Origin of the sequence: Micromonospora terminaliae, from assembly GCF_009671205.1 — a bacterium.
GTDB classification, from domain to species: domain Bacteria; phylum Actinomycetota; class Actinomycetes; order Mycobacteriales; family Micromonosporaceae; genus Micromonospora; species Micromonospora terminaliae.
Genome location: NZ_CP045309.1, coordinates 908,679 through 964,027 on the forward strand (window position 1 = coordinate 908,679; position 55,349 = coordinate 964,027).

General features: G+C 73.6%; 54 protein-coding genes (1 of these 54 only partly in view). 26 read left to right on the forward strand and 28 right to left on the reverse strand.

What is annotated here, in order from left to right; genetic code table 11:
- Window positions 1-86: 86 nt before the first annotated feature.
- Window positions 87-1,094 (forward strand): DUF389 domain-containing protein, encoded by a 1,008-nt coding sequence (locus tag GCE86_RS04075; RefSeq protein WP_154225672.1) that lies wholly within the window; start codon window positions 87-89, stop codon window positions 1,092-1,094.
- Here GCE86_RS04075 and GCE86_RS04080 read toward each other — a convergent pair.
- Window positions 1,057-1,491, reverse strand: coding sequence for a hypothetical protein (locus GCE86_RS04080; RefSeq protein ID WP_154225673.1), 435 nt, complete (start codon window positions 1,489-1,491; stop codon window positions 1,057-1,059). The two genes, GCE86_RS04075 and GCE86_RS04080, sit on opposite strands and share 38 nt — an antisense overlap.
- A 503-nt stretch (window positions 1,492-1,994) precedes the next feature.
- Entirely contained in the window at window positions 1,995-4,508 is a 2,514-nt protein-coding gene (locus GCE86_RS04085) for a Tex family protein (protein ID WP_154225674.1), read from the reverse strand.
- Window positions 4,509-4,661: 153 nt separating this feature from the next.
- Here GCE86_RS04085 and GCE86_RS04090 point away from each other — a divergent pair, with 153 nt between their 5' ends.
- The gene (locus GCE86_RS04090; RefSeq protein WP_154225675.1) at window positions 4,662-6,173 is read left to right on the forward strand and encodes a deoxyguanosinetriphosphate triphosphohydrolase family protein; all 1,512 of its coding nucleotides are present in this window, start codon (window positions 4,662-4,664) and stop codon (window positions 6,171-6,173) included.
- A 1-nt stretch (window position 6,174) separates the two neighbouring features.
- Here the strand turns inward: GCE86_RS04090 and GCE86_RS04095 are convergent, their stop codons facing one another.
- The 7 genes from GCE86_RS04095 to GCE86_RS04125 all read right to left on the reverse strand — a co-directional run bounded on the left by GCE86_RS04095 (window position 6,175) and on the right by GCE86_RS04125 (window position 13,470).
- Window positions 6,175-6,819 carry a NeuD/PglB/VioB family sugar acetyltransferase gene (locus tag GCE86_RS04095; RefSeq protein WP_154225676.1) on the reverse strand — a complete coding sequence of 215 codons (645 nt, stop codon included), beginning with the start codon at window positions 6,817-6,819 and terminating at the stop codon, window positions 6,175-6,177.
- The gene (locus GCE86_RS04100; RefSeq protein ID WP_154225677.1) at window positions 6,816-7,460 is read right to left on the reverse strand and encodes a sugar transferase; all 645 of its coding nucleotides are present in this window, start codon (window positions 7,458-7,460) and stop codon (window positions 6,816-6,818) included. The genes GCE86_RS04095 and GCE86_RS04100 overlap by 4 nt, the downstream gene beginning before the upstream one ends.
- Window positions 7,461-7,520: 60 nt before the next feature.
- Window positions 7,521-8,666: an MBL fold metallo-hydrolase gene (locus GCE86_RS04105; protein WP_154225678.1), complete on the reverse strand. Its 1,146-nt coding sequence runs from the start codon at window positions 8,664-8,666 to the stop codon at window positions 7,521-7,523.
- Window positions 8,667-8,802: 136 nt separating this feature from the next.
- A complete protein-coding gene (locus GCE86_RS04110) occupies window positions 8,803-9,987 on the reverse strand; it encodes a zinc-dependent alcohol dehydrogenase (protein WP_154225679.1) in 1,185 nt (394 codons plus the stop codon).
- A gap of 156 nt (window positions 9,988-10,143) precedes the next feature.
- The gene (locus tag GCE86_RS04115; RefSeq protein WP_091263420.1) at window positions 10,144-10,905 is read right to left on the reverse strand and encodes a succinate dehydrogenase/fumarate reductase iron-sulfur subunit; all 762 of its coding nucleotides are present in this window, start codon (window positions 10,903-10,905) and stop codon (window positions 10,144-10,146) included.
- The gene (locus GCE86_RS04120) at window positions 10,902-12,836 is read right to left on the reverse strand and encodes a fumarate reductase/succinate dehydrogenase flavoprotein subunit (protein WP_154225680.1); all 1,935 of its coding nucleotides are present in this window, start codon (window positions 12,834-12,836) and stop codon (window positions 10,902-10,904) included. The genes GCE86_RS04115 and GCE86_RS04120 overlap by 4 nt, the downstream gene beginning before the upstream one ends.
- Window position 12,837: 1 nt before the next feature.
- A complete protein-coding gene (locus tag GCE86_RS04125; protein ID WP_239543281.1) occupies window positions 12,838-13,470 on the reverse strand; it encodes a succinate dehydrogenase cytochrome b subunit in 633 nt (210 codons plus the stop codon).
- 128 nt (window positions 13,471-13,598) lie between these two features.
- On the opposite strand from GCE86_RS04125, the gene GCE86_RS04130 reads away from it, so the two are divergent.
- Complete coding sequence (locus GCE86_RS04130; RefSeq protein ID WP_208818108.1) at window positions 13,599-14,534, forward strand: LysR family transcriptional regulator; 936 nt, start codon at window positions 13,599-13,601, stop codon at window positions 14,532-14,534.
- On the opposite strand, the gene hrpA is transcribed toward GCE86_RS04130, so the two are convergent.
- Window positions 14,531-18,526 carry an ATP-dependent RNA helicase HrpA gene (gene hrpA, locus GCE86_RS04135; protein WP_154225682.1) on the reverse strand — a complete coding sequence of 1,332 codons (3,996 nt, stop codon included), beginning with the start codon at window positions 18,524-18,526 and terminating at the stop codon, window positions 14,531-14,533. The two genes, GCE86_RS04130 and hrpA, sit on opposite strands and share 4 nt — an antisense overlap.
- Window positions 18,527-18,670: 144 nt before the next feature.
- Between hrpA and GCE86_RS04140 the strand changes: the two genes are divergently transcribed.
- Window positions 18,671-19,141 (forward strand): cytidine deaminase family protein, encoded by a 471-nt coding sequence (locus tag GCE86_RS04140; protein ID WP_239543258.1) that lies wholly within the window; start codon window positions 18,671-18,673, stop codon window positions 19,139-19,141.
- Window positions 19,142-19,227: 86 nt separating this feature from the next.
- On the forward strand, window positions 19,228-20,058 hold the full coding sequence (locus tag GCE86_RS04145) for a phytanoyl-CoA dioxygenase family protein (RefSeq protein WP_154225684.1): 831 nt from the start codon (window positions 19,228-19,230) through the stop codon (window positions 20,056-20,058).
- A gap of 10 nt (window positions 20,059-20,068) precedes the next feature.
- Here GCE86_RS04145 and GCE86_RS04150 read toward each other — a convergent pair whose 3' ends face one another.
- Together GCE86_RS04150 and GCE86_RS04155 are read right to left on the reverse strand one after the other, a co-directional pair.
- A complete protein-coding gene (locus GCE86_RS04150; RefSeq protein WP_154225685.1) occupies window positions 20,069-20,428 on the reverse strand; it encodes a YciI family protein in 360 nt (119 codons plus the stop codon).
- 5 nt (window positions 20,429-20,433) lie between these two features.
- Window positions 20,434-21,366 carry a MerR family transcriptional regulator gene (locus GCE86_RS04155; protein ID WP_154225686.1) on the reverse strand — a complete coding sequence of 311 codons (933 nt, stop codon included), beginning with the start codon at window positions 21,364-21,366 and terminating at the stop codon, window positions 20,434-20,436.
- Window positions 21,367-21,490: 124 nt separating this feature from the next.
- Between GCE86_RS04155 and GCE86_RS04160 the strand changes: the two genes are divergently transcribed.
- The 8 genes from GCE86_RS04160 (at window position 21,491) to GCE86_RS04195 (ending at window position 30,859) form a co-directional block, all read left to right on the forward strand.
- Complete coding sequence (locus tag GCE86_RS04160) at window positions 21,491-22,537, forward strand: FecCD family ABC transporter permease (RefSeq protein ID WP_154225687.1); 1,047 nt, start codon at window positions 21,491-21,493, stop codon at window positions 22,535-22,537.
- Window positions 22,538-22,677: 140 nt separating this feature from the next.
- The gene (locus tag GCE86_RS04165) at window positions 22,678-23,664 is read left to right on the forward strand and encodes a FecCD family ABC transporter permease (protein WP_244317176.1); all 987 of its coding nucleotides are present in this window, start codon (window positions 22,678-22,680) and stop codon (window positions 23,662-23,664) included.
- The gene (locus GCE86_RS04170; protein ID WP_154225688.1) at window positions 23,661-24,503 is read left to right on the forward strand and encodes an ABC transporter ATP-binding protein; all 843 of its coding nucleotides are present in this window, start codon (window positions 23,661-23,663) and stop codon (window positions 24,501-24,503) included. The genes GCE86_RS04165 and GCE86_RS04170 overlap by 4 nt, the downstream gene beginning before the upstream one ends.
- 38 nt (window positions 24,504-24,541) lie before the next feature.
- Window positions 24,542-25,486 carry an ABC transporter substrate-binding protein gene (locus tag GCE86_RS04175; RefSeq protein WP_154225689.1) on the forward strand — a complete coding sequence of 315 codons (945 nt, stop codon included), beginning with the start codon at window positions 24,542-24,544 and terminating at the stop codon, window positions 25,484-25,486.
- Between the two features lie 175 nt (window positions 25,487-25,661).
- Window positions 25,662-27,197 (forward strand): pyridoxal phosphate-dependent decarboxylase family protein, encoded by a 1,536-nt coding sequence (locus tag GCE86_RS04180; RefSeq protein WP_154225690.1) that lies wholly within the window; start codon window positions 25,662-25,664, stop codon window positions 27,195-27,197.
- A gap of 24 nt (window positions 27,198-27,221) precedes the next feature.
- Entirely contained in the window at window positions 27,222-28,514 is a 1,293-nt protein-coding gene (locus GCE86_RS04185) for a lysine N(6)-hydroxylase/L-ornithine N(5)-oxygenase family protein (RefSeq protein ID WP_154225691.1), read from the forward strand.
- Window positions 28,511-29,068, forward strand: a complete 558-nt coding sequence (locus tag GCE86_RS04190) for a GNAT family N-acetyltransferase (RefSeq protein WP_239543256.1) — start codon at window positions 28,511-28,513, stop codon at window positions 29,066-29,068. Before GCE86_RS04185 ends, GCE86_RS04190 begins: the two co-directional genes overlap by 4 nt.
- A gap of 12 nt (window positions 29,069-29,080) precedes the next feature.
- Window positions 29,081-30,859, forward strand: a complete 1,779-nt coding sequence (locus GCE86_RS04195; protein ID WP_154225692.1) for an IucA/IucC family protein — start codon at window positions 29,081-29,083, stop codon at window positions 30,857-30,859.
- Between the two features lie 88 nt (window positions 30,860-30,947).
- Here GCE86_RS04195 and GCE86_RS04200 read toward each other — a convergent pair whose 3' ends face one another.
- The 3 genes from GCE86_RS04200 to GCE86_RS04210 form a co-directional block, all read right to left on the reverse strand.
- Window positions 30,948-31,595, reverse strand: a complete 648-nt coding sequence (locus GCE86_RS04200) for a hypothetical protein (protein ID WP_154225693.1) — start codon at window positions 31,593-31,595, stop codon at window positions 30,948-30,950.
- 80 nt (window positions 31,596-31,675) lie between these two features.
- Window positions 31,676-32,899 (reverse strand): MFS transporter, encoded by a 1,224-nt coding sequence (locus GCE86_RS04205; RefSeq protein ID WP_154225694.1) that lies wholly within the window; start codon window positions 32,897-32,899, stop codon window positions 31,676-31,678.
- A gap of 34 nt (window positions 32,900-32,933) precedes the next feature.
- Entirely contained in the window at window positions 32,934-33,722 is a 789-nt protein-coding gene (locus GCE86_RS04210) for an SDR family NAD(P)-dependent oxidoreductase (RefSeq protein WP_154225695.1), read from the reverse strand.
- 56 nt (window positions 33,723-33,778) lie between these two features.
- Here GCE86_RS04210 and GCE86_RS04215 point away from each other — a divergent pair, with 56 nt between their 5' ends.
- Window positions 33,779-34,768 carry an ArsR/SmtB family transcription factor gene (locus tag GCE86_RS04215; RefSeq protein ID WP_154225696.1) on the forward strand — a complete coding sequence of 330 codons (990 nt, stop codon included), beginning with the start codon at window positions 33,779-33,781 and terminating at the stop codon, window positions 34,766-34,768.
- Here the strand turns inward: GCE86_RS04215 and GCE86_RS04220 are convergent.
- Window positions 34,765-37,269 carry a DEAD/DEAH box helicase gene (locus GCE86_RS04220; protein WP_154225697.1) on the reverse strand — a complete coding sequence of 835 codons (2,505 nt, stop codon included), beginning with the start codon at window positions 37,267-37,269 and terminating at the stop codon, window positions 34,765-34,767. The two genes, GCE86_RS04215 and GCE86_RS04220, sit on opposite strands and share 4 nt — an antisense overlap.
- Window positions 37,270-37,315: 46 nt before the next feature.
- Entirely contained in the window at window positions 37,316-38,020 is a 705-nt protein-coding gene (trmB, locus tag GCE86_RS04225; protein WP_154225698.1) for a tRNA (guanosine(46)-N7)-methyltransferase TrmB, read from the reverse strand.
- Window positions 38,021-38,146: 126 nt separating this feature from the next.
- Here trmB and GCE86_RS04230 point away from each other — a divergent pair, with 126 nt between their 5' ends.
- Together GCE86_RS04230 and GCE86_RS04235 are read left to right on the forward strand one after the other, a co-directional pair.
- Complete coding sequence (locus GCE86_RS04230; RefSeq protein WP_154225699.1) at window positions 38,147-38,779, forward strand: hypothetical protein; 633 nt, start codon at window positions 38,147-38,149, stop codon at window positions 38,777-38,779.
- Window positions 38,780-38,787: 8 nt separating this feature from the next.
- Complete coding sequence (locus GCE86_RS04235; protein WP_154225700.1) at window positions 38,788-39,483, forward strand: class F sortase; 696 nt, start codon at window positions 38,788-38,790, stop codon at window positions 39,481-39,483.
- Between the two features lie 230 nt (window positions 39,484-39,713).
- Here the strand turns inward: GCE86_RS04235 and GCE86_RS04240 are convergent, their stop codons facing one another.
- On the reverse strand, window positions 39,714-39,944 hold the full coding sequence (locus tag GCE86_RS04240; RefSeq protein WP_091263463.1) for a winged helix-turn-helix domain-containing protein: 231 nt from the start codon (window positions 39,942-39,944) through the stop codon (window positions 39,714-39,716).
- A 175-nt stretch (window positions 39,945-40,119) separates the two neighbouring features.
- Here GCE86_RS04240 and GCE86_RS04245 point away from each other — a divergent pair, with 175 nt between their 5' ends.
- Complete coding sequence (locus GCE86_RS04245) at window positions 40,120-40,323, forward strand: hypothetical protein (protein ID WP_154225701.1); 204 nt, start codon at window positions 40,120-40,122, stop codon at window positions 40,321-40,323.
- A gap of 5 nt (window positions 40,324-40,328) precedes the next feature.
- Here the strand turns inward: GCE86_RS04245 and GCE86_RS04250 are convergent, their stop codons facing one another.
- The 3 genes from GCE86_RS04250 to GCE86_RS04260 form a co-directional block, all read right to left on the reverse strand.
- Window positions 40,329-40,649: an antibiotic biosynthesis monooxygenase family protein gene (locus GCE86_RS04250; protein ID WP_154225702.1), complete on the reverse strand. Its 321-nt coding sequence runs from the start codon at window positions 40,647-40,649 to the stop codon at window positions 40,329-40,331.
- A 22-nt stretch (window positions 40,650-40,671) separates the two neighbouring features.
- Window positions 40,672-41,469 (reverse strand): exodeoxyribonuclease III, encoded by a 798-nt coding sequence (locus tag GCE86_RS04255; RefSeq protein WP_154225703.1) that lies wholly within the window; start codon window positions 41,467-41,469, stop codon window positions 40,672-40,674.
- A 174-nt stretch (window positions 41,470-41,643) separates the two neighbouring features.
- Window positions 41,644-42,564, reverse strand: a complete 921-nt coding sequence (locus GCE86_RS04260) for a proteasome assembly chaperone family protein (RefSeq protein ID WP_154225704.1) — start codon at window positions 42,562-42,564, stop codon at window positions 41,644-41,646.
- A gap of 390 nt (window positions 42,565-42,954) precedes the next feature.
- Between GCE86_RS04260 and GCE86_RS04265 the strand changes: the two genes are divergently transcribed.
- The 3 genes from GCE86_RS04265 (at window position 42,955) to GCE86_RS04270 (ending at window position 44,846) form a co-directional block, all read left to right on the forward strand.
- Window positions 42,955-43,827: a peptidase M23 gene (locus GCE86_RS04265; protein ID WP_154225705.1), complete on the forward strand. Its 873-nt coding sequence runs from the start codon at window positions 42,955-42,957 to the stop codon at window positions 43,825-43,827.
- Between the two features lie 94 nt (window positions 43,828-43,921).
- Window positions 43,922-44,068 (forward strand): hypothetical protein, encoded by a 147-nt coding sequence (locus GCE86_RS31545; protein WP_167537026.1) that lies wholly within the window; start codon window positions 43,922-43,924, stop codon window positions 44,066-44,068.
- A gap of 40 nt (window positions 44,069-44,108) precedes the next feature.
- The gene (locus tag GCE86_RS04270) at window positions 44,109-44,846 is read left to right on the forward strand and encodes an EcsC family protein (protein WP_154225706.1); all 738 of its coding nucleotides are present in this window, start codon (window positions 44,109-44,111) and stop codon (window positions 44,844-44,846) included.
- Between the two features lie 63 nt (window positions 44,847-44,909).
- On the opposite strand, the gene GCE86_RS04275 is transcribed toward GCE86_RS04270, so the two are convergent.
- Window positions 44,910-45,515: an antibiotic biosynthesis monooxygenase gene (locus GCE86_RS04275; RefSeq protein ID WP_154225707.1), complete on the reverse strand. Its 606-nt coding sequence runs from the start codon at window positions 45,513-45,515 to the stop codon at window positions 44,910-44,912.
- A gap of 163 nt (window positions 45,516-45,678) precedes the next feature.
- Between GCE86_RS04275 and GCE86_RS04280 the strand changes: the two genes are divergently transcribed.
- From GCE86_RS04280 to GCE86_RS04300, 5 genes are read left to right on the forward strand one after another with little or no spacing between them, the layout of a single operon-like run.
- On the forward strand, window positions 45,679-45,933 hold the full coding sequence (locus GCE86_RS04280) for a DUF6343 family protein (RefSeq protein WP_154225708.1): 255 nt from the start codon (window positions 45,679-45,681) through the stop codon (window positions 45,931-45,933).
- A 12-nt stretch (window positions 45,934-45,945) separates the two neighbouring features.
- Window positions 45,946-47,358 carry an NADP-dependent succinic semialdehyde dehydrogenase gene (locus GCE86_RS04285; protein WP_154225709.1) on the forward strand — a complete coding sequence of 471 codons (1,413 nt, stop codon included), beginning with the start codon at window positions 45,946-45,948 and terminating at the stop codon, window positions 47,356-47,358.
- A 41-nt stretch (window positions 47,359-47,399) separates the two neighbouring features.
- A complete protein-coding gene (locus GCE86_RS04290; RefSeq protein WP_154225710.1) occupies window positions 47,400-48,365 on the forward strand; it encodes a TIGR03885 family FMN-dependent LLM class oxidoreductase in 966 nt (321 codons plus the stop codon).
- Window positions 48,366-48,402: 37 nt separating this feature from the next.
- A complete protein-coding gene (locus GCE86_RS04295) occupies window positions 48,403-49,983 on the forward strand; it encodes a Na+/H+ antiporter (RefSeq protein WP_154225711.1) in 1,581 nt (526 codons plus the stop codon).
- Window positions 49,980-50,237, forward strand: coding sequence for a UBP-type zinc finger domain-containing protein (locus tag GCE86_RS04300; RefSeq protein WP_154225712.1), 258 nt, complete (start codon window positions 49,980-49,982; stop codon window positions 50,235-50,237). Before GCE86_RS04295 ends, GCE86_RS04300 begins: the two co-directional genes overlap by 4 nt.
- Window positions 50,238-50,241: 4 nt before the next feature.
- On the opposite strand, the gene GCE86_RS04305 is transcribed toward GCE86_RS04300, so the two are convergent.
- Genes GCE86_RS04305 through GCE86_RS04315 form a run of 3 tightly spaced genes read right to left on the reverse strand, consistent with a single transcriptional unit; the run spans window position 50,242 to window position 53,082 of the window.
- Complete coding sequence (locus GCE86_RS04305; protein ID WP_154225713.1) at window positions 50,242-50,775, reverse strand: GNAT family N-acetyltransferase; 534 nt, start codon at window positions 50,773-50,775, stop codon at window positions 50,242-50,244.
- Between the two features lie 13 nt (window positions 50,776-50,788).
- Complete coding sequence (locus tag GCE86_RS04310) at window positions 50,789-52,054, reverse strand: MFS transporter (protein WP_154225714.1); 1,266 nt, start codon at window positions 52,052-52,054, stop codon at window positions 50,789-50,791.
- Complete coding sequence (locus tag GCE86_RS04315; RefSeq protein ID WP_204343056.1) at window positions 52,051-53,082, reverse strand: serine hydrolase domain-containing protein; 1,032 nt, start codon at window positions 53,080-53,082, stop codon at window positions 52,051-52,053. The genes GCE86_RS04310 and GCE86_RS04315 overlap by 4 nt, the downstream gene beginning before the upstream one ends.
- Window positions 53,083-53,200: 118 nt before the next feature.
- Between GCE86_RS04315 and GCE86_RS04320 the strand changes: the two genes are divergently transcribed.
- A complete protein-coding gene (locus GCE86_RS04320; protein WP_244317177.1) occupies window positions 53,201-53,713 on the forward strand; it encodes a GNAT family N-acetyltransferase in 513 nt (170 codons plus the stop codon).
- 7 nt (window positions 53,714-53,720) lie between these two features.
- Here GCE86_RS04320 and GCE86_RS04325 read toward each other — a convergent pair whose 3' ends face one another.
- The 3 genes in view from GCE86_RS04325 to GCE86_RS04335 are tightly spaced (each overlapping or abutting the next) and all read right to left on the reverse strand, a layout consistent with a single transcriptional unit that may run on beyond the window.
- Complete coding sequence (locus GCE86_RS04325; protein WP_154225715.1) at window positions 53,721-54,032, reverse strand: hypothetical protein; 312 nt, start codon at window positions 54,030-54,032, stop codon at window positions 53,721-53,723.
- Window positions 54,029-55,249: an RNA polymerase sigma factor gene (locus GCE86_RS04330; protein ID WP_154225716.1), complete on the reverse strand. Its 1,221-nt coding sequence runs from the start codon at window positions 55,247-55,249 to the stop codon at window positions 54,029-54,031. The genes GCE86_RS04325 and GCE86_RS04330 overlap by 4 nt, the downstream gene beginning before the upstream one ends.
- A protein-coding gene (locus tag GCE86_RS04335) for a YciI family protein (RefSeq protein ID WP_154225717.1) crosses the window boundary here: on the reverse strand, window positions 55,249-55,349 show its 3' portion. 229 nt of this gene lie beyond the right edge of the window; the window shows 101 of its 330 coding nt (coding positions 230-330); the start codon falls outside the window, past its right edge; its stop codon occupies window positions 55,249-55,251. The genes GCE86_RS04330 and GCE86_RS04335 overlap by 1 nt, the downstream gene beginning before the upstream one ends.

Sequence of the window (55,349 nt, forward strand, 5' to 3'; positions counted from 1 at the left end):
AGTCGTCGTCCGGGCGGGATCCGTCCCGCGGGCTACCGCCCCCAGTAGAGTGCTCGCGGCCGCCCCGGCAGACGATGGAGGAGAGCGTGCTGCACCTGCGGATCATCGCACCGGCCGACCGCTCGCCCGCGGTCGTCGACCTGCTGTCCGCCGATCCCGGCGTCACGCACCTCGTGGTGCTGGCCGGGGCCGCCCGCCAGCCGGCCGGGGACTACGTCACCTGTGACGTGGTGCGGGAGAGCGCCGACGGCGTGCTGCGCAAGCTCCAGGACCTGGGCGTCGAAGCGCACGGGGCGATCGCCGCCGACGACGTCGAGCTGACCCTGTCCGCGGCGGCGGACAAGGCCGCGGAGGACGCCCCTGGGCACGGCGAGGACGCCGTGGTCTGGGACGAGATCGCCGCGAAGACCGGGGAGCAGACCGTGCTCACCGGCACCTTCCTGGCGCTGATCACCGTCGCCACCATGATCGCCGGCATCGGCGTGCTCCTCGACCAGCCCATCCTGATCGTCGGCGCCATGGTGGTCGGCCCGGAGTTCGGGCCGCTCGCCGCGCTCTGCGTGGCGCTCCTGCGCCGGCAGCCGCACGTCATCGGCCGCTCGGTGCAGGCCCTCGTGGTCGGCTTCCTCGCCGCCATGCTGGTCACCGTCCTCAGCACCTGGGCACTCACCGCCGCCGGGCTGGTCAGCCGGGACATGCTGCTGGCCGACCGGCCGCTCACCGACTTCATCTGGCGCCCGGACGCGCTGTCCTGGGTGGTCGGCGTGCTCGCCGGGATCGCCGGCATGCTCTCGCTGACCTCGAAGAAGTCCGGCTCGCTGGTCGGCGTGCTGATCTCGGTCACCACCGTGCCGGCGGCAGCGAACGTGGCGGTCGCCGCGGCCTACGGCGTCTGGCACGAGGCGGCGGGGTCCGCCCTCCAGCTCGTGATCAACCTGGCCGCCATCGTGCTGGCCGGCCTGCTCACCCTGGTCGTGCAGCTCTTCTGGTGGCGACGGGTGGAGCGGCGGTCCACGCGCAGCGTGCCGCGGCAGCGGGCCGACCGGGCGGCCCGGGTCAGCGCCAGTCGTCGCCCGCCTCGAGACGCAGGCTGAGCAGCGTCGCCAGCGGTACCGACTCGCCGTCCCGGCCGCCCCGCCCCACCACCAGCGGCGGCGGCGCGGGCTCCGGGTCGGCCCCGAACAGCCGCGACCGCAGGCTCGGCGGCACCGCGAGCAGGTAGAAACGGCCCTCGGTGTCCACCGCCCGGCTGTGCGCCCGGTCCACGTACCAGCCGGTGATCCGCGTGCGGTACCGGCCGCGCCCGTCGTAGCCGGCCGCCGTCAGCCGCTCGGTGCGCAGCCCACGCCGCAGCGCCTCGGCCGCGAAGCGGGCCACCAGCTCCGCGGCCTCCGCCTGCTCGGCGGCGCGCTGCCGGGCGTCGGCCGCCGCGTGCGCCCGCACCGCGCGGCGCTGCCGCTCCCGCCACTCCAGGCCGTCGTCCCCACCCACCCCGCGAGGGTACGCGGCCAGCCCGCGCCACCCCCTCGACGCTTCCACGGGGCCATCCTCGGTGCCGCTGTCGAGCTGAGTCGCCGGCGACGTCAGGCAGCGACTCGGCCCTGCGCTCCCGCTGGTCGCGCAGGGTTGGGCGCCCAAGGCACCCAGATCTTGGACGGTTGCCGTTCGAGACGAACGACAACTGCCCAAATCTCAAGGGGAGCGCCAACCGCTCGCGCGGCGGGGTGCGGTGTCGAGCTGAGTCGTTTATGACATCAGCTCGACAGCCTCGCGCAACCTGAGTCCGGGCTGGCGCGATGCTGTCGGCTGAGTCGTTTGGGACATCAGCTCGACAGCGTGGCGCAGGCCCAGGCCCAGGCCCGGCGCGCAGCGATGCTGTGGGCTGTGTTGTTTGGGACGTCAGCTCGACAGCATCGCGCAACCGCAGGCCCAAGCCCGCGCGATGCTGTCGGGCTGAGTCGTCTGGGACGTCAGCTCGACAGCGTCGCGCAACCTCAGGCCAGGCCGGCGCGCCGCAGCGCGTCCGCCATGGCGCTGTTGGCCGGGGCCGGAGCGCCTCCGCGGCCCTGCCGCTGCTGCGGCCCGCCGCGCGAGCCACCCCGGTCGCCGCGCTCGTCACGGCCGCCGCGCGGCCCGCCGCCCTGGCCACCACCGCCCTGACCACCACGCTGGCCGCCACCGCGCCGGCCGCCGCCGCCCTGACCGTCGCCGCGCTGGCCGCCCCGATCGTCGCCCCGGCCGCCACGTTGGCCGGCACCCGGGCCGCCCGAGCCGGTGCCGCGGTCGCGGCGGCCGTCGCCACCCTGCGGGCGCCCGGCGGGGGCCTCGTCGTCCAGCCGAAGCGTCAGTGAGATTCGCTTGCGGGGCACGTCGACGTCGAGCACCCGGACCCGGACCACGTCGCCGGACTTCACCACGTCGCGGGGGTCCTTCACGAAGGTGTGCGACATGGCGGACACGTGGACCAGGCCGTCCTGGTGCACGCCCACGTCGACGAACGCGCCGAACGCCGCCACGTTGGTAACCACGCCCTCCAGCACCATTCCCGGCGTGAGGTCGCTGATCTTCTCGACGCCCTCCACGAAGGTGGCCGTCCGGAACTCGGGGCGCGGGTCCCGGCCGGGCTTCTCCAGCTCGGCGAGGATGTCGGTGACGGTGGGCAGGCCGAAGGTGTCGTCGACGAACTCGGTCGCCCGGAGGCCGCGCAGGATGGCCGACTTCCCGATGAGCGCGCGCAGGTCCTGGCCGGTGTGGGCGAGGATCCGGCGCACCACCGGGTACGCCTCGGGGTGCACGCTGGAGGAGTCGAGCGGGTCGTCGCCGCCGGGGATGCGCAGGAAGCCGGCACACTGCTCGAACGCCTTCGGCCCGAGCCGGGCCACCTTCTTCAGCTCGGCCCGGGTGCGGAACGGCCCGTTGGCGTCCCGGTGCAGCACGATGTTCTCGGCCAGCCCGGCGCCGATGCCGGAGACCCGCGTGAGCAGCGGCGCCGAGGCGGTGTTGACGTCGACGCCGACCGCGTTGACGCAGTCCTCGACCACCGCGTCGAGGGAGCGGGACAGCTTCACCTCGGACAGGTCGTGCTGGTACTGCCCGACGCCGATCGAGCGCGGGTCGATCTTCACGAGCTCGGCGAGCGGGTCCTGGAGGCGGCGGGCGATGGAGACCGCGCCGCGCAGCGACACGTCGAGCCCGGGCAGCTCCTGCGACGCGTACGCGGACGCGGAGTAGACCGACGCGCCGGCCTCGGAGACGACCACCTTGGTGAGCTTCAGCTCCGGATGCCGCTTGATCAGGTCGCCGGCGAGCTTGTCGGTCTCCCGGCTGGCGGTGCCGTTGCCGATGGCGACCAGCTCGACGCCGTGCGCCGCGGCCAGGGTCGCCAGCGTGTGCACCGAGGCGTCCCACTGCCGGCGCGGCTCGTGCGGGTAGATCGTGTCGGTGGCGACGACCTTGCCCGTGGCGTCGACCACGGCCACCTTCACGCCGGTGCGCAGGCCCGGGTCGAGGCCCATGGTGGGGCGGGCGCCGGCCGGCGCGGCGAGCAGCAGGTCGCGCAGGTTGGTGGCGAAGACCCGGACGGCCTCCTCCTCGGCCGCCTGCCAGAGCCGCAGCCGCAGGTCGGCGCCGAGGTGGATGAGGATTCGGGTACGCCAGGCCCAGCGCACCGTGTCGCTCAGCCACCGGTCGGCGGGCCGCCCCTGGTCGCTGACCCCGAACCGGCCGGCGATGGCCGCCTCGTAGCGGGTGGGGCCGGTGACCACGGCGTCGGAGTCGCCCTCGGCCTCCGGGTCCATGGTCAGGTCGAGCACGCCCTCCTTCTCACCCCGGAACATGGCGAGGATCCGGTGCGAGGGGAGCTTCGGGTACGGCTCCGCGAAGTCGAAGTAGTCGGCGAACTTGGCGCCGGTCGTCTCCTGGCCCTCGCGTACCCGGGAGACCAGCCGGCCGCGCGACCACATCTGCTCGCGTAGCGTGCCGATGAGGTCGGCGTCCTCGGCGAACCGCTCGACGAGGATGGCCCGGGCGCCGTCGAGCGCGGCGGCGGCGTCGGCGACCCCCTTGTCGGCGTCGACGTAGCCGGCGGCGGTGTTCCGGGGATCGCGCGACGGGTCAGCCAGCAGCGCGTCGGCGAGCGGCTCCAGCCCCGCCTCACGGGCGATCTGGGCCCGGGTGCGCCGCTTCGGCTTGTAGGGCAGGTAGATGTCCTCCAGCCGGGACTTCGAGTCGGCCGCCAGGATCTGCGCTTCCAGGGCCTCGTCGAGCTTGCCCTGGCCGCGGATGGACTCCAGCACCGCGGCGCGCCGCTCGTCCAGCTCGCGCAGGTAGCGCAGCCGCTCCTCCAGGGTGCGCAGTTGCGCGTCGTCGAGCAGGCCGGTGGCCTCCTTGCGGTAGCGGGCGATGAACGGCACGGTGGCGCCGCCGTCGAGCAGCTCGACGGCCGCCCGCACCTGGCGTTCGGCGACGCCGAGCTCCTCGGCGATCCGCTGGTGCACAGACTGGGTCACGATCTGATCCGCCTTCTCGGGTGGGTTCGGCAGCCATTGTGCCGGTCGCGCCCCGGCCGTCCGCGCGGCACCCGCCGCGCCCCACCCGCCCAGCCGCCCCATCGGGCGACAGGAGCATCGCGACCGGGTGCACCCTGCGCTAGCGTGGCGATCATGGAACTACCTGCGGACCCGCGGGCCCGGCGGCTCTTCGGCGGCAGCGCCCGGGCCCTCGGCGACCTCGCCGTCAGCCCGTTCCGGGCCGACCGGGACCGCATCGTGGGGTCGCCCTTCTTCGCCCGGCTGAACGGGGTGACCCAGGTGATCAGCCCGGGCGGGTCGGGGCTGCTCGTGCACAACCGGCTCACCCACAGCCTCAAGGTGGCCCAGGTGGCCCGGGCGGTCGCCGAGCGGCTGAGCGCCGACCCGGCGCACCGGGACCTGCTGGAGAAGCTGGGCGGCTGCGACCCGGACGTGGTGGAGGCCGCCGCGCTCGCCCACGACCTCGGCCACCCGCCGTTCGGGCACCTGGGGGAGCGGGTGCTGGACCGGCTGGCCCGCCAGCGGCTCGGGCTGGCCGACGGCTTCGAGGGCAACGCCCAGTCGTACCGGATCGTCACGAGCACCGAGATCCGCGGCGCGGCGACCACCGGCCTGGACCTGACGGCGGCGGTCCGGGCGGCGATGCTGAAGTACCCGTGGACCCGGCTGGACCACCCGGATCCGCACCCGCGGCACCTGGACCCGGCGCCGCGCGGCGCGGCCGCCCCGCCGGACGACCCGGACAGCGGCTCGGCGAAGTTCGGCGCGTACCGGACCGAGCTGGACGACCTGCGGCAGGCCCGGGAGCCGTTCGCCGGCCGGATCCCGGACTGGCAGCAGACCCCCGAGGCGTCGATCATGGACACGGCTGACGACATCGCGTACGCCATCCACGACGTGGAGGACTTCTACCGGGTCGGTGTGCTCCAGCAGGGTGCGGTGGCCGCCGAGCTGATGGCCTGGCAGCGCGAGTGCGGGCACTTCCGGGCGATCACCGCTGCGGCGCTGGCCGCGGCGGGCCGGCGCCCGGGTGCGGCGATCGAACGGCTGCGCCGCCAGTTGCACCGCAAGGACGCCTGGATCGCCGACGACGAGGCCTTCGCCGCCGCCGTCGAGCACGTCCGGGAGGAACTCGTGGAGGGGCTGCTGGCGCTGCCCTTCGACGGCTCGATCGAGGCCGAGCAGTACGTGGCGCGGTTCTCCGCCCGCTGGTCCACCCGGTTCGTCGACGCCATCACGGTGACCCCGGAGCCGGACATCCGTTCCGGGTACGTGCTGCTGGCCAAGCCGCAGTGGCACGAGGTGCAGGTGCTCAAGTTCGTGCACCACCGGTTCGTGCTGGCCCGGCCGGACCTGGCCCTGCACCAGCGGGGCCAGGCGCGGCTGCTCGGCACCCTGGTGGAGGCGTTGTGGGAGTGGCTGCTCGACCCGGAGGAGGAGTCCCGGCTGCCGCGCCGGCTGCACGACCTGGTCGAGCTGGCCGAGGCCGAGCTGCACCCGCGTACCCCGGACCGGATCGGCCGGGCCCGGGGCCGGGCGATCGTCGACTTCGTCGCGCAGCTCACCGACGGGCAGGCGGTGGCGATGCTGGACGCGCTCTCCGGCCGCTCCGGAGCCCTCTGGACCGACGCCTTCGTGCTCTGACTCAGCGGGCCGGCACGCCCTTGACCACGGTGCCCGGCGGCACGTCGCGCACCACGCAGGCGCCCGCGCCGACCGTCGCGCCGGCTCCGACGCGCAGCCCGGGCAGGACCACCGCACCGGCGCCGATCAGCGCGGCGGTGTCCAGGTCGCAGTCGCCGGAGACGGCGGCGAGCGGGTGCAGCGAGACGTAGTCGCCGACCACGCAGTCGTGCGCGAGGGTGGCGTTCTGGTTCACGTGCAGGTGCCGGCCGGCGGTGACGTTGGTGGTGATCCGGCCGCCGGCGAAGACCACCAGACCCTCGGCCGCGACCAGGTCGGACCCGACCGTGGCGTCCGGGTGCACCAGGCTTGCCACGGGCCGGCCGAGCGCGTCGACCCGCGCGCCGACCGCCTGCCGGACACGCGGGTCGCCCAGGCCGAGCACGACGTGGGTCTCCGGGGGCAACTGGCTGAGCGCGGCCAGGGTCCCGAGGTACGGAGTGCCGCCCGCCTCGGCCCGCTTGCGGTTGCGCTCCGAGGGGTTGTCGTCGACGAAGCCCACCAGCCGCCAGGGCGGCCGGGCCGCGGTGTCGTTGACGGCCGCCACGAGTTGGGCGATCTCCCGGCCGTGGCCGCCGCAGCCGACGACGACGAGGTCGAGGCTCACCGCGCGCCACTCCCGGCGGCCGCCGGAACCGGCTGCTCCGCGGCGGTGGGACCCCGGAACTCGTGGGCGGTGACGCTGCCCGGGGCGCTGATGCCCTGCCGACGCAGCACGGCCACCGCGGTGCGGGCCAGGATGCGCAGGTCGAGCAGGATGCCGCGGTCGTCGACGTACCGGAGGTCGTAGGCGAACTTCTCGTCCCAGTCGAGTTCGTTACGCCCGTTGACCTGGGCGAGCCCGGTGAGACCAGGCCGGACGTCGTGCCGGCGGAACTGTTCGGGCGTGTAGCGGAAGCGGTAGCTGGTCGGCAGCGGGCGTGGCCCGACCAGGCTCATGTCGCCCCGGACGATGTTCCAGAGGCTGGGCAGCTCGTCCAGGCTGGTGTCCCGCAGCCAGCGGCCCAGCGGGGTCAGCCGCATCGCGTCGTCGGTGGGGGAGAACCCGCCGGCGCCGGGCGCCATCGACCGGAACTTGAGGATGGTGAACTGCCTGCCGCACCGCCCGATCCGGGCCTGCCGGAACAGCACGGGACGGCCCATGGTGAGCAGCACCGCGACCGACACCGCCGCAAGCAGAGGTGCCGCCACCAGCAGCGCGATCAGGGCCACGGTGAGGTCGACGGCTCGCTTCAGGGCATCTTTCACGCGGAAAGGGTAAACAAATATGCCCTCGAATGACTGCTTGTCCGGTTTTTCGGGCGGGTCCTATGCGACGGCCTGCCACCAGCCGTCGACCGCGGGCGGCTCGTCCACCACCACCCGCTCCCCGGGCCGCGGCACGGCCAGCCGCACGTCCCGGGCCTTCGCCTCGGCCCACAGCCGGTCCACCGGCTCGGACCAGTCGTGCAGGGCCAGGTTGAAGGTGGCCCAGTGCACCGGGACGAACAGCCCGCCGCGCAGGTCGAGGTGGGCGGCGACCGCCTCCTCGGGGAACATGTGGATGGTCGGCCAGGCCCGGTCGTACGCCCCGATCTGCATGAGCGTGACGTCGAACGGGCCGTGCTCGGCGCCGATCTCGGCGTAGCCGTCGAAGTAGCCGGAGTCGCCGGTGTAGAAGACGTTCCGCTGCGCCCCGGCGATCACCCAGGAGCTCCAGAGCGTGCCGTCGCGGCGGAGCCCGCGGCCGGAGAAGTGCTGGGCCGCGGTCGCGGTGAGGGTCAGCCCGCCGACCCGGTGGCTCTCCGCCCAGTCCAGCTCGACGATCCGCTCCTCCGGCACGCCCCACCGGTCCAGGTGGGCGCCGACGCCGAGCGGCACCAGGAACGGCGCGGACTGGTGTTCGAGCAGCCCGCGGACGGTGGCCATGTCCAGGTGGTCGTAGTGGTCGTGCGAGATGAGGATGGCGTCGAGCCGGGGCAGCTCCTCGAGGCGGGCCGGCGGCTCGTGGATGCGGCGCGGGCCGACCAGGGCCGACGGGGAGCAGCGGTCGCTCCACACCGGGTCGAGCAGCACCCGGTGCCCCTCGATCTCGACCAGCGTGGAGGCGTGCCCGTACCAGACGATGTTCAGCTCGCGGTCCGGGTCGGCGGGCGCCGGGTCGGCCGGGCGCAGCAGCGGGACCGCCGCGGAGGGCCGCCGCTTCTGCTTGCCGAAGATCAGCTCCTTGACGAGGTTGCGTCCCGGGTCGGCGACCATGGTGCTGCGGGTGCCCGACGGGTTGTGGAAGGTGCCGTCCCGGAAGCGCGGCGAGCGGGCCGCCCGCTCCGCGCGGGCGCCGGAGAGCCGGCCGCCGAGCTGGGCGGGCACGTCCCGCGCCGCCCAGGCGAGCCCGGCCACCGCGGCCAGCCCCGCCATCCCCCACCGCCGGCCGCCGGCCGCGCGCTCCAGTTCCCGGTCCTCCGGTCGCCCCATGTCCCGTCCCTCCGCCGTGTCCCGCAGTACACGGTAGCCATCCGCCCGCCACCCCGCGCGGGCGACGACGCACCCGGCCCGCGCGGGCTCAGCCGAGCCGGCGCCGCGGTCGCGCCGGTGACGACCACCGTGCGGCTCACGGTTCGAGCACGACCTTCACGCAGCCGTCCTGCTTTTTCTGGAACATCTCGTACGCCTGCGGCGCCCGCGCCAGCGGCAGCCGGTGGGTCCGCAGGTCCTCGACGCCGAGCGGGTCGTCGTCGCCGGCGAGCAGCGGCATGATGTCGTCGATCCAGCGCTTCACGTGGCACTGGCCCATGCGCAGCTGGACGCCCCGGTCGAACATCTCCATGAGCGGCATCGGGTCCTGCTCGCCGCCGTACACGCCGGAGATCGACACGGTGCCGCCGCGCCGGACCGCCTTGAGCGCGGCGTGCAGCACCACGAGCCGGTCGACGCCGGCCTTGTCGGTCATGGTCTGGCCCAGCTTGTCGGGGAGCAGCCCGGCCGCGGTCTGGGCGATCTTGCCGAGTGGCGCGCCGTGCGCCTCCATGCCGACCGCGTCGATCACCGCGTCCGGGCCGCGCGCGTCGACCAGGTCGATGAGCGCGCCGGGCACGTCGTCCAGCTCGCTGACGTCGAGCACCTCGATGCCGTGCCGGCGGGCCATCTCCAGCCGCTCCGGCACCAGGTCGAGCCCGATCACCCGGCCCGCCCCGAGGTGCCGGCCGATCCGGGCGCAGAACTGGCCGACCGGGCCGAGGCCGAACACGGCCAGGGTGCCGCCGGGCGGGGTGTCCGCGTACTTCACGGCCTGCCAGGCCGTGGGCAGGATGTCGGAGAGGTAGAGCCAGCGCTCGTCGGGGCCGGTCTCGGGGATCTTGATGGGGCCGAACTGGGCCTGCGGCACCCGCAGGTACTCGGCCTGCCCGCCGGGGACGGAGCCGTAGAGCGAGGTGTAGCCGAACAGCGCGGCGCCCTTGCCCTCGCTGGTCACCTGGGTGGTCTCGCACTGGGCGTAGAGCTGGCGGTCGCACATCCAGCACGAGCCGCAGGCGATGTTGAACGGGACGACCACGCGGTCGCCGGGCTTGAGCCGGGTGACCCCGGAGCCGACCTCCTCCACGACGCCCATCGGCTCGTGCCCGAGCACGTCGCCGGGCTTCAGGTACGGCCCGAGCACCTCGTACAGGTGCAGGTCGGAGCCGCAGATGGCGGTCGAGGTGATCCGGATGATCGCGTCGGTCGGCTCCTCGATCTTGGGGTCCGGTACGTCCTCGACGCGGACGTCACGCTTGCCTTGCCAGGTCAGTGCCTTCATTGCCGGAATGTCCCCTCGTCGGTGCCGTCCATGGGACTGCTACCCGTGGCGCAGGGGTTGAACCGGCGGCGGGGCGCCCTCACGTACCCCGGAAAAGGCGAACCGCCGCGCCCCCGGTGCGGGGCGCGGCGGCTCGCGTGGTTCGGACGGCGGGGCTCAGGACCCCGGGGTGCCGGCGCGCTTGGCCGTCGCCTTGAGGTAGTCCCGGTTGAGCCGGCCGATGGTGTTCAGCGGGATGCCCTTCGGGCAGGCCGCCGCGCACTCGCCGATGTTGGTGCAGCCGCCGAAGCCGGCCTCGTCGTGCGCGTCCACCATGCCGATCACCCGGGTGTAGCGCTCGGGCTGGCCCTGCGGCAGCAGCGAGAGCTGGGTGATCTTGGCGGCGGTGAACAGCATGCCGGAGCCGTTGGGGCAGGCCGCCACGCAGGCGCCGCAGCCGATGCAGGCGGCCGACTCGAAGGCGGCGTCGGCGTTGGCCTTGGCCACCGGCGTGGAGTGCGCCTCGGGGGCGCTGCCGGTCGGCGCGGTGACGTACCCGCCGGCGGCGATGATCTGGTCGAACGCGTTGCGGTTGACCACGAGGTCCTTGACGACCGGGAAGGCCCGGGCCCGCCACGGCTCGATGTCGATGGTGTCCCCGTCGGAGAACTGCCGCATGTGCAGCTGGCAGGCGGTGGTGCCGCGCTGCGGGCCGTGCGCCTCACCGTTGATCATGAGGCTGCACATGCCGCAGATGCCCTCGCGGCAGTCGTGGTCGAAGGCGACCGGCTCCTCGCCGTCGAGGATCAGCCGCTCGTTGAGCACGTCGAGCATCTCCAGGAAGGACATGTCCGGGGACACGTCCTGCACCGGGTAGGTCACCATCTGACCCTTGTCCTCGGGGCCCTTCTGGCGCCAGATGCGCAGGGTCAGGTTCACTTGTAGCTCCGCTGCGTGGGGTGGACGTATTCGAAGGTCAGGTCTTCCTTGTGCAGCACGGGCTGGCCGGTGCCGGTGTACTCCCAGGCCGCCACGTAGGAGAACCGGTCGTCGTCGCGCTGCGCCTCGCCGTCGGGGGTCTGGTGCTCGGCCCGGAAGTGGCCGCCGCAGGACTCCTCGCGGTGCAGGGCGTCGATGCACATGAGCTCGGCCAGCTCGAAGAAGTCGGCCACCCGGCCGGCCTTCTCCAGCGACTGGTTGAGCCCCTCGCCGTCGCCCGGGACGCGGACCCGCTGCCAGAACTCGTCGCGCAGGGTACGGATCTCGTCGATCGCCTTGCGCAGCCCGGCCTCGGAGCGCTCCATGCCGCAGTGCTCCCACATGATCTGGCCCAGCTCCCGGTGAAACGAGTCCACCGTGCGGTCGCCGTTGATCGCGAGCAGCCGCTGGAGCCGCTCCTCGACCTCGGTCCGCGCCGCCACCGCCTCCGGGTGGCTGGCCTCGACCTTCTCCAGCCCGCCGGACGCCAGGTAGTTGGCGATGGTGTTCGGCAGCACGAAGTAGCCGTCGGCCAGGCCCTGCATGAGCGCCGAGGCGCCGAGCCGGTTGGCGCCGTGGTCGGAGAAGTTCGCCTCGCCGATCACGAACAGGCCCGGGATGGTCGACTGGAGGTCGTAGTCGACCCAGAGGCCGCCCATCGTGTAGTGCACGGCGGGGTAGATCCGCATCGGGACCTCGTACGGGTCCTCGCCGGTGATCCGCTCGTACATCTCGAAGAGGTTGCCGTACTTGGCCTCGATGGCCTTGCGGCCGAGCCGGTTGATGGCGTCGGCGAAGTCGAGGTAGACGCCGAGCCCGCCGGGGCCGACGCCGCGGCCCTCGTCGCAGACGTTCTTCGCGGCGCGGGAGGCGATGTCCCGGGGGACCAGGTTGCCGAAGGAGGGGTAGATCCGCTCCAGGTAGTAGTCCCGCTCGTCCTCGGGGATGTCCCTGGGGCTACGGGTGTCGCCCTTGGCCTTGGGCACCCACACCCGGCCGTCGTTGCGCAGCGACTCGCTCATCAGGGTCAGCTTCGACTGGTGGTCGCCGGAGACCGGGATGCAGGTCGGGTGGATCTGCGTGTAGCAGGGGTTCGCGAAGTACGCGCCCTTGCGGTGCGCCCGCCAGGAGGCGGTCACGTTGCAGCCCTTGGCGTTGGTGGAGAGGTAGAAGACGTTGCCGTAGCCGCCGGAGGCGAGCACGACGGCGTCGGCCATCTCGGTGCTGATCTCGCCGGTGACCAGGTCGCGGACCACGATGCCGCGGGCCCGGCCGTCGACGATCACCAGTTCGAGCATCTCGTGGCGGGCGTTCATCTCCACGTTGCCCAGGCCGATCTGCCGCTCGAGGGCCTGGTACGCGCCGAGCAGCAGCTGCTGGCCCGTCTGGCCCCGGGCGTAGAAGGTGCGCTGCACCTGCGCGCCACCGAAGGAGCGGGTGTCCAGCAGGCCGCCGTACTCGCGGGCGAACGGGACGCCCTGGGCGACGCACTGGTCGATGATGTTGACCGAGACCTCGGCCAGCCGGTGCACGTTCGACTCCCGGGAGCGGAAGTCGCCGCCCTTGACGGTGTCGTAGAAGAGCCGGTGCACCGAGTCGCCGTCGTTGCGGTAGTTCTTGGCGGCGTTGATGCCGCCCTGCGCGGCGATCGAGTGGGCCCGGCGCGGGCTGTCCTGGTAGCAGTAGGACTTCACGTGGTAGCCCTGCTCGGCCAGGGTCGCCGCGGCGGAGCCGCCGGCCAGGCCGGTGCCGACCACGATCACGGTCAGCTTCCGCCGGTTCGCCGGGTTGACCAGCTTCATCTCGAACCGGTGGCGGTCCCAGCGGGTCTCGATGGGGCCGTCGGGAGCCTTGGTGTCGGCGATCGGGTCGCCGGTGGTGAAGAGATCCATGTCAGGCCACCAATCCGGTGAGTACGGCGAACGGGACCACCAGGTAGCCGGCGCAGAGCGCGACGGCGAAGACGAGGGCCGCGGCGCGCGCCCGGCGCTCGCCCTTCGGGGTCTGCTGGCCGAGGCTGCGGAACGCGCTGAACGCGCCGTGCCGCAGGTGGAAGCCGAGCGTGACGATCGCCAGGGTGTAGAAGAGCGTGACGTACCAGCGGTCCGCCGCGAAGTCCTGGACCACGTTGCCGTACGGGTTGGCCGGGTCGCCCTGCGGGTTCAGGTGACCCGTGGTCAGGTCCAGGATGTGGTAGATCACGAAGAGCAGGATGATCACACCACCCCAGCGCATCGTCCGGGCCGCGTAGTTCACGTGGATCTTCCGGCGGTGCGCGTACGCCACCGGGCGGGCGGCCCGGGCGCGTACGGCGAGCACGGTGGCCGAGACGATGTGCGCCACGACGGCCACGGTGAGCACGGTGCGCTGGATCCACAGGTACCAGGTCGACGGCAGCAGCGGCGTCCCGATCTCGCGGAGCCAGTGCGCGTAGTGGTCGAACGAGGTCTCACCCGTGAAGATCTTCAGGTTGCCGAGCATGTGCGCGATCAGGAACAGCACCAGGATGATGCCCGTCACCGCCATGACGGCCTTGAGGCCGACATTCGAGCGGATGGGCGACCGAGTTTTCGTGATTACCACGTGACCGACGCTAGGAGCAGTTTGATCAGTCGTCCAATGCATCGACCTCGCAGTCTTGATAGCCATAAGCTATAGAGATGCAGCTCCATCAGCTCCGGTACTTCGTCGCGGTCGCAGAAGTACGACATTTCACCCAAGCTGCCGACCTCGTGGGCATCACGCAGCCCTCGCTGAGTAAGCAAATTCACGCGCTGGAGACCGACCTGGGGGCCCCGCTCTTCGAGCGGGTAAGGGGCAACATCGCGCTCACCGCGGCCGGCGAGGTGCTGCTGCCGTTGGCGAAGCGGATCCTCGCCGACGTGGACACCGCCACCCGCGAGGTGCAGGAGCTGGTCGGGTTGCGCCGGGGCCGCGTCCGGCTGGGCGCCACACCCAGCCTGGCCACCTCGCTGGCGCCCCCGGTGCTGCGCCGGTTCCGCGACGCCCACCCCACCGTCGACCTGCGGGTGGAGGAGGGCGGGTCCCAGGACCTGGTGCGGGACCTGCTCCGCGGCGACCTCGACCTGGCCCTGATCATCATGCCCTCGGCCGGCACCGACCCCGGCCTGCGCGCCGACCCGATCCTGCGGGAGAGCCTGGTGGTCGCCTCGGTCGACCCGCTACCGGCCGCCTCGGAGCGCGGCGAGGTGCGCATCGTCGACCTGCGCGACCAGCCCCTCGTGATGTTCCGCCAGGGCTACGACCTGCGCGACGCCACCATCCAGGCGTGCCGGGAGGCCGGCTTCGAGCCGACCCTCTCGGTGGACGGCGGGGAACTGGACGCCGTGCTCAGCTTCGTCGAGGCCGGGCTCGGCGCGGCCCTGGTGCCCGGCATCGCGGTCACCCGCCGGCCGGGCATCCGGGTCACCCGGCTCGTTCCGCCCGGCGTCCGCCGGACCATCGCGGTGGCCCGCCGCCGCGACGTGGTGCCCACCCACGCGGGCCGCGAGCTGCGCCGCATCCTGCTGGAGTACGTCCACGACGCCACCGCCGCCGACCAGCTCCCCGCCGGAGTGGAACCCCTCTAGCGGCCCTCGGCCTCGTCCATGGCGCGGTAGATGCGCTGCTCCGACACCGGGTACGGGGTGCCGAGCGCCTGGGCGAACACGTTCACCCGCAGCTCCTCGATCATCCAGCGGATCTGCCGGACGGCCGCGGACTGCCGCTTCGCGGGCGGCAGCGCGGCCAGCATGTCCTGGTACTCCTTCTGCACGACGGCGATCCGGTCCTGCTGAGACTTGTCCCGTTGCGGGTTGCCGGGCAGCCGGTCCAGCCGCCGCTCGATGGCGGTCAGGTAGCGCAGCAGGTCGGGCAGGCGGGCGTACCCGGCCTCAGTGATGAAGCCCTTGTGCACGAGCCCGCCGAGCTGGGTGCGGATGTCGGCCAGGGCGGCCACCACGGCCAGGTTCCGCGTGGCGCCGAGCCGCTGCTCGACGGCGTACGCGGCGGCGAGCACCTGCCGCACCCGGCCCATCACCTCGACGACGGTGTCGACCAGGTCGGCACGGACCCGCTCCCGCAGGGCCGCGAAGCCGTCGGCGTCCCAGGCCGGGCCGCCCGCGTCCGCCATGAGCTTGTCGATGGCCGCGCCGGCCGCGTCCTCGATGAGCGCCGGCACCCCGCCGTGCGGGTTGCGGGACAGCGCCAGCTTGGCCTCGTTGCTGAGCCGCCCCTGGAGGAACTTCGCGGGGGAGGGCACGGTCAGCCGGAGCAGCCGCCGGGTGCCGGCCCAGTGCGCGGCCTCCTGCTCGGCCGGGGAGTCGAACACCTTCACCCCGACGGTCGTGCCCTCGTCGACCAGGGCCGGGTACGCGGTCACCGCGTACCCGGCGCGGACCTGCTCGATGGTGCGCGGCAGGGCGCCGATGTCCCACCCGGTGAGCCCGGTGCGGGCCACGTCCGGCGCGGCGGCGGCGACCACCTGCCGTACCTCCCGGCGCAGCTCACGTTGCAGGGCCGGCAGGTCCTTGCCCTCGGCGACCGGCTTGTCGTCCTCGCCCAGCACCCGGAAGGTGACCCGCAGGTGCGGTGGCAGCTTGCCCACGTCCCAGGCGTCCGGCGGGACGGTGACCCCGGTCATCCGGCGCAGCTGCCGGGCGAGCGCGTCGAGGAGCGGCTCCTCGCCGGCCGGCAGCTGCGCGAGCGCCGCCCGGGCGTAGTCGGGCACCGGGACGAAGTTGCGCCGGATCGCCTTGGGCAGCGACCGGATCAGCGCGATCACCAGTTCCTCGCGCAGGCCCGGCACCTGCCAGTCGAAGCTCTCCGCCGGCACCTGGTTGAGCAGGGGCAGCGGGATGTCCACGGTGACGCCGTCGGTCGGGGTGCCCGGGTCGAACGTGTAGGTCAGCGGCAGGGCGACCCCGTCGGCCCGCCACTCGTCCGGGTAGTCGCTCTCGTCCACCCCGCCCCGGCCGGCGTTGACCAGCAGCTCCCGGGTGAAGGTGAGCAGGTCCGGCTGCTCCCGGCGGGTCTTCTTCCACCAGGTGTCGAAGTGCCGGCCGGAGACCACGTCGGCGGGGATCCGCTGGTCGTAGAAGTGGAAGATCGTCTCGTCGTCGACCAGGATGTCCCGCCGCCGGGCGCGGTTCTCCAGCTCCTCCACCTCGGCCAGCAGGCGCTGGTTGTCCGCCCAGAACCGGTGGTGGGTCTGCCAGTCGCCCTCGACCAGGGCGTGCCGGATGAACAGCTCCCGGCTCAGCGCCGGGTCGATCCGGCCGAAGTTGACTTTGCGGGAGGTGACGATCGGGATGCCGTAGAGGGTGACCTTCTCGTAGGCCATCACGGCGGCCTGCTTCTTCTCCCAGTGCGGCTCGCTGTAGCTGCGCTTCACCAGGTGCTGGGCGAGCGGCTCGACCCACTCGGGCTCGACCCGGCCGGCCACCCGGCCCCAGAGCCGGGAGGTCTCCACCAGCTCGGCGGCCATCACCCAGCGCGGCGGCTTCTTGAACAGCGCCGAGCCGGGGAAGATCGCGAACTTCGCCCCGCGCGCGCCCAGGTACTCGTGCTTCTGCGCGTCCTTGAGCCCGAGGTGGGAGAGCAGGCCGGGCAGCAGGGACTGGTGCACCTTCGGGGTGTCGATCTCCTCGGGCAGGTCCGCGCCGCCGGCGCGCCGGCCCTCACCCTTGTCCGAGGTACGCAGCACCTGGCGGAGCTGGCTGACGATGTCCTGCCACTCGCGTACCCGCAGGTAGTTGAGGTACTCCGCCTTGCACATCCGGCGGAACGCGCTGGAGGACAGCGCCCGCTGCTGCTCGCGCAGGTAACGCCACAGGTTCAGGTACGCGACGAAGTCCGACTCCTTGTCGGCGAACCGGGCGTGCGCCTGGTCGGCCTGGGCCTGCTTGTCCACCGGCCGCTCGCGCGGGTCCTGGATGGACAGCGCGGCCGCGATGACGATCACCTCGGTGGCGCAGCCGTTGCGCTCGCCCTCCAGGACCATCCGGGCCAGCCGAGGGTCGACCGGGAGCTGGGCCAGCCGGCGGCCGAGCGCGGTGAGCCGCTTCTCCGGGTCGGTCTCGGCCGGGTTCAACGCCCCCAGTTCGTGCAGCAGGTTCACGCCGTCGGTGACGTTGCGCCGGTCCGGTGGGTCGATGAACGGGAACGCCGCGATGTCGCCCAGCCCGATCGAGGTCATCTGGAGGATGACGGAGGCCAGGTTGGTGCGCAGGATCTCCGGGTCGGTGAACTCGGGCCGGTTCTCGAAGTCCTGCTCGTCGTAGAGGCGGATGCAGATGCCGTCCGAGGTGCGCCCGCAGCGCCCCTTGCGCTGGTTGGCGCTGGCCTGGGAGACCGGCTCGATGGGCAGCCGCTGCACCTTGAGCCGGCTGGAGTAGCGGGAGATCCGGGCCGTGCCCGGGTCCACCACGTACTTGATGCCGGGGACGGTCAGCGAGGTCTCCGCGACGTTGGTGGCGAGCACCACCCGGCGCCCGGCGTGCGGGGCGAAGACCCGGTGCTGCTCGGCCGTGGAGAGCCGGGCGTAGAGGGGGAGGATCTCGGTGCCGAGCAGGGAGCGCTTCTTCTGCACCAGCTTGCCGAGCGCGTCGGCGGTGTCCCGGATCTCCCGCTCGCCGCTGAGGAAGACCAGGATGTCGCCGGGGCCCTCGGCGGCCAGTTCCTCGACCGCGTCGCCGATGGCCTGGATCTGGTCCCGGACGTTCTCCTCGTCGCCGTCGTCCTCCTCCTCGGCCTCGACGACCTCGACCAGCGGCCGGTAGCGCACCTCCACCGGGTAGGTCCGACCGGACACCTCGACGACCGGCGCGGGGTTGCCCTCGGCGTCGGCGAAGTGCTTCGCGAACCGGTCGGTCTCGATGGTCGCCGAGGTGATGAGCACCTTGAGGTCGGGGCGGCGGGGCAGGAGTTGCCGGAGGTAGCCGAGGATGAAGTCGATGTTGAGGCTGCGCTCGTGCGCCTCGTCGATGATCAACGTGTCGTACTGGCGCAGCATCCGGTCGGTCTGCAGTTCGGCCAGCAGGATGCCGTCGGTCATCAGCTTGACCAGGCTGTTCTCGCCGACCTGGTCGGTGAAGCGCACCTTGTAGCCGACCACGTCGCCGAGCTCGGTGCCCAGTTCCTCGGCGATCCGGTCCGCCACCGTCCGGGCGGCGAGCCGGCGCGGCTGGGTGTGGCCGATCAGCCCGGTGACGCCGCGGCCCAGCTCCAGGCAGATCTTGGGCAGCTGGGTGGTCTTGCCGGAGCCCGTCTCGCCGGCCACGATCACCACCTGGTGGTCGCGGATGGCCGCGGCGATGTCGTCCTTTCGCTCGCTGACCGGCAGCTGCGCCGGATAGGTGATCGCCGGTACGGCGGCCCGCCGGGCGGCCAGCCGCGCCTCGGCCCGGGCCACGTCGGCCGCGATCTCGGTCAGCGCCGACTCCCGCCGCTGCGGGTCGCGCAGCCTGCGTACCCCGTCCAGCCGCCGCTGGAGCCGGCGCTGGTCGCGGAACATCAGGGCAGGGAGGCGGCGGTGCAGGTCGCGGGCGGTCTCGGGTGCGGCGGGTACGGCTGGATTCTGCATGTCGTCGACAAGGATAGGCAGGCGCACGGCGCAGCGCCCCCGGGTTACCGGCCGCCGCGGCTCCCCGCGCGCCCTCCCAGGTCGTCGCGGGTGGCCCGGCTAGAGTTTCCGCCGAGGCGAGGTCGACGACGGGACGGGATGATCATGCGCGACACCGACCGGGCGCTGGTGCAGGCCGCGATGGCCGTCGCCAAGCTGCGCTGCCGCAGCGACAACCACACCGTGGCGGCCGCCGCGCGGTCCACGGACGGCCGGGTCTTCAGCGGCGTGAACGTCTACCACTTCACCGGCGGACCGTGCGCCGAGGTGGTGGCCATCGGCGCCGCGGCCACCCAGGGCGCGGGGGACCTGGAGACCATCGTGGCGGTGGGGGACCGCGGGCGGGGCGTCATCCCGCCGTGCGGCCGGTGCCGGCAGGTGCTGCTCGACTACTTCCCGTCGATCCGGGTGATCGTCGGCCCGCCGGACGCGCTGCGCGCGGTCCCGGTGGCCGATCTGCTCCCCGAGACGTACGTCTGGGCGGACCACCAGGTGGAGGTCCCGGTCGGGCCGCCGCGCACCGGCGTGTGGCCGATGCCCGTGGTGCCGGGCAGCCGCCAGGCCGCCGAGGACTGACACCCTCCGCGGGAGCGGTCCGGCATCTCTTGCGGCGCTTCTACAACGTTGTAATACTCGGGTCGTCGCCCTGACGAGGAGGCCCGATGACATCGCAGCTGACCGAGGACGAGACCCCCGTCGAGGCCCTCGGCGACCTCTACCGCGACGGCATCACCGCCTGCCGCGGCGCCTTCGGGGTCGACTGGGTCGCGCGGGTCGACGAGGACATCGACGCCGCGTTCCGGGAGGCCCGGTCCCGGCCCGACGGCGCGGTCGGCCGGGGCCCCGAGCGGTGGTACGTCGAGATCCACCCGGAGCAGCTGCGCGGCTTCGTCGACCTGGTCACCCACCCGTGGGTGGTGTCGGTGTGCCGGGCGGTGCTGGGGCCCGACTACGAGATCGTCGAGCTGGGCTTCGACATCCCGTTCCCCGGCGCGAAGACGCAGCCGTGGCACCGGGACTTTCCCATGCCCGAGGAGACCCGCCTGCGGCGGCGGCTCACCTCGCTGGCGTTCAACCTCACCACGGTGGACACCGTGGAGGAGATGGGGCCGTTCGAGATCGCGCCGGGCACCCAGTGGGACGACGGGCGCGACTTCGACCACGAGATGTTCCCGCCGAAGGACCGGTACCCCCGCTACGAGGCCCGTGCCGTCCGCAAGTACCCGAAGCGCGGCGACATCTCGGCCCGCTCGGCGCTCACCATCCACCGGGGCACCCCGAACGTCAGCCGGCTGGCCCGGCCCGTACTGGTGCTCGGCGTCGACGCGCCGGGCGCGGGCAACGCCGCCCACCACGACATGGCGGTCACCCGGGACTACTGGGCAGGCCTGCCGGAGCTGGTCCGGGCGCACCTGCACTGCCCCGTGGTCGACACCCTCGTGCCGATCCGGCAGAAGCACACCATCGAGGGCCTCGTGATGGGCGGGGACTGAGGGCGGGCGGTCAGTCGCCCGCGGCGGCCTCCAGCATCGAGCGGGGCACCGGCACCTGCTCGAAGCGCACGTTGCCCTCCGGCACCATCCAGCTCAGCACCTGCGCCTGCAGCCGCCCGGCGCGGACGGCGGGATCGTTCGCGTAGAGCTCGCGGGCCATCTGCGGGTCGACCGAGAGCACGGCGATGCCGCGGATCCGCTCGTCGTCCCCGCCGAGGAAGGGACCGGCCGCGAGTACGGCGCCCTGCTCGGCCAGCCCGGCCTGGTGGGCCAGGTGCGCGTCCTGGAGCCGGTCGAGCGCGTCCTGGGGCAGGTCGGGCGCGTCGTCCGGCCGGACCAGGAGCACCACGGTGTGCTGGTCGAATCGCATGCCCTTCAGGGTAGGGGCTGCCGGGCCCGCAGCGCCCGGATCGACCAGTCGAGCACCGGCGTCAGGCTCTCCGGCGCCGGCCAGCCGTTCACCACCGAGAGCAGCCGCAGATAGCGCTCCCGGCGGGGGTCGTCGGCGGCCTCCAGCCGGTCCAGCAGCCGCCGCCGCAGGCCGGCGTCGTCCGGGCGGCCGCAGAGCAGCGCGTACCGGCTCGTGGCCGCCGCGACGATCCCGTCGGCCCCGGGTGCGGCCGGGTCGACGCCGGCCGCCAGCGCCGCGGCGACCTCCTCCCGGACCACGGCCACCGCGTCCCGGCGGACGCCCGGCACGCCGGCCCGGTCGGCCGCGTGCTGCTCCGCCACCCGCCGCAGGCCGGCGCGGAAGTCCGCGTCGAGGGTCAGTTCGGCCAGCTCCACCCAGGCCTCGACCTGCTCGTCGGTCGGGTCGTCGGGCAGCTCGGGGGTGAGCGACCGGCGGATCCCCGCGAACCCCGGCTCGGCCAGGCCGGCGAACGCCGCGTCGAGGAACTCGTCGACCAGCCGCCGCCGCTCCGCCTCGGCGAGCCCGGCCAGCCGGTGCAGGAGGTCGGCCTGAGCGGCGGTGGACCCCCGCCGGGCCACCACGGTGAGCACCGCGCGGCGCAGCCGCAGCAGCCGGATCTGGGTGGCCAGGGCGTCGGCGTGTGCCGCGGCGACCTCGGGCAGCCCGACCTCCCGCTCCACCACCCGGCGCACCGTCGGCAGGTCGACGCCGAGCTCCCGCAGGGTCCGCACCAGTTCCAGGCGGGCCAGGGCGGCCGGGCCGTAGCGGCGGTGCCCGGTCGGGCCGCGGCCGGACGGCGGCACGATCCCGCGGTCGGACCAGAAGCGGATCGTCTTCACCGGCAGCCCGGTCCGCCGGGCCAGGTCACCGATCGAGTAGTAGGTCGCACCGTCCATGCCGCCCACCCTGCCGCCTCCCCCCGGTGGAGGCGCAACCCGCACATCGACAAAGCCGAGTTAGGTCTGCCTAACCAGCTCGGTTAAGGTAAGGCGTACCTAATCCGAGAGGCGAGCACCCCCTGTGACCACCGTCGCCGTCCGGCCCGCCCGGGCCGACGCCCCCACCCGCCGCGGCGCACCCCGTCGCCTCGCGGTCACTCTGGCGGCGGCGCTCCTGCTCGTCGCCGCGCTGCTGGCCAGCCTGGCGCTCGGCAGCCGCCACCTCCCCGTCGACCAGGTGTGGCACGCGCTGGTCGCCCCGGACGGCGGCGACGCCACCACCGTGGTCCGCGAGCTGCGGCTGCCGCGTACCGCCCTGGGGCTGGTCGTCGGGGTCGCCCTGGCCCTGGCCGGGGTGCTGTTCCAGGCCGTCACCCGCAACCCGCTCGCCGAGCCGCGCATCCTCGGGGTCAGCGCCGGCGCCTCCTTCGGGGTGGTGCTGGCCATTGCCGTCTTCGGCGTGAGCACGCTCACCGGGTACGTCTGGTTCGGCATCGCGGGCGCGCTGCTCGCCGGCCTGCTGGTCTTCGCCGTCGCCAACCGCACCCGCGAGGGCGCCAGCCCGGTCACCCTCGCGCTGGTCGGCGCGGCGCTCGACGCCGGTCTCGGCGCCGTCGTGTACGCGCTGCTCAGCATCGACGCCCGCACCTTCGAGGAGTACCGGTTCTGGGTGGTGGGCGGCCTCACCGGCCGGGACGTCGGCGTCGCCGGCCAGGTGCTCCCGTTCGTCCTGGCCGGTGTGGCACTCGCCGCCCTGGCCGCCCGCGGGCTGGACGCGCTCGCACTCGGCGACGACGTCGCCCGGGGACTCGGCCACCGGATCGCCCTGGTCCGCCTCGCCGCCGGGGTCGGCGGGGTGCTGCTCACCGGCGCCGCGGTGGCCGCCGCCGGGCCGATCGCCTTCGTGGGGCTGGCCGTGCCGCACCTGGCCCGGGCCCTGGTGGGCGCCGACCACCGGTGGACGCTGCTGGTCGCCGGGTTGCTCGGTCCGGCCCTGGTGCTCGGTGCCGACGTGGTGGGCCGGCTGGTCGCCCCGCCCGGCGAGATCCCGGCCGGCATCATCACCGCCCTGCTGGGCGCCCCCCTGCTGGCCTTCCTGGTCCGCCGCGCCAAGGTGGTGACGGCATGACCCCCAGCCCCCGCGATCTTGCACTGGCGGCTCCGGCAAACAGGACAGATGCCCCACCCGCGGGGCCAGAACTGCAAGATCGGCGCGGGGGAGGGGGTGCCCTGGCGGGGCGGCCGCTGCTCCGGGTCGGGCCGTTCGCCGTGCCGGTGCGGCTCCGGGCGGTGGTGGTCGCGGTCGTGCTGCTTCTGCTGCTCCTCGGTGCCGTGGTGGTCAGTCTTTCGCTCGGAACGCCGTACGTGGCTCCCGTTGACGTGCTGCGTGCGCTCTCCGGCGCCGGCACCCCGTACGACCTCGTGGTGCTCGACCTGCGGCTGCCCCGCGCGGTGCTCGCGGCGCTGGCCGGGGCGGCCTTCGGCGTCGCCGGCACCCTGATCCAGAGCGTGGCCCGCAACCCGCTCGCCAGCCCCGACGTGATCGGCGTCACCCAGGGTGCCGGCCTGGCCGCCACGGTGGCCCTGACCAGCGGCGCGGCGGCGATCCTCGTGGCGCCGGCCGCGCTGCTCGGCGGCCTGGTGGCGGCCGTCCTGGTCTTCGCCCTCGGTGCGCGCCACGGCCTGGCCGCGCAGCGGTTCGTGCTGGCCGGCGTGGCGGTGGCGTTCGCGCTCCGGGCGCTGACCGAGGTCGTGATGCTCTCCGCCGACCCGATCGACGGGCTGCGCGCCCAGCTCTGGCTGATCGGCACCCTGGCCGGCAAGGGCTGGACCGAGGCGGCCTGGATCGCCGGCACGCTCGCCGCGCTGCTGCCCGTGCTGCTCTGGGCCGGCTGGGCGCTGCGCAGCACCGCACTGGACGACGACACGGCCCGGGGGATCGGGCTGCGGCCGGTGGCCCGCCGGGTCGGCCTGGCTGCCACCGGCGTGCTGGCCGCCGCCACCGTCACCGCCCAGGTCGGCGCGGTGGACTTCGTGGCGCTGGTCGCCCCGCAGGTGGCCCGGCGGCTGGTGCGGTCCGAGCGGCCGCCGCTGCTCTGCGCCGCCCTGCTCGGGGCGCTGCTCCTGGTGCTCGCCGACCTGGCCGGCCGCCGGCTGTTCGCCCCCACCCAGCTCCCGGCCGGCGTGCTCACCGCGGCGATCGGCGGGCCCTACCTGATCTTCCTGCTGCTGCGCACCCGAGGGAGGCGGTCGTGACCGCGCTGCTGTCCACCCGCGACCTGGTCGCCGGTTACGAGGCCCGGACCGTGCTGGACGGGCTGGACCTCGACCTGCCCGCCGACGCGTTCACGGTGATCGTGGGGCCGAACGCGTGCGGGAAGTCCACCCTGCTGCGCACCATGGCCCGGCTGCTCACCCCGCGCCGCGGCGCGGTGCTGCTCGACGGCACGGCGATCCGCGACCTGCCCACCCGCGAGGTGGCCCGGCGGCTCGGCGTGCTGCCGCAGAGCCCGCTCGTGCCCGAGGGGATCACCGTGGCCGACCTGGTCGGCCGGGGCCGCCAGCCCTACCAGCGCTGGTGGCGGCAGTGGTCCGCGGAGGACGGCCGGGCCGTCGAGGCCGCCATGGCCATGGCCGACGTGGCCGAACTCGCCGACCGGCCCGTCGACACCCTCTCCGGCGGCCAGCGGCAGCGGGTCTGGATCGCCATGACCCTCGCCCAGGACACCGAGGCGCTGCTGCTCGACGAGCCGACCACCTTCCTCGACCTGGCCCACCAGGTGGAGGTGCTGGATCTGCTGCACCGGCTGCGCGCCGAGCGCGGCCGGACCGTGGTCGCCGTGCTGCACGACCTGAACCAGGCCGCCCGGTACGCCGACCACCTGGTCGCCATGCGCGCCGGCGCGGTGGTCGCCGCCGGCCCGCCGCGCGAGATCCTCACGGCCGACCTGGTCCGCGACGTCTTCGGGCTGGACTGCGTGGTCGTGCCCTGCCCGGTCACCGGCGCGCCGCTCGTGGTGCCCGCCCTCACCCACACCTCGGCCGCTCCGGCCGCCACGCCGGCCCCGGCCGGCGCCTCCGCCGGCGACGCCTGACCGCGCGCCGGCCCGTACCCGTCATGAAAGGACCCTTGATGCGTCGTCTCGCCGTCGCTCTCACCGCGGCCCTCGCCCTCGGCGTGGGCCTCACCGCCTGCGGGAAGAGCGATCCCGTCTCCGGCACCAACGCCGGGGAGACCCGGGAGATCACCCACGCCATGGGCACCACGAAGGTGCCCGCCGAGCCGAAGCGCGTGGTGGTGCTCGACACCGACAAGATCGACACTGCGCTCTCGCTGGGCGTCACCCCCGTCGGCGCGGCCACCGCCGGCGAGGCGAAGAGCTGGCCCACCTACTTCGGCGCAGACAAGCTGGCCGGCATCAAGGAGGTCGGGGTGCTCACCGAGCCCGACCTGGAGGCGATCAACGCGCTCAAGCCGGACCTCATCCTCGGCAGCAAGTTCCGCCAGGAGAAGTTCTACGACGAGCTGTCGGCCATCGCCCCGACCGTGTTCACCGAGAAGGTGGGCATCACCTGGAAGGAGAACTTCCTCCTCGACGGGAAGGCGCTGGGCAAGGAGCAGCAGGCCAAGGACCAGCTGGCCGCGTACGAGAAGCGGGCGAAGGACTTCGGCGCGAAGCTCGGTGACGCCTCGTCGCGGAAGATCTCCATCGTGCGCTTCATCCCGGGCAACATCCGGGTCTACGGCCCGGACTCGTTCTCCGGCATCGTGGTCGGCGACACCGGCCTGGGCCGCCCCGCCCGGCAGCTGCTGGAGGGCAAGGAGGACAAGCGCTTCGACCTGGTCAGCGCCGAGCGGGTCAACGAGGTCGACGGCGACGTGGTGTTCGTGACCGCGTACGGCGAGAAGGCCGCCGCCGAGCAGGCGAAGGTCACGGCCGGCAGCCTCTGGCAGGGCCTGTCCGCGGTGAAGGCGGGCAAGGCGCACGTGGTCTCCGACGAGGTCTGGATGACCGGCATCGGTGTCGGCGCCGCCAACAAGATCCTGGACGACCTGGAGAAGTACCTGGCCGCCTGAGCCACCCGTACCGCCCAGCGCCCGCCCGGCCCCGTGCCGGGCGGGCGCTGCCGTCGTCAGGCCTTGACCGGAAGTTAGGTTAGGGTAGCCTAATTTCCGCGATCGTTTCCGGACCGCGCGGACCGTGCCGTGCGTCGCGCCGACGCCGTCCGCCTCCGACCACTGAGGACTGCCCATGAGCCTGCCCGGAGCAACCGTTCCGGCCCCCTCGGCCGGTGCCGGCCCGGCCGCCGCCCGGGACCACCTGTTCACCGCCCGCACGCTGGACCGCTACCGCGGTGTGCTGGCCGAGGGTGTCGACCGGGTGGCCCGCCGGGTCGCGACCGCCGACCGGCCGTTCACCGGGGTCGGCCCGGACGACCTCGCCCCGCGCGTCGCCGCCGTGGACCTCGACCGGCCCCTCGGCGACCCCGGCGCGGCCCTCGACGAACTGCACGACGTCTACCTGCGCGACGCCGTCTACTTCCACCACCCCCGCTACCTGGCCCACCTGAACTGCCCCGTGGTGATCCCGGCGCTGCTCGGCGAGGCGGTGCTCAGCGCCGTCAACTCCTCGCTGGACACCTGGGACCAGAGCGTCGGCGGCACCCTCATCGAGCGCCGGCTGGTCGACTGGACGGCCGGGCGGATCGGGCTCGGCCCCGCCGCCGACGGGGTGTTCACCAGCGGCGGCACGCACTCCAACCTCCAGGCCCTGCTGCTGGCCCGCGAGGAGACCCGGGCACGGGCCGGCCTGCGGCCCGGACCCGAGGCGCTGTCCCGGTTCCGGGTGCTCACCTCGGCCGCCGGCCACTTCAGCGTGCAGAAGGCCGCCCGGCTGCTCGGCCTCGGCCCCGACGCGGTCCGCACCGTCGACACCGACGCGCAGCGCCGGTTGCGCCCCGACGCGCTGGCCCGGGAGATCGCCCGCTGCCGGGCGGACGGGCTGCTCGTCATGGCCGTCGTCGCCACCGCCGGCACCACCGACTTCGGCAGCATCGACCCGCTGCCGCAGGTCGCCGACATCTGCGCGGCGGCCGGCGTGTGGCTGCACGTCGACGCCGCGTACGGCTGCGGGCTGCTCGTCTCGCCGACCCGCCGGCACCTGCTCGACGGCATCGAGCGGGCCGACTCGGTGACCGTCGACTACCACAAGTCCTTCTTCCAGCCGGTCAGCTCCAGCGCCGTGCTGGTGCGCGACGGCCGGACCCTGCGGCACGCCACCTGGCACGCCGACTACCTCAACCCGGCGCGCGCCGTCGAGCAGCGCATCCCCAACCAGGTCGACAAGAGCCTCCAGACCACCCGCCGTTTCGACGCGCTCAAGCTCTGGCTCACCCTGCGGATCATGGGCGCGGACGCGGTCGGCGCGCTCTTCGACGAGGTGGTCGACCGGGCCGGCGAGGCCTGGCGCCTGCTCGACGCCGACCCCCGCTTCGAGGTGGTGACCCGGCCGGCCCTGAGCACGCTGGTGTTCCGCTGGCACCCCGCCGGCCTGGCCGCCGACCTCGTGGACGACGCCAACCTGTACGCCCGCGAGGCCCTCGCCGCCTCCGGCGCCGCGCTCGTCGCCGGGACCCGGGTCGACGGCGCCCACCACCTGAAGCTCACGCTGCTCAACCCCGAGACCACCGGGGAGGACGTCGCCGCGGTCCTCGACCTGATCGCTGAACACGCCGGCTGGTACGCCCGCACCCGCACCGCCGACGCGCTGACCTGCCCGGTCGGCTGACCAGCCGCCCGCCCGGAGAAACCCGTGTCGACCCACGACTTCATCGCCGTCGGGCTGGGCCCGTACAACCTCGGCCTGGCCTGCCTGACCGCCCCGATCGCCGACCTCGACGGTCTCTTCCTGGAGGCCCGCGACGACGTCGGCTGGCATCCCGGCATGCTGCTGGAGACCGCTCACCTGCAGACCCCGTTCCTCGCCGACCTGGTGACGCTCGCCGACCCGACCTCGCCGTACTCCTTCCTCAGCTACCTCAAGGAGACCGGGCGGCTCTACCCGTTCTACATCCGGGAGAACTTCTTCCCGCTGCGCAGCGAGTTCGACGCCTACTGCCGCTGGGCGGCCGCGAAGCTGCCGAGCGTCCGGTTCGGACACGAGGTCACCTCGATCGAGTACGACGCCACGGACGACCGGTACGTGGTGCGCGCCCGGGTGGCCGGCCGCGAGGTCACCCACCGGGCCCGCCGGCTCGTGCTCGGCACCGGCACCCCGCCGCACGTCCCGCCGGCCTGCGCGGGGCTGGACGGCGACATGATCCACAACTCGCGGTACCGGAAGCACCGGGCGGCGCTGCGCGGCAAGCGGAGCATCACCGTGGTCGGCAGCGGGCAGAGCGCCGCCGAGATCTACCACGACCTGCTCGCCGACATCGACACCCACGGCTACCACCTGACCTGGGTCACCCGCTCGCCGCGCTTCTTCCCGCTCGAATACACGAAGCTCACCCTGGAGATGACGTCCCCGGACTACGTGGACTACTTCCACGCCCTGCCCGAGCCGACCCGTTACCGCCTCGAAGCGGAGCAGAAGGAGCTGTTCAAGGGCATCGACGCCGAGCTGATCAACGCGATCTACGACCTGCTCTACGTGAAGACCGTGAGCGGCCCGGTGCCGACCCGGCTGCTCACCAATACCGAGCTGACCGAGGCGGCCCACGATCCGGCGCGCGGCGCGTACACGCTGGGGCTGCGCCACATCGAGCAGGGCCGCGACTTCACCCTGGAGACCGAGGGGCTGGTGCTGGCCACCGGCTACCGCCACCGGGTGCCCGCCTTCCTCGACCCCATCCGGGACCGGCTCCGCTTCGACGGCCACGGCCGCTTCGACGTGGCCCGCAACTACAGCATCGACCACACGGGCCGGGGCGTCTTCCTCCAGAACGCCGGCACCCACACGCACAGCGTCACGTCGCCCGACCTGGGCATGGGTCCCTACCGCAACTCGTGGATCATCCGGGAGCTGACCGGCCGCGAGCACTACCCGATCGAGAAGAGCATCGCGTTCCAGGAGTTCGGCGCCCCGGCCGGGGTGGCCTCATGACCGTGGCCGTCCACCGCCGGCAGGACCCGCGCCTCGGCGAGTTCACCCTCCGCCCGCTCGACCCGGACGCCGACGCCGCGCTGCTGCACGGCTGGGTCACCCACCCCAAGGCGGTGTTCTGGATGATGCAGGACGCCGACGTGGCCCGGGTGGCCGAGGAGTACCGGCGCATCGCCGCGCACCCGCACCACGACGCGTACCTCGGGTGCTGGCAGGGCCGGCCGGCGTTCCTGGCCGAGCGCTACGACCCGGCCCACGTCGAGCTGGTCGGTCTCCACGACCCGGCGGAGGGCGACGTCGGGATGCACTTCCTCTGCGCGCCCACCGGGGCGCCCGTGCACGGCTTCACCCTCGCCGTGCTCACCACGGTGCTGGACTGGCTCTTCGCCGACCCGGCCACCCGCCGGGTGGTGGTCGAGCCCGACGTGCGCAACACCGCCGTGCACGCGTTGAACGCGGCCGTCGGCTTCCGCGTCGTCGGCCCGATCACCAAGCCCGAGAAGACCGCCCTGCTCAGCGTCTGCACCCGAGAGCAGTTCGCCGCCACCCGTTGAGAGGTACCCCGCGTGACCACCCCCTCCGCCGCCGTCGACCACCTCACCCCCGACCGGTGGGCCGCCGCCAACCGCCGCCTGGTCCGCAAGGCCCTGGCCGAGTTCGCCCACGAACGGCTCATCACCCCCGAGCCGCACGGTCCCGGCCACTACCGGGTACGCAGCGACGACGGCACCGTCGAGTACCGCTTCGCGGGCCGGCGGCTCAGCCTGAACCACTGGTGGATCGACCCCGCGGGCCTGACCCGCCACGTCGAGGGGCGGGAGGCCCCACTGGACGCGGTCGACCTCTGCCTGGAGCTGCGCGGCGCGCTCGGCCTCACCGACGCCGTCCTGCCCGTCTACCTGGAGGAGATCACCAGCACCCTGGCCGGGCTCGCCTACAAGTCGGCCCGCCCCGAACTGACGGCGGCGGAGCTGGCCGGGGCGGACTTCCAGCAGATCGAGACGGCCATGACCGAGGGCCATCCGTGCTTCGTGGCCAACAGCGGGCGGATCGGCTGGGGCGTGCACGACCACCACCGGTACGCCCCGGAGGCCGGCCGGCCGGTCCGGCTGCTCTGGCTCGCCGCCCACCGCGACCACACCACCTTCACCTGCGCCACCGACCTGGACTACGACACCCACGTCCGGGCCGAACTCGGCGACGAGACCCTGGCCGGGTTCGCCCGCACCCTCACGGGCCTCGGCCTCGACCCGGCCGACTACCTGCTGTTGCCCGTGCACCCGTGGCAGTGGTGGAACAGGCTGGCGGTCACCTACGCCGGCGAGGTGGCCCGGCGGCACCTCGTGCCCCTCGGCGAGGGGCCGGACGAGCACCTGGCCCAGCAGTCGGTGCGCACCTTCTTCAACGTCACCGACCCGCACCGGCACTACGTGAAGACCGCGCTCTCGGTGCTCAACATGGGCTTCATGCGCGGGCTGTCGGCCGCGTACATGGAGCACACCCCGGCCATCAACGACTGGCTGGCCGGCGTGATCGCCGCCGACCCGGTGTTCGGGCGGACCGGGCTGTCGATCATCCGGGAGCGGGCCGCCATCGGCTACCGGCACCGGCAGTTCGAGGCGGCCACCGACCGGTACTCGCCGTACCGGAAGATGCTCGCCGCGCTCTGGCGGGAGAGCCCGGTGCCCGGGCTGGAGCCGGGCCGGCGGCTGGCCACCATGGCGTCGCTGCTGCACGTCGACCATGGCGGGCGCTCGGTCGCCGGAGCGCTGATCGCCGGCTCGGGGCTGGCCCCGGCCGACTGGCTGCGCCGCTACCTCGACGCCTACCTGGTGCCGGTCCTGCACGCGCTCTTCGCCTATGACCTGGCGTTCATGCCGCACGGCGAGAACGTCATCCTGGTGCTGCGCGACGGCGTGGTGGAGCGGGTGATCTTCAAGGACATCGCCGAGGAGATCGTGGTGATGGACCCGGCGGCCGACCTGCCCGAGGCGGTGGGACGGATCCGCGCCGCCGTGCCCGAGGACCAGAAGGTGCTCTGCGTCTTCACCGACGTGTTCGACTCGTTCCTACGCCACCTCAACGCGATCCTGGCCACCGAGGGCATCCTCGACGAGGAGACCTTCTGGCGGACCGTGGCCGGGTGCGTCAGCGCCTACACGGCGTCGGTGCCGCACCTGGCCGGGCGGCACGACCTGTTCGCCCCGGAGTTCGCGCTCTCCTGCCTCAACCGGCTGCAACTGCGCGACAACCAGCAGATGGTCGACCTCGCGGACCCGTCGGCGGCGCTCCAGTTCGTCGGGACGCTGGCCAACCCCCTCGCCCCGTACGCGCCGCGGCCGTGAGCGCCCTCGCGGTGCCGGTGCTTTCCACCGTGCTGGGCGCCAGCGGCCGCCCCGGGGAGGGGCGGCCGCTGGTGGGGGGCGGGCCGGGTCAGGCGGCGGTGGACCAGATGGCGCGGAACGCCGCGGCCTCACCAGCCAGCCACTGCTCGATCTGCTCCGGCTTGACGTCGGCGGGCATCCGGTGGGACTCGCCGCGCCGGACGTCGACCAGCACCGGCTCGGCGTGCGGCAGGACCGCGTCCATGTGCCGGGCCATCAGGTGCAGGGTCGCCAGGACGGTCTCCTCGCTCGGCGGGGCCTCGTCGAAGTGCAGCCGGATCGCCTCGGCGCGGCCGTCGGCGTAGCGCACGCCGAACTGCGGATTGATCTTCACGGGCAGGTCGCCCAGCATCGCGAGGGCGTCGCGGGTCTGCGCCAGGTCGACGCCGGCCGGCTCGCCCAGCGAGTGCAGCCACGTGGTGGCGCCGGGCACCAGCGCCTCGTAGAGCGGGCGCCAGCGCGGTTTGACCAGGTCGGCCACCTGGGCCAGGTGCGTGCCGCCGGTGTGGAAGGCGACGTCGGCCTTGAGCGCCTTGACGAACTGGCCGTGCGGGTTGAACCCGTGCCGGCTCGCCCGCTGCTTGCGCAGGCCGCCGACGAAGGTGGCCTTGGTGGGGCCGGTGCGGTCCACGTAACGGGTGAACCCGAGGAGGGTGGCGTAGGGGGTGACGGGGGCGGCGGAGGTGGGCGCGGTCACGAGCATCCTCCCAGGTCAAAAGCTCGATTAGTACATACATTCTAATCGACAGGTCTGACATCGCCCAGGGTTGAGTCGCCTCAGATCGTGCGGTTCGCTACCGCGCACCCGGCCGGGGAACCGGGGTCCGGAGAGAGCGGTGACACCGGCCGGGCTGCGGCCAGGTGCCGGGCCAGCGCGATGGCCGCGAGCAACGCCAGCACAGCGCACGCTCCCAGCCAGCCGAAGCGCCCGTACGCCTGGACGCCCAGCCAGGACCCGGCACTTCCGCCCAGGTAGGCGCAGGTCATGTACGCGGTGTTGACCCTGCTGCGGGCCTCCGGGCGCAGGGCGTAGTTGCGTACCTGGTTGGCGACCATCCCCGACTGCATGGCCACGTCGAGCAGCAGTGTCCCCGCCACCAGCGCCACCAGTCCTGCCGTGCCGCCCAGGCGGCCGAACGCGAGCACCGCGGCCGACGCGCCGACCCCGAGCATGCACACCAGGTTGACCGCGTCGCTGCCGTGCCGGTCCACCAGCCGTCCGGCGAGCGGGGTGCAGACCATGGTCGCCGCGTTGACCAGGGCGAGCAGTCCGACCGCCCGGGCCCCCAGCCCGTAGATCGGACCGGTCAGCAGCAGCGCCACCGCGGTCCAGACCGCGGAGAAGCCGGCGAAGATGGCTGCCTGGTACCAGCAGGATCGGCGCAGCTCGGGCTCCCGGCGCAGCAGGCGCAGCGACTCGGCCAGCAGGGCCGGGTAGGGGTGCGCCGACGCCGGTCGCGTCGCCGGCAGTACCCGGGCCATGACGACCCCGATGAGCAGCACGGACGCCGCCGCGGTGAGGTAGGGCGCCCGCCAGCCCCACCAGTCGCCGAGGGTCCCGGCGAGCGTGCGGGACAGCAGCATGCCACCGATCGAGCCGCTCAGGAGCGTGCCGCTGACCGCCCCGCGCCGGTCCGCCGAGACCAGGCCGGCCGCCATCGGCCCGATGATCGGCGCGACCACGGTGGTGATCCCGACGAGGGCGTTCGCGGACACGAGGAGCGGATGCGCGGGGGCGATGGTGGCAGCGAGCAGCCCCAGCCCGGTCAGGCCGAGCAGAATGACGACGAGCGGCCGGTGCGGGAGCCGGTCGCCGAGCGGCACCAGGAGGAAGATCCCCGCCGCGTACCCGAGCTGCACGGCCGTCACCACCAGCGCGGCCGAGTCCGGGGAGACGTGCCGTTCGGCGGCGATCAGTGGGGCGACGGTCTGCGGGAAGTAGATGTTCCCGACGGCCACCCCGCAGGCGAGGGTGAGGAGTGCCAGCAGTCGGCGGCTCATCGGCCGATCTCGTGGTCCGGAATCGTCGGTCACGTCAGTCCACCGGGCCGCCGGCGACGTAGATGACCTGGCCGGAGACGAAGCTCGCACCCTCGCTCACCAGGTACGACGCGGTGTGCGCGATGTCCTCGGGCTGGCCGACTCGGCCCACCGGGATCGTCTCCGCGACGATCCGCTGGTGCTCGTCGAAACTGCGGCCGCGCCGCTGCGCGCCGATCCTGGTCATCTCGCTCACCACGAAGCCCGGGCCGATGGCGTTGGCGGTCACGCCGTGCCGTCCGAGCCGGAGCGCGAGCGACTTGGTGAAGCCGATCAGACCGGCCTTGGCGGCCGCGTAGTCGACGCGCCCGGAATCGCCGAGCGCCGAGATGCTCGACATGTTGACGATCCGTCCCCAGCCAGCCGCGATCATGAACGGAGCCACGGCCCGGGTGAGGAAGAAGGCCCCCCGAAGGCTGACCCCGGTGACCGCGTCCCACTGCTCGGTGCTGGTCTCCTCGACGCCGGCGTTGGGCCCGCCGATGCCGGCGTTGTTGACCAGCACCGTCGGTGCGCCCAGCGCGGCGGCGATCCGGGAGACGGCAGTGCCCACCGCCGTCTCGTCGTTGACGTCGGCGGCGAACGCCGCGGCCGTCCCGCCGTCGCGGGTGATGGCTGCCACGGTGCCGGCGCAGTCCTCCTCCCTCAGGTCCAGCACCGCGACCGCGAGGCCGTCGCGTGCCAGCCGTTTGGCGACCCCGGCGCCGATCCCGCGTGCCGCACCCGTGATGATCGCCGTGCGTTGCCGGTTCCCGTGGTCCGTCGTGTTGATCTGCTGTGTCATGCCCGGAAGTCCATCGCACCGGTCGACCACGCCCCAGCGATGTAGGGTATGGCTTAATGATCAGCTTTGAACTCGGCGTCGGGGACCTCGCCGACACCCGGTTCGGAATCTCACCGATCCACGAGACTGTCCTCAGCCTCCGGGTGCTGCGCGAGCCGGGCCTCTACGCGCTGCACCTGCCCTGGCGCCGGTCGGTGCTCGGCCGGCTCCACGGGATCGACACCGCCCTGCTGATGTCGCTGGTCGGGCCGGAGCGCGCGGTGCCGGACTTCCTCACCCCCCGGCCGGCGAGCTTCGCCGCGACCTTCGACGAGGAACTGGCCCGCGCACGCCGGACGCCGCCGGACGTGGTGCGGCGCGACCTGCTGGCCATCTACGGACGTCACCGGCTGCCCGACGTCCTGAGCGAGGTCACCACGGGCGGCGATGACGGCGTCGCCCGGCTCCGCGAGGCGGTCTGCGACCTCCTGGCCGCCTACTGGGAGATCGCCGTCCGGCCGACCTGGTCCCGGATGCGGCTCGTGCTGGAAGCCGACATGACCTACCGCGCCCGGCAGCTGGCCGTGGGCGGCGCCCGCCTGCTCTTCGCCGACATGCACCCCAACCTGCGGTGGCACGACGGCGTGCTGCACATCGACAAGATGATCGGCCGGCACCGGGTCGCGGCCGCCGGCCGGGGGCTGCTGCTGGTGCCGTCCGTGTTCGCGCACAAGCCCGCCCCGCCGGTCAGCGCCGAGGAACCACCGTGGCTGGCCTACCCCTGTCGCGGTGTGGCCACGCTGTGGCTCCCGGCGCCCACCACGGACGCCGGGGCCCTCACCGCGTTGCTCGGCGCGCCCCGAGCGGGGCTGCTTGGCCTCCTCGACGAGCCCCTGGCGACCGTGGAGATCGCCCGCCGGCTCACCGTGACGCCCAGCGCCGTGTCCCAACACCTGCGCGTCCTCCACGCGACCGGGTTGGTCACCCGCGCCCGGGACGGCCGGCACGTGCTGTACCGCCGAAGCCCGCTCGGAGACCAACTGGCCGGTGGGGGAGACGGGACCTAGAGCTGTCCGACGTCGGTGATCCGGACGGCGGCGGCGCCCACCTCGTCGGAGGCCGCGAGGTCGATCTCGGCGCTGACGCCCCAGTCGTGGTCGCCCTCCGGGTCGTCCAGGATCTGGCGTACGGTCCACTTCTCCCGGCCCTGCTCGATCATCAGCAGCGCCGGCCCGCGCGCGTCCGGCCCCACCCCGATCGAGTCGTACGCCTCGAAGTATGGCTCCAGCGCGTCCGCCCACGCGTCCGCGTGCCAGCCGTGCTCGCCGTCCAGCTCCCCGAGCAGGTCCCACCGGCGCAGCGCGGCCAGCTCGACCCGGCGGAACAGCGCGTTGCGCACCAGCACCCGGAACGCCCGGGCGTTGCGGGTGACCGCCGGGGGCCGGTCGTCCAGCGACGCGGCCACCTCCGCGACGTCGGAGGGGTTGCGCAGCCGCTCCCACTCGTCGATGAGGCTGGAGTCGACCTGGCGGACCAGCTCGCCCAGCCACTCGATGAGGTCGGCCAGTTCCTCGGTCCGGGCGTCCTCGGGGACGGTCTGCCGCAGCGCCTTGTACGCGTCCGCGAGGTAGCGCAGCACCAGCCCCTCGGAGCGGGACAGGCCGTAGAACTGGACGTACTCGGTGAACGTCATGGCCCGCTCGTACATGTCGCGGACCACCGACTTGGGGGAGAGCTGGTGGTCGGCCACCCAGGGGTGGCCCTGCCGGTACATCTCGTACGCCGACTCCAGCAGCTCGGCGAGGGGCTTCGGCCAGGTCACCTCGTCGAGGAGTTCGAGGCGGGCCTCGTACTCGATGCCCTCGGCCTTCATGGCGGCGACCGCCTCGCCACGGGCCTTGAACTGCTGGGCGGACAGCACCTGACGCGGGTCGTCGAGGATCGACTCGATCACGCTGAGCACGTCGAGCGCGTACGACGGGGACTCCCGGTCGAGCAGCTCGACGGTGGCCAGGGCGAGCGGGGACAGCGGCTGGTTGAGCGCGAAGTCGAGCTGGAGGTCGACGGTGAGGCGTACCCGGCGGCCCTGCTCGTCCGGCTCGGGCAGCTCCTCGACCACGCCGCCGGCCCGGAGCGCGCGGTAGATGGCGATGGCCCGGCGAATGTGCCGGCGCTGCGCGGCCGGGTCCTCGTGGTTGTCGGTGAGCAGGTGCCGCATCGAGGCGAACGCGTCGCCGGGGCGGCCGATGACGTTGAGCAGCATCGAGTGGCTGACCTGGAAGCTGGAGGTCAGCGGCTCGGGCTCGGCCTCGACCAGGCGCTGGAAGGTCGGCTCACCCCACCCGATCGAGCCCTCCGGCGGCTTCTTCTTCACGACCTTGCGGCGCTTCTTCGGGTCGTCGCCCGCCTTGGCGAGGGCCTTCTCGTTCTCGATGACGTGCTCGGGGGCCTGCACCACGACCCGGCCCAGGGTGTCGAACCCGGCCCGCCCCGCCCGGCCGGCGATCTGGTGGAACTCGCGCGCCTTGAGCAGCCGGGTCCGGGTGCCGTCGTACTTCGACAGGCCGGTGAAGAGCACGGTGCGGATCGGCACGTTGATGCCGACGCCGAGTGTGTCGGTGCCGCAGATGACCTTGAGCAGCCCCGCCTGGGCCAGGGTCTCCACGAGGCGGCGGTACTTGGGTAGCATGCCGGCGTGGTGCACGCCGATGCCGTGCCGCACCAGCCGGGACAGCGTCCGGCCGAAGCCCGAGGTGAACCGGAAGTTCCCGATGGCCTGGGCGATCATGTCCTTCTCGGCCCGCGTGCAGACGTTCACGCTCATCAGCGCCTGGGCGCGCTCCAGGGCGGCGGCCTGGGTGAAGTGCACGACGTAGACGGGGGCCTGCTTCGTGTTCAGCAGCTCCTCCAGCGTCTCGTGCAGCGGGGTCATCGCGTACGAGAAGAGGAGCGGGACCGGCCGCTCGGCCGACCGGACGACGGCGGTCGGCCGCCCGGTGCGCCGGGTCAGGTCGTCCACGAAGCGGGTGGTGTCGCCGAGCGTGGCGGACATCAGGACGAACTGGGCCTGCGGCAGCTCGATGAGCGGCACCTGCCAGGCCCAGCCCCGGTCCGGCTCGGCGTAGAAGTGGAACTCGTCCATGATCACTTGGCCGACGTCGGCCCGGGCGCCCTCGCGCAGCGCCAGGTTGGCCAGGATCTCCGCGGTGCAGCAGATGATCGGGGCGTCGGCGTTGACGCTGGCGTCGCCGGTGAGCATGCCGACGTTCTCCGCGCCGAAGACCTCGCAGAGGGCGAAGAACTTCTCCGAGACCAGGGCCTTGATCGGCGCGGTGTAGAAGGTGGTGCGGTCGTCGGCCAGCGCGGCGAAGTGCGCGGCGATCGCCACCAGGCTCTTGCCCGAGCCGGTCGGCGTATTCATGATCACGTTCGCGCCGGAGACGATCTCGATGACCGCCTCCTCCTGGTGGGGGTAGAGGGCGAAGCCGCGCTCGGACGCCCAGCCGGCGAACGCGTCGTAGAGGGTGTCGGGGTCGGCGCTCTTCGGCAGCGCGGCGGTGAGAGTCATGGCGCTCCCATCGTGCCTGGATCATGGGCCGCCGCGCCAACCGGGTTCAGCGTCGCCGGTGCACCAGGTCGAAGATCTCCCGCCCGGCGGTCAGCGCCCGCCGCTCGAACTTGGTCACCGGCCGGTCCGCGGGCCGGGGCGCAAAGCCGCCGTGCACGTCGACCAGCTCCGGGTCGGCGGTCAGCGTCTCCCGCATCGACTCGGCGTACTCGGCCCAGTCCGTCGCGCAGTGCAGCGTCCCGCCGGGGACCAGCCGGGAGCGCAGCAGCGCCACGTGCGCCGGCTGGATGATCCGCCGCTTGTGATGGCGGGCCTTCGGCCACGGGTCGGGGAAGAAGACGTGCACCGCGTCCAGGCAGCCCTCCGGCATGGCCCGCACCAGGTCCAGCGCGTCGCCCTTGGCCACCCGCACGTTGTCCAGGCCGTGCCGTTCGACCAGGTCGAGCAGGTTGGCGATTCCGGGCGTGTGCACCTCAACCGCCAGATAGTGTCGGTCCGGGTCGGCGGCCGCCATCGCCGCGGTGGCGTCGCCCATGCCAGAGCCGATCTCCAGCACCAGCGGCGCCCGCCGTCCGAACAGCGCCGCCGGATCGCACGGCCCGTCCAGGTCGTCGATCTCCAGGCCGTACGCGGGCCACAGCCGGGCCAGCGCGTCGCGCTGCCGGTCGCTCATCCGCCCGCGCCGCGGGTGGAAGGTGCGGATACGGGAGGCGTGGGCCGGCGGCGCGGCGCTGAAGTCGGTGGAGGTCACAGCGACCCGAGCGTACGCGACCGGCGGAGCGGATCAGATGTGACGGACGGCCGGGGGTGAGAGGATTCATCCCGTACGGCAGGACGGGTGGCCCGCCGCCCGACACCGCTGAGGCCGGGAGGGGGCATGGTGTCAGTCACGGGACGTGCGGCGCTGCTGGTCGCGGCCGCCGCGTGCACCGCCCCCCTGGTCGGCGCGGTGCCCGCCCAGGCCGCCCCGCGCGCCGTCCCCCTGGAGTCCGCGGGCCTGGAGTCCGCGGCCCTGGGGCCGGCCGGCTCCGTGGTCGCCGCCGAGCCCGTGCCCGGCCAGCCGGACACGCGGCCGTCGCCCGCCGACGTGATCTTCGTGGAGGTCACCCCGAGCACCGTCGAGGCCGGCTTCCTGGTCGGCATCCGGGCGAGTTGCCGGGACAACTCGGTGCCGGCCACCGTGGTCTCCGACGCGTTCGGCCGGGTGCAGGTGCAGCCGCAGCGCGGCCTGCTCACCGCCTCGCCGATGGTGCGGGACCGCACCCGCCCGGGCAACTACCGCGTGAAGCTGGAGTGCCCCGGCGGGCAGACCGCGTCGACCATGCTCCAGGTGGTCAAGCGGGTGCAGCCCAGCCGCGGTCCGGCGACCGGCTTCGGCGGCACCGCCGGCAGCGGGCTCGGCGGGCTGCTGGTGCCGGTCGGGCTCGCGCTGACCGTGGTCGGCGCGGTGGTCGGCGTGGTCGCGTCCCGCCGGCAGCCCCGTCTCCTCGGTGGCGCCGCCCGGCGCTGAGCCCCGCCATGGCCACGAACCCGACCCCCCAGCCCGCCGCCCGGGCGGCCCAGTCCACCACCCGGTCGGGACGGGCCGCCGGCCGCAGCCCGTGGTCGGTGCCCCTCGCCGTGCTGCTGGTGCTGGTCGGGGTCTTCGCCACCGGCGCCGGGCTGGGCCGGACCGCCGGGCCGTTCGACTGGGCCGACGCGGCGACCGGGCCCAGCCGGCGTACCGCGGAACCGGCCCGCGCGCGCGAGCCCGCCAGCCTCCCGGTCCGCCTCGCCGTGCCCTCCATCAAGGTCACCGCCCCGGTCACCCCGGTCGGCCAGGCAAGGGACGGGTCGATCGACGTCCCGCCGCTGACCGAGCACAACCAGACCGGCTGGTACAACCGCGGGTCGGTGCCCGGCGACCCCGGGCGGGCGATCATCGTCGGGCACGTGGACACCAAGAGCGGGCCGGCCGTCTTCTACCGGCTGCACGACCTGAAGCCGGGGGACCGGATCGAGGTCACCCGGTCGGACCGCAGCGTGGTCACCTTCAAGGTCGACACGGTCGAGTACTTCGACAAGGCCAACCTCCCCGCCGACCGTGTCTACGGCGAGTCCGGCCCCGCGGAGCTGCGGCTGATCACCTGCGGCGGCGAGTGGGTGGGCGGCCACACCGGCTACGAGGACAACGTGATCGCCTTCGCCTCCCTGCTCGACACCCGCAACCCCTGACGCCGGTCTTCCGGACCGGCCCGCGATCGGTGCCTTGGCGGGTCGCAGGCGGGCAGGCGGCCGCGCCGGGCGTTACCTCAGCGCGCCTGTCGAGCTGACGTCAGCAATGACTCAGAGGCGCCTCGCAAATCGACAGAACCGGAACCGCACAACCCATCAAGATCTTGGAGACTTTCCGTCAGCCACGAACGGCAACTCGCCAAGATCCGAAGGTTCGCGCTGGCGGACAGTCAGCGGGGTGTCTGCTCGGCGACCCACAGGCCGCGGCCCTGCAGGCCGACGACCAGGCCGCGATCCTGGAGGATGATGATCGCCCGCTGCACGGTCGTGACACTGACGCTGTAGAGGTCAGCGAATTCTTTGTAGGTCGGCAGCCGTTCGCCGGGCGGGTACTCGCCGCTCCTGATGCGGGCAGCGATGTCCTCGGCCACCTCGCGATATCCGGTGGTGGGGATTGGCATGTGGAGGTTCCTTCGTTCGGCACCTCCCATCGGATCATGAGCGCCATCCGCCTTCAATACCAACATTGCCTTAGGTACTAAAGGTCTCTAAGATGTGCTGCGGCGGCTCCTTCGTTCGGCAAACGCTCGGGCCGCCCTGCCAAGCGCCACCTTGATCTGGTGAGAGGCGTCGGCCATGCTGATGGATGACGGGGAGATCACGCCCGCCGACGAGCTGTTCGCGATGCTGCGGATCATCGACACGCACTGGACGCGAGCCCTCGACCGGCCGTGGCGCGCGGGTGGCTGCCTGGAGTGCCGCGACCGGGACACCTGCCCGCAGCTCGACTGGGCCCTCACGATCATGGCCGACGTGGCGTCGACCATGTTCCAGAAGTAGGAGTCTCAGCCCTTGCCGGGGACGTGCTGCACGACCTCGAACTCCAGCAGCGTGGCCCCGGTGGCGACCGGCTTGCGGGGCTCGCCGCCCTCGCCGCCGGCGTGCGCGGCCCGGGACGGCCCCTGCGCCCACGCCTGGTACGCCTCTTCCGTCTCCCACCGGGTGTAGACGAAGTAGCGGTTCTCCCCGGCGACCGGGCGGAGCAGCTCGAAGCCGAGGAAGCCGGGGGAGTTCTCCACCGCGCCGGCCCGGGCCGCGAACCGCTTCTCCAGCTCCGCGCCGGCACCCGGCGGTACGTCGATCGCGTTGATCTTCACGACTGCCATGGTTCCACCCTAACGAGCCGGCTCAGAACGTCTCGACGGACGGCACGAGGTCGGCGTCCACCACGATGGGGGCGTGGTCGGAGGGGCCCTTGCCCTTGCGGGCCTCCCGGTCCACGTACGCCGAGGTGACCGCGCGGGCGAACGGCGCGGAGGCGTAGACCAGGTCGATCCGCATGCCCTTGTTCTGGTGGAACATGCCGGCCCGGTAGTCCCAGTAGGTGAAGGGGTGCGGGCCCTTCATGGGGGTCGGCACCACGTCGCTGAGGCCGAGGTCGCGCAGCGCGGCCAGGGCGGCCCGCTCGGGCGGGGTGACGTGGGTGGAGGTGACGAACAGCTTCGGGTCCCAGACGTCGGCGTCGGTCGGTGCGACGTTGAAGTCGCCGCAGACCGCGAGCGGCAGCCCGCCGGCCACCTCCGGCTCCAGGGCGTCCCGCAGCGCCGCGAACCAGGCCAGCTTGTAGACGTAGTGCGGGTCGTCGGGGGAGCGGCCGTTGGGCACGTACACGGACCAGACCCGCAGGCCGCCACAGGTGGCCGAGATGGCGCGGGCCTCGGGCAGCGGGAAGCCCGGCTCGCCGGGGAAGCCGACCGCCACGTCGGCCAGACCCACGCGGGACAGGATGGCCACGCCGTTCCACCGGCCGTCGCTGTGGCTGGCCGCCTCGTAGCCCAGCTCGCCCACCTCGGCGACCGGGAAGGCCCCGTCGGGGCACTTGGTCTCCTGCAGGCAGACGACGTCGGGCTTCGTGGTGGCCAGCCAGTCGAGCAGGCGGGGGAGGCGGGCCTTCACCGAGTTGACGTTCCAGGTCGCCAGGCGCATGTCTCCACCCTGCCGCATCGGCGGCCACCCCGCGCGCTCACTCCGGCGGGGTGTCGCGTCAGCGTTCCGGGGTGTCTCGCAGGATTGTGGTCCGGGTCTGCTCGGCGATCGGTCGGTCAGCGTTCCGGGGTGTCTCGCCGGATTGTGGTCCGGGTCTGCTCGGCGATCGGTCGGTCAGCGTTCCGGGGTGTCTCCGGGACGGGTCTGCTCGGCGAGGAAGCGTTCCAGTTCGGCGCCGAGTTCGTCGGCGGTGGGCAGCGGCCCGGTCTCCGGGGCCAGGAGGCTCTTCTCGCCGCGGCCGCGCGCGAACGCGTCGTACTGCTCCTCCAGGGCCTGGACCAGGGTGGCCGCCTCCTCGGTCTGCGCGACCTGGCGGTCGATCTCCACCCGCACCACCTCGGCGGCGGCGCCCAGGCCGTCGCGGGGGAGCAGCAGGCCGGTGCTGCGGGACACCGCGGCGAGCAGCGCCTCGGCGGCGGCCGGGTACTCGGTCTGGGCGACGTAGTGCGGCACGTGGGCGGCGAAGCCGAGCGCGTCGCGACCCTGCTCGCCGAGGCGGTACTCCAGCAGGTGACCGACGCTGCCGGGCACCTGGACCTTCTGGAGCCAGGGCTCGTATCCCGAGATCAGGTCCCGCCGGGTGGCGTGGGCGGTGACGCCGCTGGGCCGGGTGTGCGGGACGGCCATCGGGATCGAGTTGAGCCCGACGGTGAGCCGGACGTCGAGCCGGGTGCAGAGCGCGGCGACGGCGGCCACGAAGCGTTCCCACTGGAGATCCGGCTCGGGGCCGGTGAGCAGCAGGAACGGGGTCTCGTCGTCGTCGCGCAGCAGGTGCAGCTCCAGCGCCGGGGCGTCGTACTCGGCCCAGTGGTCCTCCACGAAGGTCATCACGGGCCGGCGGGAGCGGTAGTCGAAGAGCTGGTCGACGTCGAAGCGGGCGATGGGCCGCGACTCCAGGGAGGTCAGCAGCTGCTCCCGGGCCAGCCGGGTGGCGCTGCCGGCGTCGACGAAGCCGGTGAGCGCCTGGATCAGCACCGGTTGGCCGAGATCGGGCAGATCGTCGGTGAGTTCGTAGAGCTCGTGTGGGTCGAGCACCGGTTCGGACCTTCCTGTCGACGCGTACGGGCGGGCCGTGCGCGCACGGCTCCCCGTTCGGCCAACGTACCGGCCGTCGTGGTCCATTCCGTTACGGGCCGACTGATGATCACAATTCGGCGACGGCCCCGGATCGGCTCCCCCTCCCGGTCCGGGTGGGGATCAACCGAAAGGACGAGTTAGTCGATCACTGGGCGGCCGCGGGGAGGCTGCGAGGTTCCTGCCCGGGGCGGTGCGGGGCTGGCCGCACCGGAGGTATTCCCGGGTCGCGAGGTCCGTCACGGGCCGGCCCGCGACGGCGACGGTTGTCCGGTTTGGTGGTCGCGAACTGTGGCGAGGACCACCCGATGAGCCTGGGTGATCCCGGTTTGCCCTGTCTAGCCTCGTCGAATGCGTGACGACGGCACCCTCGACGACCAGTACGGCCCCGACGGCTCGGCTGACCGTTCGGACGATACCCCCTCGATCGTTCAGTTGACTCCTTGCACCGAGGCACCCACGGCCCGCGGTTCCCTGCGTACCCGCTTCAACGCCCTTCTGAACCCCTTCGCGGCCCGGCCCGGCCGGACGAAGATGGCCATGGCCACCGGCGCGGTCTGCTGCCTCGGCCTGGTGGGCGGCTTCACCCAGATCGGCGCCCGCCCGGCGGGCGACACCCCGAACCCGGCGGCCTCGGCCGAGATGGCCGAACGCGCGGCCGTCGACGCCGCCTCCCGCGGCCTGGCCCGCGAGAGCACCGCCCCGGCAACCCCGAGCGCCAGCCCCTCGGCCACCCCCTCCGCCACGGCGAAGCCCAAGCCGAAGGCGAAGCCCAAGCCCCGCCGGATCGTCCCGGTCGCCGGCCTGGACCAGACCCAGATGAACAACGCCAAGAAGATCGTGCAGGCCGGCCGGGAGATGGGCGTGCCGCGTCGCGGCCTGGTCATCGCGGTGGCCACCGCCATGCAGGAGAGCACCCTGCTCAACTACGCCAGCGCCGTGCTGCCCGAGTCGCAGAACTACCCGCACCAGGCCATCGGCTGGGACCACGACTCGGTCGGCCTGTTCCAGCAGCGGCCGAGCAGCGGCTGGGGCACCGTCGAGGAGCTGATGGACCCGGAGTACGCCACCAAGGCGTTCCTCTCCGCCCTGGAGGAGATCCCCGGCTGGCAGGACCTGCCGCTCACGGTCGCCGCCCAGACCGTTCAGGTCTCCGCGTTCCCCGACGCGTACGCGCAGCACGAGTGGCGCGCCAACGCGGTGGTGAAGGAGATCCTGGGCTGACCCACCTTCCCGGGTTGCCGCGGTGCGGGTCCGGGTACCAGGGACTTGCCGGTCCCGGGTACAACATGAGGGGGACCGCGGACAGGAGGACGTCATGTCACTGATGCAACGCCTCAGCGCCTTCCTGCGGTCGCCTCGCGGTCAGCAGCTGGTCGACCGTGGCCGGCGCGAGCTGGCCAAGCCGGAGAACCAGGCGAGGCTCAAGCAGCTCGCCACCCGGCTGTCGTCCCGCCCGCGCTGACCGCCCCCGCCCCCGCTGCACCGACCCCCGGGAGCCCCTCGTGACCGACCCCGCCCCCGTCGACGGCGAACCCACCCTTCCCCCGAAGCCGGCCGCGCCGGTGGAGGCGCCCGAGGCGCCACCGGCCCGGCTCTGGGACCGGATGCGGGACGACCCGCAGTACGCGCCGGAGCACCTGGCCCTGGAGGCGGTGCGCCGGCTGGGGCCGGAGGCGGCGCAGTGGGCCGAGCGGGAGCGGGCGCAGCGGCCGGACGTCCCCACCGACGAGCTGGCCGACCAGGCGGTGCGCAAGTTCGTCAACCACGCCCGGCTCTCCGGGGCGGTCTCCGGGGCGGCCGGGTTGCCCGGCGCGGTGATCGACGTGGGCGTGCTGGCCTGGACCCAGGCCCGGCTCGTGCTGCACGTGGCCGCCGCGTACGGGGTCGACCCGGTCCACCCCGACCGGGCCACCGACCTGCTCGTGCTCCAGCGGGTGCACAAGGTCGCCGAGAGCGCCCGCCTCGCTCTCGGGGTGGCCGCCGGCCGGGAACGGGCCGGCGCGCTGTTCGGGATGGGCGGGCAGAACCCGCTGGGCCGGGTGATGCTCCAGCTCGGCGTCCGGCTGGCCCGGATGGCCGGGGTGCGTGCCGCCAAGCGGGTGTTCGCCAAGGTGATCCCCGGCGCCGCGATCATCCTGGGCACCTGGGCCAACTCGTCGGCCACCAGGGACCTCGCCGACCGGGCCCGCGCCCTCTACCGGGGTGGCCCGCGCCAACTGCCCGGCCCGCGCCGGCCCTGACCGCGGCGGGGACCGGGTCGGCGCGGTCGCGTACCGCCGCCCTCGCCCCTCGGTGAACCGGCGTCAGCGTCGCCAGGGCGCCGGCTGGCCGTGCAGCCACCACTGCAGCGCCCGGGTGATCCGGGGCAGCACCAGGTACGTCATGAGCGGCGTCAGGCAGAGCGTCATGAGCAGCGTCCGCGCCGCCAGCGGCACGTCGGCGAGGAACCGCGCGGTGAGCAGGGTGGCGGTGAGGCTGAGCGGGAAGAACGCCAGCCAGATGGTGACCGCCTGCTTCCACCGCGGCGGGGCCGCCGGCGTGGCCGGCTCGGCGTCGCCGGCCGCGAACGTCTCGACCACGTGGTCCACCGGCGGATCGAACCAGCCCTCGATGCCGGTGCGGCGCTCGACGCGGGTGTGCTCGACGATGCCCTGCGCCGAGGTGAGCCACCAGTGCCGCTGCGGGGAGTCCTCCCAGCCGCGCAGCGTGTCCTGGTTCGCGAAGCGGTACATGACGTGCCACTCGGGCGACCCCGGCGCGCTGCGGACGAAGCCGGCACCCAGGAAGCCCGGGAAGCTCTCGGCCAACGCCGTACCGGCCCGGATCCACGCCACCATCTCGTCGGTGCGCGCCGGGTCGGCGCGCCGCGAGACGGCGACGGTCACCGGCACCGCGTGCGTCGTGGTCATGTCCGTCCTTTCCGCCGCCGTCGGGATCTCCGCCGGTCGCCGCAGACCGGTGTAACGCACCGTCCGCTCGGGCGCATCCGCCGAGTACCCGCCTGGTGTCCGGGATCACCGGCCGCGCGGGGAGAGCCGGTTAGCCCGCGCCGTGCGGGGGTAGCCCGGGGGAATGACGCGATCACAGCCCCGCCGCCGGGTCAACGCCGCGTACAGCGCGCTGAACCTGCGGCTTGTGCTCGCCCTCTTCGGCCTGGTCACCATGACCGTCTTCGCGGTGCTCGCGTTCGCCGCCGGCGTGACCTGGCTGGGCGTTGTCTGCGCGATCCTCGCCGCGGTGGCCGTGGTCGACCTGGTCGTCATCCAGCGCCGCCGCGCCGCGCGCCACCGGGAGGAGCCGGGCGCGCGGCACTCGCTGTTCGAGTGACAGGAGTACGACATGCCCATCGCCACCACCAATCCCGCCACCGGACAGGTGCTCAAGACGTACGACCCGATGTCGGACGAGCAGATCGACGCGGCCATCGAGCGCGCCGACCTGGCCTTCCGGCAGTTGCACGGGACCACGATCGCCGAGCGGGGCCGGTGGATGATCGCCGCGGCCGACCTGCTGGAGGCCGAGCGGGACGAGACCGCGCGGCTCATGACCACCGAGATGGGCAAGACGTACGCCGCGGCCAAGGCGGAGGTCACCAAGTGCGCCATCGCCTGCCGCTTCTACGCCGACAACGCCCCGCGGATGCTCGCCGACGAGCCCGCCGACGCCGCCGCGGTCAAGGCCAAGCGGGCGTACGTCCGCCACCAGCCGATCGGCCCGGTGCTCGCCGTGATGCCGTGGAACTTCCCGCTCTGGCAGGTGATGCGGTTCGCCGCGCCGGCCCTCATGGCCGGCAACACCGGGCTGCTCAAGCACGCCTCCAACGTCCCGCAGACGGCCCTCTACCTGGAGGAGCTGTTCCGCCGCGCCGGCTTCCCCGAGGGCGCGTTCACCACCCTGCTGGTCGGCTCCGACGCGGTGGACCGGATCCTCAGCGACCCCCGGGTCCGCGCCGCCACGCTCACCGGCAGCGAGCGGGCCGGCCGCTCGATCGCCCAGATCGCCGGGCGGGAACTCAAGAAGACAGTGCTGGAATTGGGCGGCAGCGACCCGTTCGTGGTGATGCCCTCGGCCGACCTGGACAAGGCCGCCGAGGTGGCCACCACCGCCCGCTGCCAGAACAACGGCCAGTCCTGCATCGCCGCCAAGCGGTTCATCGTCCACACCGACGTCTTCGACGCCTTCGCCGAGAAGTTCGCCGCCCGGATGTCGGCGCTGCGCGTCGGCGACCCGATGGACGGGAACACCGACGTCGGCCCGCTGGCCAGCGAGGGCGGCCGGGACGAGATCCACGCCCAGGTGCAGGACGCGGTCGACAACGGCGCCACCGTGCTGTGCGGCGGCGAGAAGCCCTCCGGAGAGGGCTGGTACTACCCGCCGACCGTGGTCACCGACCTGCGGCCCGGCATGCGGATGTGGTCCGAGGAGGTGTTCGGCCCCGTGGCCGGCCTCTACCGGGTCGGCTCCTACGAGGAGGCCATCGAGGTCGCCAACGGCACCAACTTCGGCCTCGGCTCCAACGCCTGGACCAGCGACCCCGCCGAGCAGGAGCGCTTCGCCGTCGACCTGGACGCCGGCAACGTCTTCATCAACGGCATGACCACGTCCTATCCGGAGCTGCCGTTCGGCGGCGTGAAGAACTCCGGGTACGGGCGCGAGCTGTCCGCCGTGGGCATGCGCGAGTTCTGCAACACCAAGACCGTCTGGGTCGGTAAGGGGGAGGCCGGCGCCGGCGCCGGGTCGCACTCCGAGTAGTCGCGATTGGCCGGACGCCGTCATGGGTAGGACATCCGCCCATGACGGTGTTCGGCTTCCACGCGTCCCACGAGCAGATCCACCCGGCCAAGCTGCTGGCGGCGGTGACCCACGCCGAACGGGCCGGCTTCGACGCCGCCATGTCGTCGGACCACTTCTCGCCGTGGAGCGCCCGGCAGGGCCACTCCGGCTTCGCCTGGTCCTGGCTCGGCGCCGCCCTCCAGGCCACCAACCTGCCGTTCGGCGTGGTCAACGCGCCCGGCCAGCGCTACCACCCGGCCATCATCGCGCAGGCCATCGGCACCCTCGCCGCCATGTACCCGGGCCGGTTCTGGGCCGCCCTCGGCACCGGCGAGGCGAGCAACGAGCACATCACCGGCGGCGGCTGGCCGCGCAAGGACGTCCGCGCCGCCCGGCTGCGGGAGTGCGTGGACGTGATCCGGGCGCTGCTCGCCGGCGAGGAGGTCAGCCACGACGGCCTGGTCACCGTCGACCGGGCGAAGCTGTGGACCCGGCCCGAGCAGCCGCCCGCCCTGATCGGCGCGGCCGTCAGCGTCGAGACCGCCCGGTGGTGCGCCGAGTGGGCCGACGGCCTCATCACGGTCAACGCGCCGGTGGCGCACCTGCGGCGGATGATCGACGCCTACCGGGACGCCGGCGGGCGCGGGCCGCTGCACCTCCAGGTGCACGTGAGCTGGGCGCCCGACCAGGCCGAGGCCGAGGCCGTCGCGTACGACCAGTGGCGCAGCAACGTCTTCGCCCCGCCGGTCTGCTGGGACCTGGAACTGGCCGACCACTTCGACGCGGTCAGCGAGGACGTGCCGCTGGAGAAGGTCACCTCGGTGGTCAACGTCTCCGCCGACCTCGGCCGCCACGTCGGCTGGCTGGAGGAGTACGTGGCGCTGGGCTTCGACCAGATCGCCCTGCACCACGTCGGGCAGGAGCAGCGCGCGTTCATCGACACGTTCGGCACCGAGGTGCTGCCGAAGCTGCGTACCGCCTCGTGATCACGCCGCGGCCCCGGGCCGCCTAGGCTCGTACCCCATGGAAGCTCTGATCGAGGTCGTGGTCTTTCTCGCGATCGCGACCTTCGGCGCGGCGCTGGCCCGCCGGCTCGGCCTGCTGGCGCCGATCCTGCTGGTCGTGCTCGGCCTCGGCCTGTCCTTCGTGCCCGGCTTCCCGGAGGTGCGCCTCGACCCGGAACTGGTGCTGGTGGGCATCCTGCCGCCGCTGCTCTACGTGGCCGCACTGAAGACGTCGGTCCCGGCGTTCCGGCTGAACCTCCGGCCGATCCTGCTGCTCGCCGTCGGGCTGGTGCTCTTCACCGCGTTCGTGGTCGGCACCGTCGTCCACCTGATCCTGCCCGGCGTGCCGTACTCGATCTGCCTGGCCCTCGGCGCGGTCGTGGCGCCGCCGGACGCGATCGCCGCCACCGCGGTGGCCCGGCGGGTGGGCCTGCCCCGCCGGGTCGTGACGATCCTGGAGGGCGAGAGCCTCGTCAATGACGCCACGGCGCTGGTGCTGCTGCGGGTGGCGGTCGCCGCGGCCACCGCGGCCGGCGGTCACGTCGGGGTCGGCGCGGTCGCCCGCGAGGTGCTCGTGTCGGCCGGCGGCGGCGTCCTCGTCGGGCTGCTCGGCGTGGTGGTCTTCGGCGCCCTGCACAAGCGGATCACCGATCCCGTGCTGGACAACGCGCTGTCGCTGATCGTGCCGTTCGCGGTGGTCTTCGCCGCCGAGGAGATCCACGCCTCCGGCGTGGTCGCCGTGGTGGTGACCGGGCTCGGCATCGGGCACAAGCAACCGCTGCTCATGTCGGCCGCCTCCCGGCTCCAGGTGGGCGCGTTCTGGCGGCTCATCCAGTTCCTGCTGGAGGGGCTGGTGTTCCTGCTGGTCGGCCTGCAACTGCCCGAGGTGCTCCGCGACCTGGACGAGCCGGCCGGCCGGCTCGTCGGGGTCACCGCCGCGGTGCTGGCCGCCGTCGTGCTGGCCCGGTTCGTCTGGCTCCTTCCGGCCACCTACCTGGGCCGGCTGGTGCCCCGGGCACGCCGCCGGGAGACGTCGACGCCGGTGCAGGTCCCCCTCGTCATCGGCTGGGCCGGGATGCGCGGCGTGGTCACCCTCGCCGCCGCGCTCGCGCTGCCGCTCACCCTGGCCGACGACCGGGCCTACCCGCGGCAGCTGTTCATCTGGCTGGCGTTCGCCGTCATCGTGGTGACCCTGGTCGCGCAGGGCGCCACCCTGCCGGCCGTGGCCCGCGCGGCGAAACTGCCGCCGGACGACCCGGTGCAGGACGCGCTCTCCGCCGCCGCCGTGCAGCAGCAGGCCAGCCGGGCCGCCCGGGACCGGCTGGAGGAACTCGCCGGCGGGGCCCCGGACGCCGTCGTGGAACGGCTGCGCGGGCTGGTGCAGAGCCGCACCAACCTGGCGTGGGAACGGCTCGGGGGCGAGGAGCGGGAGACCCCCTCCCGGGCGTACGGTCGGTTGCGGCAGGAGATGATCGACGCGGAGCGGGAGGTGTTCCGGGCCGCGCGCGACTCCGGGAAGATCCCGGAGGAGGTGCTGGTCCGCGCCTACCGCGACCTGGACCTGGAGGAGTCGTTGCTGCGACAGGAGGCCGACGAGTGAGCTGTGCACACCTGACCGAGGCGGGCGACGCCGAGTTCGCGACCACGACCGAGTGCCCGGACTGCGTGGCCATCGGCAACGACGACTGGGTGCACCTGCGGGGGTGCCTCACCTGCGGGCACGTGGGCTGCTGCGACTCCTCGCCCTACCAGCACGCGACGAAGCACTTCGAGGCCACCGGGCACCCCGTGATGCGCTCGGTCCAGCCCGGCGAGGCCTGGCGGTGGTGCTTCGTCGACGAGGAGATCGGCTGACCGCTCAGCCGAGGCGGCGTTCCAGCACCTGCCCCGGCCACGGCTCGCGGCCCGGCCGCTCGACCGTGAACCGGTCCGTCGCGGTGAAGCCGCAGCCCTCGTAGAACCGGACCAGCGCCCGGTCGTCCCCGCCGTAGCAGTCCACCCGCAGCAGCCCCAGGCCGCGCTCCCGGGCCAGCTCCGCGGCGTACGCGAGCAGGCGCGCCCCGATCCCGTGACCCGCGTACGCCCGGTCGGTCACCAGCAGGTTGACGAACAGCTCGGGCTCGGTGGCCGGCGGCACGTACGCGGTGGCCGACCCCACCACGAGGGCGCCCACCGCGGTGTCGCCGACCATCGCCAGCCACAGCCCGCCGCCGGTCGCCCACGCGTCGGCCTGGGCGATGCGGCGCGGGTCGGCCGACGCGGGCTCGGTGCCCCACTGGCCGGTCCGGCCGCGCGCCACCAGCCAGGCGGTGGCGCTGTCGAGCAGCCGCAGCACGGCGGTGGCGTCGTCCGGGCCGCCGGGGCGGATGGCGATGGTCTGCTGATCCGTCATGCCGGTCATGCTCCTACACCGGCGCGGCGGGACGATCGCCGGTCACCGGCCGGGCCGGCCGCCGGTTCGCCAGCGCCCACCGGGTCAGCGCGGGGGTGGCCAGGCCGACGCCGGAGAAGACCGCCCCGACCGCGAGCCAGCCCGGCACGCCGCCGCCGAGCACCAGCAGCGTGAGCAGAGCCGGACCGAGCGCCCGGGCCAGGCCCGCCAGCATGCCGTCCACCCCCTGGTACGCGCCGATCGCGTCCGGCGGGGCCAGGTCGTACGCGAGACCCGCCCCGGCGGTGCCGTGCCAGAGGTCGCCGAACGTGTAGACCACGGTCGCGGCCAGCAGAACGGCGACCGACGCCGCGGGCGGCAGGCCGGCCGTGGATGCGTACAGCAGCATCGCCGTGGCCAGCACCAGCCCGGCGCGGCGCATCGACCGGGCGGCGCGCGTGGCGTCGTCGGCGCCGCGGGCGAGGCGTACCGCGAGCAGCACGGTGAGCACGGTGTTCGTCAGCAGCACCGCCGACACCACCGGCGGTGGCGCGCCCGCCCGGGTCACCGTCCACAGCGGCACCACGAGCGCGAGCACCGTCCAGTGCAGCGCCAGCACGGCCGACGCGCCGCTGACAGCGAGGAAACGGACGTCCCGCAACGCGGCACCCGGCCGGCGCGGACCGCCGGAAACCTTTCCCCCGCCCGCCGGCGGGTAGGCCGGCAGCCGGAGCAGCAGGGCCGCCGACAGCAGGTAGGTGAGCGCGTTGCCGGCCACCAGCACCTGGTACGCCAGGTGGCTGTCCGCCGCCAGCGCCAACCCGGCCAGCCCGGCCCCCACGGCGATGCCCAGGTTCGCGACCGCACGCAGGGTGGCGAACGCGTGGACGCGGCCCTGCGGTCCGGCGACCGCGGCGACCAGGGCCGCGCGGACCGCCAGGTTGCCGGAGGCGAGCAGCATCTCGAGGATCGCCACCGTGAGGAACACCGGGAAGGAGTCGACCAGCAGGTACGCCGCGGCGGCGAAGCCCTGACCCAACTGGACGAGCGCGCGGAGCGTACGGGGATCCCGCCGGTCGGCCAGCGCGCCCAGCGGCACGCTGGCGGTCAGCCCGACCAGGCCGGCGAGGGTGAGGCCGGCACCGACCGCGGCGGGGGAGAGCCCGACGTCCCGGGTCAGGTAGAGCGCGCCGCCGGTGAGCCAGAGTCCCGAGCCGACGGTGTTGGCCAACGTGGCCAGGGAGAGCGTACGGAGCCGCCCGGGCGGCGGGATCGGCGAGACGCGGGACCAGCGGCTCATTGCGTCACGGGCGGCACGGCCCGGGACACCTCGGTGAGCAGCTCGGCGACCCGGTCGCCCCAGTGCGAGGCGACCACCAGCTCCCGGTCGGGGTCCACCCAGAGCAGGTGCCGGCCGCCGTTCCCGCGGGCGCAGCGCCCCGTCGGTGGCGCGCCGGGCTGCACCCTCCCGGAGTCGTTGCGCCACCAGAGGTAGCCGTAGTCGGGGTTCAGCGGGCACGGCGACCAGGCCCGCCGGATCCACTCGGCGCTGAGCAGGCGGCGGCCCTGCCACGTGCCGCCCGTCCGGTGGACCTCGCCGAGCAGGGCCAGGTCGGCGGCGGAGATCCAGAGCCCGCCGCCCCAGTGCGCCCCGCCGCTCACCACCGGCACCCGGACGCCGTCGATGTCGACGGCCGCGCCCGCGTACCCGTGCCAGGACCAGGACGAGGAGGCGCCGAGCGGGTCGAGCACGGCCTCGCGCAGCACCTCGCCGAGCGGGCGGCGGAACAGCAGGGTCAGCGCCAGGCAGAGCAGGTTGACCCGCACGTCGTTGTACGCCCAGCCGGTGCCCGGCGCGCCCTCCCGCTCGAAGCCCTCCCGGCGGCTCTGCGCGTCCACCGCGGTCGGCTTGCCCCACAGCTCGCCGGTCCAGCCGCTGGTCTGCTGGAGCAGGTGCGCCCAGGTGATCCCGTCGACCCCGAGGCCGGCGAGGAACGGGTGGTCGACGGTGTCCCGCACCGGCGTGTCCGGGTCGAGCAGGCCCCGGTCGAAGGCGACACCGGCGACGGTGGCGACGACCGCCTTGGTGCCGCTGAACAGCATCTCCGGCGTCGCCGGGTCGCCCCAGGTGGCGAGCACCTCGCCCCGGTGCCGGATCACGCCGCTCGCCCCGGTGCCGGGCAGCAGCGGTCCGGTCACCTCGCGGTGTGACTCGTCGGCCACCTGCGCGGCCAGGTAACGCTGCATGTCCTCGATGCCCTCGGTCACCCGGGCGGCCTGCCGGGCGACGGCGGCCCGCACCGCGCCGAGATCCACGTCGACGATCATGGCCTCGACCCTAGGCAGGGCGTCGCCCGGCCGGCCGTCCCGAACCGGGCGACCCCCGTCACACCGGCGGGCGGTAATCCGCTCGCTCAGGTGGGCCGGCTAGGCCAGGGTCGGGGCCGTGACGCGCAGCAGGACCGCCCGGGCCGACGAGTTGACCGAGGTGCAGCGGATCGAGGTGGCCTCCGGCGCCCCGTTCCGGGAGATCGGCATGACCGACGTCGCCGACATGCCACCACTGCCGCTGGACGTGCTGGCCGCCGCCCAGCGCGACGGGCGCGTCCGGGTGGCGGTCGACGGCGCCGACCGGCCGGTCGCCTTCGCGGTGCTCGACCTGGTCGACGGCTGCGCACACGTCCAGCAGCTCAGCGTCGACCCGGCGTACGCCCGGCGGGGGATCGGGCGGGGTCTGCTCGACGAGGCGGCGGGGTGGGCCGCCGGGGCGGGACTGCCGGCGCTGACCCTGACCACGTTCCGCAGCGTGCCGTGGAATGGGCCGTACTACGCCCGCTGCGGGTTCCGCGAGCTGACCGGGGTCGAGGTGACCCCGGGGCTGGCCGGGCTGCTGGCCACCGAGGCCGCGCTCGGGCTGGACCCGGCCGACCGCGTCGCCATGCGCCGACCGGTCGACTGACCCCGCCTCAGCGGGGACCGGGGCGCGCGCCGCCGTACAGGTGCAGCGGGCCGAGCACTGGCAGCCGGTCGACCACCGCCAGGCCGTCGCGCCACTCGATCCACAGTCCCGCCTCATGCACCGCCGACGTCCCCTCCCGTGACTCCTCGACGGGCCGGTAGCCGGTGGCCTCGTCCCGCAACACCTCGTGCACGACGAGCCCGCCGGGCGGGAGCGGCGGCAGCGCGTACCCCTGAGGAACTCTGCCCCGGACGGTGGCCGCGGCGGCGTCCCGGCTGGTCCAGCGCACCCGGATCCGCTGGACCACCAGGCCACTCACGGTCGGGCCAGTTGGTCGCGGCGGCGGGTGAGGTACGCCGTCTCGGCGGTGTTGCCGGCCAGCTCGATGGCCCGGTCGTACGCCGCCCGCGACTCCTCGCTGCGGCCCAGCCGGCGCAGCAGGTCCGCCCGGGTGGCGTGGTAGGCGTGGTAGCCGGCCAGCGGCAGACCGTCCACCTGAGCCAGGGCGACCTCCGGGCCGTCCAGCTCGGCGACCGCGACGGCCCGGTTGAGCCGCACGATCGGCGAGGGGTCGAGGCGGGCCAGCTGGTCGTAGAGCGCGACGATCTGCGACCAGTCGGTGTCGCGGACGTCGGGGGCGTCGGTGTGGACGGCGTTGATCGCGGCGAGGATCTGGTAGCGCCCCGGCGCCTGGCCGGTGGCGAGGCGCGCGCGGACCAGGGCGTGACCCTCGGCGATCAGCTCACGGTCCCACGCGCCGCGGTCCTGCTCGCCGAGGGCGACCAGCTCACCGCTCGCCGACACCCGCGCGGTGCGGCGCGCCTCGGTGAGGAGCATCAGCGCCAGGAGCCCGGCCGCCTCACCGTCCGCCGGCAGCAGGGCTCGGACCAGCCGGGTCAGCCGGATGGCCTCGGCGGTCAGATCGCTGCGGACCGCCGCCTGCCCGGGGTCGGAGGCCAGGTAGCCCTCGTTGAAGATCAGGTAGAGAACGGCGAGCACCCCGGTGACCCGGGCCGGCAGATCCTCGCGCAACGGCACGCCGTAGGGGATCCTCGCCGCCCTGATCTTCTCCTTGGCGCGGGTGATCCGCCGCCCCATGGCGGACTCCTGGACCAGGAACGCGCGGGCGATCTCGGGCACGGTGAGCCCGCCGACCAGCCGCAGGGTCAGCGCGATCCGCGCCTCCATGGCGAGGGCGGGGTGGCAGCAGGTGAAGACGAGGCGGAGCCGGTCGTCGTCGATGGCGCCGAGCGGCTCGGGGGTGTCGGCCAGCATCAACGCCTCCCGGTGCCGTTCCTCGCGCTTGACCTCCCGGCGGAGGCGGTCGATGGCCCTGCGGTGGGCGGTCGTGGTGAGCCAGGCGCCGGGATTCGGCGGGACGCCGTCGACCGGCCAGCGCTCGACGGCGGTCGCGAACGCCTCGGCGGCCATCTCCTCGGCGACGTCGAGGTCCCCGAGGCGCCGGGCCAGGGTGGCGACCACCCGGGCCCACTCCTCGCGGTGGACCCGGGCGAGCACCGCGCCGACGTCGGTCATCAACCCGCGAACGGCCGGAGCTCGACCCTCCGGTTGCAGTGCTTCGACCCGAGGGCGGCGAGCCGGAGCGCCACGTCGAGGTGGGGCGCTTCGACGATCC

Bases quoted from the DNA above. Each gene is read 5' to 3' on its own strand.
- GCE86_RS04090 (WP_154225675.1), top strand. From the start codon at position 4,662: ATGGAACTACCTGCGGACCCGCGGGCCCGGCGGCTCTTCGGCGGCAGC.
- GCE86_RS04105 (WP_154225678.1), bottom strand. From the start codon at position 8,666: ATGGGGCGACCGGAGGACCGGGAACTGGAGCGCGCGGCCGGCGGCCGG.
- GCE86_RS04110 (WP_154225679.1), bottom strand. From the start codon at position 9,987: ATGAAGGCACTGACCTGGCAAGGCAAGCGTGACGTCCGCGTCGAGGAC.
- GCE86_RS04120 (WP_154225680.1), bottom strand. From the start codon at position 12,836: ATGGATCTCTTCACCACCGGCGACCCGATCGCCGACACCAAGGCTCCC.
- GCE86_RS04125 (WP_239543281.1), bottom strand. From the start codon at position 13,470: ATGGCGGTGACGGGCATCATCCTGGTGCTGTTCCTGATCGCGCACATG.
- hrpA (WP_154225682.1), bottom strand. From the start codon at position 18,526: ATGCAGAATCCAGCCGTACCCGCCGCACCCGAGACCGCCCGCGACCTG.
- GCE86_RS04140 (WP_239543258.1), top strand. From the start codon at position 18,671: ATGCGCGACACCGACCGGGCGCTGGTGCAGGCCGCGATGGCCGTCGCC.
- GCE86_RS04145 (WP_154225684.1), top strand. From the start codon at position 19,228: ATGACATCGCAGCTGACCGAGGACGAGACCCCCGTCGAGGCCCTCGGC.
- GCE86_RS04150 (WP_154225685.1), bottom strand. From the start codon at position 20,428: ATGCGATTCGACCAGCACACCGTGGTGCTCCTGGTCCGGCCGGACGAC.
- GCE86_RS04155 (WP_154225686.1), bottom strand. From the start codon at position 21,366: ATGGACGGTGCGACCTACTACTCGATCGGTGACCTGGCCCGGCGGACC.
- GCE86_RS04175 (WP_154225689.1), top strand. From the start codon at position 24,542: ATGCGTCGTCTCGCCGTCGCTCTCACCGCGGCCCTCGCCCTCGGCGTG.
- GCE86_RS04180 (WP_154225690.1), top strand. From the start codon at position 25,662: ATGAGCCTGCCCGGAGCAACCGTTCCGGCCCCCTCGGCCGGTGCCGGC.
- GCE86_RS04190 (WP_239543256.1), top strand. From the start codon at position 28,511: ATGACCGTGGCCGTCCACCGCCGGCAGGACCCGCGCCTCGGCGAGTTC.
- GCE86_RS04205 (WP_154225694.1), bottom strand. From the start codon at position 32,899: ATGAGCCGCCGACTGCTGGCACTCCTCACCCTCGCCTGCGGGGTGGCC.
- GCE86_RS04210 (WP_154225695.1), bottom strand. From the start codon at position 33,722: ATGACACAGCAGATCAACACGACGGACCACGGGAACCGGCAACGCACG.
- GCE86_RS04215 (WP_154225696.1), top strand. From the start codon at position 33,779: ATGATCAGCTTTGAACTCGGCGTCGGGGACCTCGCCGACACCCGGTTC.
- GCE86_RS04220 (WP_154225697.1), bottom strand. From the start codon at position 37,269: ATGACTCTCACCGCCGCGCTGCCGAAGAGCGCCGACCCCGACACCCTC.
- GCE86_RS04230 (WP_154225699.1), top strand. From the start codon at position 38,147: ATGGTGTCAGTCACGGGACGTGCGGCGCTGCTGGTCGCGGCCGCCGCG.
- GCE86_RS04235 (WP_154225700.1), top strand. From the start codon at position 38,788: ATGGCCACGAACCCGACCCCCCAGCCCGCCGCCCGGGCGGCCCAGTCC.
- GCE86_RS04240 (WP_091263463.1), bottom strand. From the start codon at position 39,944: ATGCCAATCCCCACCACCGGATATCGCGAGGTGGCCGAGGACATCGCT.
- GCE86_RS04245 (WP_154225701.1), top strand. From the start codon at position 40,120: ATGCTGATGGATGACGGGGAGATCACGCCCGCCGACGAGCTGTTCGCG.
- GCE86_RS04250 (WP_154225702.1), bottom strand. From the start codon at position 40,649: ATGGCAGTCGTGAAGATCAACGCGATCGACGTACCGCCGGGTGCCGGC.
- GCE86_RS04255 (WP_154225703.1), bottom strand. From the start codon at position 41,469: ATGCGCCTGGCGACCTGGAACGTCAACTCGGTGAAGGCCCGCCTCCCC.
- GCE86_RS04265 (WP_154225705.1), top strand. From the start codon at position 42,955: ATGCGTGACGACGGCACCCTCGACGACCAGTACGGCCCCGACGGCTCG.
- GCE86_RS31545 (WP_167537026.1), top strand. From the start codon at position 43,922: ATGTCACTGATGCAACGCCTCAGCGCCTTCCTGCGGTCGCCTCGCGGT.
- GCE86_RS04275 (WP_154225707.1), bottom strand. From the start codon at position 45,515: ATGACCACGACGCACGCGGTGCCGGTGACCGTCGCCGTCTCGCGGCGC.
- GCE86_RS04280 (WP_154225708.1), top strand. From the start codon at position 45,679: ATGACGCGATCACAGCCCCGCCGCCGGGTCAACGCCGCGTACAGCGCG.
- GCE86_RS04285 (WP_154225709.1), top strand. From the start codon at position 45,946: ATGCCCATCGCCACCACCAATCCCGCCACCGGACAGGTGCTCAAGACG.
- GCE86_RS04290 (WP_154225710.1), top strand. From the start codon at position 47,400: ATGACGGTGTTCGGCTTCCACGCGTCCCACGAGCAGATCCACCCGGCC.
- GCE86_RS04295 (WP_154225711.1), top strand. From the start codon at position 48,403: ATGGAAGCTCTGATCGAGGTCGTGGTCTTTCTCGCGATCGCGACCTTC.
- GCE86_RS04305 (WP_154225713.1), bottom strand. From the start codon at position 50,775: ATGACGGATCAGCAGACCATCGCCATCCGCCCCGGCGGCCCGGACGAC.
- GCE86_RS04310 (WP_154225714.1), bottom strand. From the start codon at position 52,054: ATGAGCCGCTGGTCCCGCGTCTCGCCGATCCCGCCGCCCGGGCGGCTC.
- GCE86_RS04315 (WP_204343056.1), bottom strand. From the start codon at position 53,082: ATGATCGTCGACGTGGATCTCGGCGCGGTGCGGGCCGCCGTCGCCCGG.
- GCE86_RS04330 (WP_154225716.1), bottom strand. From the start codon at position 55,249: ATGACCGACGTCGGCGCGGTGCTCGCCCGGGTCCACCGCGAGGAGTGG.